Genomic DNA, 57,671 nt, shown 5'->3' with positions numbered 1-57,671 from the left:
CCAATGGCTTAGCGGTGTTGGCGACGCTCTGTAGCGTACCGATCCCCTTGCTGTTGCCCTTGTTGGTGGACGAAGTGCTGCTGGGGCATGGCGATGCCGCACTGAAGGTCATGAATCACGCGCTACCGACAGGCTGGCAAAGTGCCGCCGGCTACATCGGCCTGATGTTGCTGGTAACCCTGACACTGCGTTGCGGCGCGTTGCTGTTCAACGTCCTGCAGGCACGATTGTTTGCAGGCTTGGCCAAAGACATCGTCTACCGCATTCGCGTCAGGCTGATCGAGCGACTCAAGCGCATCTCCCTCGGCGAGTACGAAAGCCTGGGCAGCGGCACAGTGACCACCCATTTGGTCACCGATCTGGATACCGTTGATAAATTTGTCGGTGAAACCCTTAGTCGTTTTCTGGTGGCCATGCTGACGCTGGTCGGGACTGCGGGCATTCTGGTGTGGATGCATTGGCAACTGGCGTTGTTGATTTTACTGTTCAATCCGCTGGTGATTTACGCCACGGTGCAACTGGGCAAGCGGGTCAAACACCTGAAAAAGCTGGAGAACGACAGCACTTCGCGGTTTACCCAGGCGCTCACCGAAACCCTGGATGCAATCCAGGAAGTCCGCGCCGGTAATCGCCAGGGCTTTTTCCTTGGCCGCTTGGGCCTGCGGGCACAGGAAGTTCGCGATTATGCGGTGAACTCGCAATGGAAGACTGACGCCTCCAGCCGGGCCAGCGGTTTGCTGTTCCAGTTCGGTATCGACATCTTCCGCGCGGCGGCCATGCTCACCGTGCTGTTTTCTGACCTGTCCATCGGCCAGATGCTGGCGGTGTTCAGTTATCTCTGGTTCATGATCGGTCCGGTCGAGCAATTGCTCAATTTGCAGTACGCCTATTACGCGGCGGGAGGGGCGTTGACGCGGATCAATGAGTTGCTCTCCCGTGCCGATGAGCCGCAATACCCCGGTGGTAATAACCCTTTTCAGGGGCGTGAGACGGTGGGCATCGAGGTTCGTGGTTTGAGCTTCGGTTACGGCGATGAGTGGGTGCTGAATCAAATGAACCTGTCCATCGCTCCCGGTGAAAAAGTCGCGATCGTCGGTGCCAGCGGCGGCGGAAAAAGTACCTTGGTGCAATTGCTTTTGGGGCTCTACACGCCGCAGTCGGGCAGCATCCGTTTCGGCGGTTTGACCCAACAGGAAATCGGCCTGGAAACTGTGCGCGAGCACGTTGCAGTCGTGCTGCAGCACCCGGCGCTGTTCAACGATACGGTAAGGGCCAACCTGACCATGGGGCGCGGGCGTAGCGATGAGGCCTGCTGGCAGGCGCTGGAAATTGCCCAACTGGATGCCACGATTAAAGCCTTGCCGCAAGGACTTGACAGTATCGTCGGGCGTTCCGGCGTGCGTTTGTCTGGTGGTCAGCGACAGCGTCTGGCTATTGCGCGGATGGTCCTGGCCGAACCTAAGGTGGTGATACTCGACGAGGCCACTTCTGCACTGGACGCTGCTACCGAGTACAACCTGCACCAGGCGCTGGCGCGTTTTCTAAACGGTCGGACAACATTGATCATTGCCCATCGTCTGTCTGCGGTAAAACAAGCTGATCGAGTACTTGTGTTTGATGGTGGGCAGATTGCCGAAGATGGCGACCATCAACAGCTAATTGCCGACGGCGGCCTGTATGCCAAACTTTACGGTCATTTGCAGCAGGTGCAGCGACCTTGAGTTTTGTCCTGTTTTCTGTGCTTAGTGCTTGAATTCACTGGTTGAAATATTGCTTTTGCGCTGCCAATCTTTTGCGCCGCAACTAAATCGATTTTGAACAAAGCATCCAACCGTTCGAGTTGTCGAAAATTAGCCTAGTCTGTGCAGTTAGGAGCAAAACTCACTCGGGTGTTCATCTGGCAGTGTTTATGCAAGGGACGTCATGAAGCAAAAGCGGACTCTCGGAACACCACGGTTGTTAGGCATCGTCTGGCCATTTATTGCCGTTGTGTTATTGCAGGCATTACTGGGGGGCGTGAGCCTGTACGTTCTGTCGGCGGTGCGCGGCTATGTGGCAGGTGAAAGTCTGTGGTCCAAGGGCCAGAAAGACGCTATTTATTACCTCAACCTGTATGCCGACAGTCGCGACGAAGCGATTTTCCTCAAGTATCAGAATGCTATCGCTGTGCCGCAAGGCGGGCATGAGCTGCGTATCGCTCTGGATCGCCAGCCCCCAGACCTTGAAGCTGCGCGTGAGGGTATCCTCAAGGGCGGCAATCATCCGGATGACGTCTCCAGTCTGATCTGGTTGTACCTGAACTTTCGCCACTTCAGTTACCTGGAAAAAGCCATTGATCTGTGGACTGTGGGCGATAGCTATCTGGTGCAACTGGATACAGTCGCGCGCGAGATGCACCAGTACATTACCAGTGACCAGGCCACGCCTGCCGATGTTCAACGCTGGAAGGCCCGGGTACTTGCCATCAACGATAGTGTGACGCCTGCTGCCAAAGCCTTTAGCGATGCATTGGGCGAAGGGTCGCGGGTCATTCTGAGGTTGTTGCTGATCACCAATCTGGCCACCGCGCTGGTACTGATCGCCTTGGCACTGTTGCGTACTCACAAACTGCTGAAGCAACGCCATGCATTTGCCGACGCCTTGCAGCTGGAAAAAGAGCGGGCGCAAATTACCCTGCAATCCATTGGCGATGGCGTTATCACCACGGATGTCGGAGGGGCGATCGCTTATATGAACCCTGCGGCTGAAGAGCTGACTCACTGGAAAGCCGAGCAGGCCACCGGTCTGCCGTTGGCGGCGTTATTCAATCTTTTGGATGAAAACGCCCAGACTGATGGTTTTACCCTGATCGAACACATTTTGAGTGGTCAACTCAGCGGCGGCAGTGAGCACTCTAAACTCATTCAGCGCCTGGACGGCAGTACGGTGTCGGTCACCCTGGTCGGCGCGCCAATCCAGAGCGCCGGTAAAGTCAGTGGCACGGTACTGGTGTTGCACGACATGACTCAAGAGCGTCAGTACATCGCCAACCTTTCATGGCAGGCGACTCACGATGCGCTGACGGGCCTGGCTAACCGTCGCGAATTCGAATATCGCCTCGAACAAGCCTTGCACAATCTGACACGTCAGCCGGGCCGGCACGCCGTGATGTTTCTCGACCTGGATCAGTTCAAGCTGGTTAATGACACATGCGGCCATGCGGCGGGCGATGAACTGTTACGGCATATCTGTGCCTTGTTGCAATCGGGTTTGCGCGAAGGCGATACCTTGGCCCGGTTGGGTGGGGACGAATTCGGCATCCTGCTTGAAAGCTGCCCGTCGGACGCCGCAGAGAAAATCGCCGAGGGGTTGCGCCAGACTGTGCAGAACCTCCATTTCGTGTGGAAAGGTCGGCCTTTTGTGACCACGGTCAGTATCGGCCTGGTTCACGTCTCGCAAACACCCACCACCCTTGAAGCGTCATTACGTGCCGCCGACATGGCCTGCTACATGGCCAAGGAGAAAGGGCGCAATCGGGTACAGGTCTACCATGCCGACGACTCGGAGTTGTCCTTGCGCTTTGGCGAGATGGCGTGGGTACAACGACTGCACATGGCACTGGAGGAAAACCGTTTCTGTTTATATGCCCAGGAAATCGCCGCGTTGGGTCTGACGGAGCGTGGGGGTGGTCATATTGAAATATTGCTGCGGTTGCATGACGAAGCAGGGCGGATGATTCTGCCCAACAGCTTTATTCCCGCCGCCGAGCGTTACGGGTTAATGACGTCGCTGGATCGTTGGGTGGTACAGAATGTATTCAAGGTCATTGCCCAATGTATAGCTGAAGGGCGAGAAGGGCCGATGGCCATGTGTGCGATAAATCTGTCGGGCATTACTATCGGAGATCGCGACTTTCTGGACTTCCTGCGTGAGCAGTTCATTGCCTACGCTATCCCTCCTGAAATGATTTGTTTTGAAATCACAGAAACCAGTGCAATTTCCAACCTGGGGAGTGCAATTAGATTTATTAATGAGCTCAAAGGCTTGGGGTGTCATTTCTCATTGGATGACTTTTGTGCCGGCATGTCCTCATTCGCTTATCTCAAACATTTACCTGTAGACTTCTTGAAGATCGATGGAAGTTTCGTAAAGGATATGCTGGACGACCCGATTAACCGCGCTATGGTCGAAGTGATCAATCACATCGGTCATGTCATGGGTAAACGCACAATTGCCGAGTTTGTTGAAACGCCTCAGATTGAGCAGGCCTTGCTGGAAATCGGAGTGGATTACGCTCAAGGGTACATTATCCAACGCCCGCAATTGTTTACGTGTGACAGCCTGCAGTGTCGGCCCGCGCGACCACAGCCTTTGTTAGTCAAGGCGCCTGGCACGTTCCGTTGAAATCTCTTGCTGATCCGTACAATCACAATCAAAAGGAGCTCGACAGTGATCGACACATTCAACAGAATCGGCCCGCTTATGGAAGCCGCAAGTTATCCCGCCTGGGCTCAGAAACTGATCCAGGATTGCAGCGAGAGCAAACGCCGGGTGGTCGAGCACGAACTGTATCAGCGCATGCGTGATAACAAGCTTAGCGCGAAAACCATGCGTCAGTACCTGATCGGTGGCTGGCCAGTTGTTGAACAGTTTGCTTTGTACATGGCACAAAACCTGATCAAGACCCGCTTTGCACGCCACCCTGGCGAAGACATGGCGCGCCGCTGGTTGATGCGTAACATTCGCGTAGAGCTCAATCACGCCGATTATTGGGTGCACTGGAGCAGTGCGTACGGTGTCAGCCTGGAAGATTTACAGGCGCAACAGGTAGCGCCAGAGCTTCATGCCCTTAGTCATTGGTGCTGGCACACCTGTTCGGCCGATTCGCTGATTGTAGCTATTGCCGCGACCAACTATGCGATTGAGGGTGCTACTGGCGAGTGGTCAGCGTTAGTTTGTTCCAGCGACATCTACGCAGCGGCTTTCCCGGAGGAAGACCGCAAGCGAGCGATGAAGTGGCTGAAGATGCATGCTCAGTACGATGATGCGCACCCGTGGGAAGCACTGGATATCATCTGCACGCTGGCGGGTATGAATCCAAGTAAATCGCTGCAAATCGAGTTACACCAGGCCGTTTGCAAGAGCTACGACTACATGCATTTGTTTCTAGAGCGCTGCATGCAGTTGGAACAGTCGGAAAAGGTGCCGGTAGCTCGTGAGCGCATGGCGCTGGCCGAGAGCTAAGCGCAAAAAAAACGGAGCTGCTGCAGGCTGCGATCTTTTGATCTTGGGTTCCAGGAACGATTGAGTCGAATCCTGAGCCTTCAACCCGCCATCGCCAGCCGGTTACGGCCTTCACGTTTTGCCACATACAAGGCGCTGTCTGCTCGGTGCAACAGGCTTTCGGCTGACTCACCAGGTAGCAAGGTGGCGCAGCCAAGGCTTACCGTCAGTTCGATAAGCGTGTCCTCTGCCGAGTAGTCCTGAGCCTGTACCGCATGGCGTAGCCGCTCGCCAACCATGGCGGCGGCTTCTCGAGCCGTATTGGAGAGCAGGATCAAAAACTCCTCGCCACCATATCGAAACACCATGTCGACGTTGCGTAACTGGTCTTTGATCGAGGCGGCTACGGCCTTGAGTACTTTGTCGCCAGCACTGTGACCGTGGCTGTCGTTGATTCTCTTGAAGTGGTCGATATCCAGCATTAATAGCGATAGCGGTTGCAGATGCCGACGGGACATTTCGATTTCCCGTTGAAATGTCTGATCCATGGCAATCCGGTTGCCGGTGTCCGTCAGTGGGTCACGCAGCGCGCTACGGGTGGCTGCCCGGTACAGCAGGGCATTACGTATCGGAAAGAGCAGCGAGGACAGCAGGGATTCCAGATTGCCCAGCTCCTGTTCGCTAAAGCGTTGATTGCGTCGAAACACCAGCTCACCCAAGTGTTCGCCTTTATGGCTGAGGCTGTAGCTCCCGCAATGGTGTCCGCGCTGACCGAACTCCAGGCGCAAATCGCTGGCCTGGTGCTGGTAGCTCAAGGCATCCAGTGGGACGAGTCGCTGAATTTCGCGGAAGAACAATCCCAAGATGAGCTGTGGCTCAAGACTGGTTTGCAACTGCAGGCTGAGTTGTTGGCGCAGTTGCGCGAGGCTGACGGGGCGTTGCAGAAGTGGTGACTGCTGACCAAAGCCCAAGCGTTGCAATTTGGCGCTATCAAAATCAATTGCGTTGGTCTGGGTCGGCGATTTCATATGGCGTGAGCCCCTAAGCACGTAATGCTGTCTTACAGGCTGGGTGAAAGCGGCTGCGGGCTGTGCGTCATACTGGTCCATCAGTCCCGTAGGACAAGTGACTGCAGTCTAGTCTGCTTTACCGATCGTTATAAGCCCCGGCTCAAGCGATGCCCGCTTCGCTAACACGCTGCGTGTCTGAACAGTGTTAGAGCGAAAGTCGTGCCATTCGGTTCAGTTAAATAAAACGCGTTTTAATTCAATTGGTTGGTCGATAAAGGCATAACTGCGTATGGAAGTCGCGGCATTTATTTGGCTTCGATAACAGGCCGAATGACCTTTCTGCATGCGCCGCGACGGTATTCCGTCGCGGTGGTTGGAGGGGGGGTTACTGAGCGTCGAAGGCCTGACCGTTGATGCCGGTGCTATCCGGCCCCATCAGGTACAGATAGACCGGCATGATTTCTTCGGGCGTCGGATTGTTGCTTGGATTCTCGCCAGGATATGCCTGAGCCCGCATGCTGGTGCGGGTGGCGCCAGGGTTGATGCTGTTGGCGCGCACGGGTGCGACGGTGTCCAGTTCGTCGGCCAGGGTTTGCATCAAACCTTCGGTCGCAAACTTCGAGACTCCGTAGGCGCCCCAGTAGGCGCGGCCTTTGCGTCCGACACTGCTTGAGGTGAACACCACCGATGCGTCCTGGGACAGCTTGAGCAGCGGCAGCATGGTGCTGGTCAGCATGAACATGGCATTGACGTTGACTTGCATTACGCGCATGAAGTTCTCACCGGACAGCTGCTCCAGCGGGGTGCGCGGGCCAATGATCGAGGCGTTGTGCAGCAAACCATCCAGGTGCCCGAACTCGGTTTCGACCATGGCGGCCAGCTCGTCGTACTGATGCGGCAGCGCAGTTTCCAGGTTGAATGGAATGACTGCCGGTTGTGGGTGGCCGGCTGCTTCGATTTCGTCATAAACCTGGGTCAGGTTGGCTTCGGTTTTGCCCAGTAGCAGCACGGTGGCGCCATGAGCTGCAAAGGTTTTTGCGGCAGCAGCACCAATGCCACGGCCAGCGCCGGTGATCAGAATGACCCGGCCTTTGAGCAATTCAGGGCGTGCGGAGTAATCAAACATAAAAAACCTCAACAAAATTCGGTAGGAGCTAGCTTGCTCGCGATGGGCGTTAACGATAACGCGTGCTGCCTGACGAAACGCGTCAACGTGAAGTCCATCGCGAGCAAGCTCGCTCCTACAGGAAAGGCGATCAGCAGCACAACGCGTCAGGAAAGGTGATCAGCAGCCACACAACGCATTATCAAGAACCTTACGCAACTCCAGCGGATGATCGACCACTACGTCCGCGCCCCAATGACGGAGATTATCGTCTGGATGAATATAGCCCCAGGTCACTGCAGCAGTTTTGGTGCCTGCGTCACGGCCTGACTCGATATCGCGCAGGTCATCGCCAACAAACAGCACGCTGGCCGGATCCAGATCGAGCATCTTGCAGGCGAGGATCAGCGGCTCGGGATCAGGTTTGCTGTTCTTCACATGATCCGGGCAGATCAGCACGGCCGAACGCTCCGCCAACCCCAGTTGCTGCATGATCGGTTCGGCAAAACGTACCGGCTTATTGGTGACGACGCCCCAAATCAGATTGGCTTTTTCGATGTCTGCCAACAGCTCGGCCATCCCATCGAAAAGTTTGCTGTGGACTGCGCAGTCTTTCAGGTAGCGCTCCAGAAACTCCAGGCGCAGTTCCTCGAAGCCCGGTGATTCCGGGTCCATCGAAAAGGTCACGGCAACCATGGCTCGTGCTCCGCCGGAGATCTCGTCGCGGATATGCTTGTCGGAAATCGGCGCCAGGCCGCGATCGGCGCGCATGCTCTGGCAAATGGCGATAAAGTCCGGTGCGGTGTCGAGCAGCGTGCCGTCCATGTCGAAAAGAACCGCTCTGATACGCATGGGCTTACTCCTCCCGCAGGGTCTGGATCATGTAGTTGACGTCAACGTCCGAAGCCAATTTGTAGTGCTTGGTCAGCGGGTTGTAGGTCAGACCGATGATGTCCTTGACGGTCAGTCCGGCAGAGCGGCTCCAGGCGCCAAGCTCGGAAGGGCGGATGAATTTCTTGAAGTCGTGGGTGCCGCGAGGCAGCAGTTTCATGATGTATTCGGCGCCGACAATGGCGAACAGGAATGCCTTGGGATTGCGGTTGATGGTGGAAAAGAATACTTGGCCGCCGGGCTTGACCATGCGAAAGCACGCGCGGATCACCGAAGAGGGGTCTGGCACGTGTTCGAGCATTTCCAGGCAGGTGACTACGTCGAATTGCTCCGGCATTTCTTCGGCCAGGCCTTCGGCGGTGATCTGCCGGTACTCGACGCTGACGCCGGATTCCAGTTGATGCAGTTGAGCCACGGCCAGTGGCGCTTCGCCCATGTCGATGCCCATCACCGTTGCGCCGCGCTGAGCCATGGCTTCGCTAAGGATGCCGCCGCCGCAGCCGACGTCGAGGACTTTCTTGCCGGCCAGTTTTACCCGCTCATCAATCCAGTTGACCCGCAACGGGTTGATGTCGTGCAGCGGTTTGAACTCGCTTTCACGGTCCCACCAGCGATGGGCCAGGGCTTCGAACTTGGCAATTTCAGCGTGGTCGACGTTGCTCATGGGGTCATCCTCTAAATCTAATAAATTCTGTTGTAAGCCTTGAGCGTTCGCTCAAGGTTGCTATCTATTGGCAATGGCCGCTGATGCGTTTGCCCCAGGCTACGGCCGTGGCGCATAGCTGTTGTTCATCCAGGCGGGTCAGGCGCCGGTCGTCGAGCAATTGCTTGCCGGCGACCCAAAGGTGTTTCACGCAGTCCCGGCCAGTGGCATATATAAGCTGCGAGACCGGGTCATAAACCGGTTGCTGCGCCAGGCCTGAGAGGTCAAAGGCCACCAGGTCAGCAGCCTTGCCGACTTCCAGTGAGCCGACTTCGGCGTCCAGCCCTAGCGCTCGGGCGCCATTGAGCGTTGCCATGCGCAATGCGCGATGGGCATCCAGAGCGGTCGCCGAGCCAGCGACGGCCTTGGCCAGCAGTGCCGCGGTACGGGTCTCGCCGAGTAGATCCAGGTCATTGTTGCTGGCTGCACCATCGGTGCCGACCGCCACGTTGACGCCGGCCTGCCACAAACGCTCGACCGGGCAGAAGCCGCTGGCCAGTTTCAGGTTCGATTCCGGGCAATGAATCACGCTACTGTTACTTTCTACCAGTAAAACCAAGTCATCATCGCTGATTTGCGTCATGTGAACGGCCTGGAAGCGCGGCCCGAGCAAGCCCAGGCGGCCCAGGCGGGCCATTGGCCGCTCGCCGCGCTGCTCGACGGATTGCTGCACTTCGAAGGCGGTTTCGTGGACGTGCATATGAATCGAGGCGTCCAGCTCCTCGGCGATGACCCGGATTTTCTCGAGGTTCTCATCGCCGACGGTGTAGGGTGCATGAGGACCGAAGGCGATTTTGATGCGTGGATGGTGCTTGAGATCACTGAACAGCTCGATGCCTTGACGGATGGCCTCGTCGGCATCGCTTGCGCCGGGAATCGGAAAGTCGAGGATCGGAATGGCAATCTGCGCGCGAATACCGCTGTTGTGTACGCGTTCGCTGGCAACTTTAGGGAAGAAATACATGTCGGAGAAACAAGTGATACCGCCTTTAAGTTGTTCGGCGATCGCCAGATCAGTGCCATCGCGAACAAAGTCCTCATCGACCCACTTGGCTTCGGCGGGCCAGATGTGCTGCTCCAGCCAGGTCATCAGCGGCAAGTCATCGGCCAGGCCGCGAAACAGGGTCATCGCGGCATGCCCGTGAGCATTGATCAGGCCGGGGCTGAGCAGCATGCCCGGCAATTCGCGGACTTCAGTAGCGTTGAGCTTGAGGGCGTCGGCGCGCGGTCCGATGAACGCAATGCGGCCATCACGGATACCCAAACCATGCTCTTTGAGGACCACACCAGCGGGTTCGACAGGCACCAACCAGGTCGGCAGCAATAGTAAGTCGAGCGCAACGGCAGGGTTCGGCATCGAGGGTGGGTTCCAGTGCTTTTGTAAAGGATGGCGAAGTATACCCGAGCGTCTTCGCAGGGGGATCGCTATAATCGGCGGCTTTTGTTCATGAGTACGGGGTGAGGCATGCGCGATCGACTGTTGGCTGCGGAGAAGGTGAAGGCCATCGATTGGCGGGATGATGCCCTGTACCTGCTCGATCAGCGCATTTTGCCGTTCGAAGAAAACTGGATTGCTTACACCAGTGCAGCCGGCGTGTCAGAAGCCATTCGTTCGATGGTTGTGCGTGGCGCCCCGGCCATTGGTATCAGTGCGGCCTATGGCGTGGTGCTGGCAGCGCGCACACGATTTGCCGCTGGCGGTGACTGGCAGGCAGCCCTGGAAGAGGACTTTGCTTTGCTCGCGGATTCGCGGCCCACGGCGGTCAATCTGTTCTGGGCGCTGAACCGTATGCGCGAGCGGCTTGAGCGGCTAAAAGGGCATGCCGATCCGTTGGCGGTCCTTGAGGCAGAGGCCTTGGCCATCCATGAAAGTGATCGCGAAGCCAATCTGACCATGGCGCAATTGGGTGTCGATCTGATCCGCAAGCACCAGGGCAATGCCCAGACGATTCTGACTCATTGCAATACTGGCGCCTTGGCCACTGGCGGCTTCGGCACGGCGCTGGGAGTGATTCGTGGCGCCTGGCTGGAAGGCATGGTGGAGCGGGTCTACGCCGATGAAACCCGACCTTGGCTGCAAGGCTCGCGGCTGACTGCCTGGGAGCTGGCAAACGAAGGTATTCCGGTCACGCTGAACGCTGACTCGGCTGCCGCACACATCATGAAAACCAAGGGCGTGACCTGGGTGATCGTCGGCGCCGACCGGATTACCGCCAATGGCGACGTGGCGAACAAGATTGGCACCTACCAGTTGGCGGTGTGCGCCATGCACCACGGAGTGCGCTTCATGGTGGTGGCACCGAGTTCGACCATCGACATGACCCTGGCCAGCGGTGACGATATTCCTATCGAAGAGCGTGGCGGCAGCGAACTGCTGGAAGTCGGCGGCAAGCGCGTCGGGGCTGATGTAGACGCTTTCAATCCGGTTTTCGACGTCACCCCGGCGGACCTGATCGACGCCATCGTCACCGAAAAAGGCATTGTCGAGCGGCCCGATGCCGCAAAACTGGCTCAGTTGATGTGTCGCAAGCGGTTGCATTGACGATTTCTGGTGTCTATTAAATCGCCATCGCGAGCAGGCTCGCTCCCACACTGTATCGAGGGTGTGCCGACAATTTGTGGCGCAACACAGATCAAATGTGGGAGCGAGCCTGCTCGCGATTGGCCCTCACAGACAGCAAATGACCCTCATCCATCCCCCCGATTCTTCATTCAACACAGCTCTAAGCTTCTCTCGTCCCCTATCAGGCGGTCACCGGCCAACTAACTATGCTCCATGCGCGTCTGGGGGATAGGTGCGTGGCGGCGATTGTGATAACATCCGGCGGTTTCCAAGGTAGCCAGATGTGGCTGTCTTTACTGCGCAGATCCATGGCATAACTCGTTGATTTGTCGTAAGTCGATGCATGGCACTAAGCCTGCATCGACGAGCTTCGTTCGTCCCATATGGATGTGACGAAGTTTCACCAGAAAAAGGAATCAGGCTTCTCATGGGCGAACTGGCCAAAGAAATCATCCCGGTCAATATCGAAGACGAGATGAGGCAGTCCTACCTCGATTACGCAATGAGCGTAATTGTCGGGCGGGCACTGCCTGATGCGCGCGATGGCTTGAAGCCCGTGCACCGGCGCGTACTGTTCGCGATGAGCGAGCTGAGTAACGACTGGAACAAGCCGTACAAGAAATCTGCCCGTGTTGTCGGTGACGTGATCGGTAAGTATCACCCTCATGGTGATACTGCGGTGTATGACACCATCGTTCGTATGGCCCAGCCTTTTTCCCTGCGCTATCTGTTGGTAGACGGTCAGGGTAACTTTGGTTCGGTTGACGGCGATAACGCCGCGGCCATGCGATACACCGAAGTGCGCATGACCAAGCTGGCGCACGAGCTGCTGGCCGACCTGCACAAAGAAACCGTGGACTGGGTGCCGAACTACGACGGCACCGAAATGATCCCCGCGGTCATGCCAACCCGTATTCCCAACCTGTTGGTCAACGGCTCCAGCGGTATCGCCGTGGGCATGGCGACCAATATTCCGCCGCACAACCTCGGTGAAGTCATCGACGGTTGCCTGGCACTCATCGACAACCCTGAGTTGACCATCGATGAGCTGATGCAATTCATCCCCGGCCCGGACTTCCCGACTGCCGCGATCATCAACGGTCGCGCCGGTATCATTGAAGCCTACCGCACGGGTCGCGGGCGCATTTACATGCGTGCCCGTTCGATGATCGAAGACATCGACAAGGTCGGTGGTCGTCAGCAGATCGTCATCACTGAACTCCCTTACCAGTTGAACAAGGCGCGTCTGATCGAGAAGATCGCCGAGCTGGTCAAAGAGAAGAAGATCGAAGGTATCACTGAGCTGCGTGACGAGTCCGACAAGGACGGTATGCGCGTCGTGATCGAGCTGCGTCGTGGCGAAGTGCCTGAGGTCATCCTCAACAACCTCTACGCCCAGACCCAGCTACAAGCCGTGTTCGGCATCAACATCGTTGCGCTGATTGACGGTCGTCCGCGAATCCTCAACCTGAAGGATCTGCTGGAAGCCTTCGTACGTCACCGTCGCGAAGTTGTTACCCGCCGTACCGTGTTTGAGCTGCGTAAAGCCCGCGAGCGTGGTCACATTCTCGAAGGTCAAGCCGTTGCCCTGTCGAACATCGACCCGGTCATCGCACTGATCAAGGCTTCGCCAACCCCGTCGGAAGCCAAGGAAGCGCTGATCAGCACACCTTGGGAATCCAGTGCAGTGGTCGCGATGGTTGAACGTGCCGGCGCTGATTCCTGCCGTCCGGACAACCTTGACCCGCAATACGGTCTGCGTGAAGGTAAGTACTTCCTTTCGCCAGAACAGGCGCAAGCCATTCTGGAGCTGCGTCTGCACCGTCTGACCGGCCTGGAACACGAAAAACTGCTGGCCGAATACCAGGAAATCCTCAACCAGATCGGTGAGCTGATCCGCATCCTCAACAGCGCTGTGCGCTTGATGGAAGTGATTCGCGAGGAACTGGAAGCCATTCGTGCCGAGTACGGCGATGTGCGTCGCACCGAGATCCTCGATGCCCGTCTCGACCTGACCCTGGGTGACATGATCCCGGAAGAAGAGCGCGTCGTGACTATTTCTCACGGTGGCTATGCCAAGACCCAGCCATTGGCTGCGTACCAGGCTCAGCGTCGTGGCGGTAAAGGTAAATCGGCTACCGGCGTCAAGGATGAGGACTACATCGCTCACCTGCTGGTCGCCAACAGTCACACCACGCTGCTGCTGTTCTCCAGCAAGGGCAAGGTTTACTGGCTGAAAACCTACGAAATTCCGGAAGCATCCCGTGCTGCCCGTGGTCGTCCATTGGTCAACCTGCTGCCGTTGGGTGAGGGTGAATACATCACCACCATGCTGCCAGTCGACGAATACACCGAAGGTCACTACATCTTCATGGCTACTGCCGACGGTACTGTGAAGAAGACGCCGCTGGAGCAATTCAGCCGTCAACGCAGCGTTGGCTTGATCGCGCTGGAGCTGGACGAAGGCGACGTATTGATCAGCGCCGCGATCACTGATGGCGAGCGCGAAGTCATGCTGTTCTCCGATGGCGGCAAGGTTACCCGCTTCAAAGAGTCCGACGTTCGTGCCATGGGGCGTACCGCTCGCGGCGTACGTGGCATGCGTCTGCCGGAAGGTCAGAAGCTGATTTCCATGTTGATCCCGGAAGAAGGCAGCCAGATTCTCACCGCTTCGGCGCGTGGTTACGGCAAGCGTACGGCTATCAGCGAGTTCCCTGAGTACAAGCGTGGCGGTCAGGGCGTTATCGCCATGGTCAGCAACGATCGTAACGGCCGTCTGGTCGGTGCAGTCCAGGTGCTCGATGGCGAGGAGATCATGTTGATTTCCGACCAGGGCACACTGGTTCGTACCCGCGTCGACGAAGTGTCCAGTCTCGGTCGTAACACTCAGGGTGTGACCCTGATCAAGCTGGCCAGCGACGAAACACTGGTCGGTCTGGAGCGCGTTCAGGAGCCATCCGAAGTCGAAGGCGAAGAGCTGGAAGGCGAGGAAGGCGCTGAGTTCGAGGGCGGTGTAGTCATCGATGATGATGTTGTTGACGATCAGCAACTCGATGCCGCGGCCGACGACGCCGAACCGCAGGAGTAAACGGACACGCAAGGGGGGGCGGATGAAAATTCTCCCCCTTGTTGTATGTCCCTGACGGAAATATCGACACCCATGGAGATCCCTTGTGGGAGCGAGCCTGCTCGCGATGCAGGCGCCGCGGTACGTCTGAAGCACCGCGTTGATGCAATCGCGAGCAGGCTCGCTCCCACAAATGTTTGCTTCAGCAGGAACCCTGTGTCGACGGATAATGCGATTTATTGCGTGATACCACCAAATCAGAGCGAGATTGGATGTGAGCAAGAGAGCCTATAACTTCTGTGCCGGTCCCGCGGCGCTTCCCGAAGCTGTCCTGCAGCGCGCGCAGGGTGAACTCCTCGACTGGCACGGCAAGGGCCTGTCGGTCATGGAAATGAGCCATCGCAGTGATGAGTTCGTCTCCATCGCGACCAAGGCCGAGCAGGATCTGCGTGATCTGCTGGATATCCCCTCGAACTATAAAGTGCTGTTTCTGCAAGGCGGCGCCAGTCAGCAATTTGCTCAGATTCCTCTGAACCTGTTGCCGGAAACTGGCAAGGCTGACTATATCGATACCGGTATCTGGTCGCAGAAAGCCATTGAAGAAGCTTCGCGCTTCGGCACCGTCAATGTGGCGGCGACGGCCAAGCCTTACGATTATTTCGCAATTCCCGGTCAGAACGAATGGAAGCTGTCGCACGACGCGGCCTACGTGCACTACGCGCCGAACGAAACCATCGGCGGCCTGGAATTCAGCTGGATCCCGGAAACCGGTGATGTGCCACTGATTGCAGACATGTCTTCGGACATCCTGTCCCGCCCTGTGGATATCTCGCGTTTCGGCATGATCTACGCCGGCGCACAGAAAAACATCGGCCCGAGCGGTATCGTCGTCAACATTGTTCGCGAAGACCTGCTGGGTCGCGCCCGTTCAATCTGCCCGACCATGCTCGACTACAAGGTCGCGGCCGATAACGGCTCTATGTACAACACCCCGCCAACCCTGGCCTGGTACCTGTCCGGCCTGGTCTTCGAATGGCTGAAAGAGCAGGGCGGCGTAGAAGCCATCGGCAAGCTCAATGACGTCAAGCAGCGCACGCTGTATGGCTTCATCGATGCCAGCGGTCTGTACAGCAACCCGATCAACAAGACTGACCGCTCGTGGATGAACGTGCCGTTCCGTCTGGCTGACGATCGCCTCGACAAGCCGTTCCTGGTGGGTGCCGAGGAGCGCGGTCTGTTGAACCTCAAGGGCCACCGTTCCGTAGGTGGCATGCGCGCCTCTATCTACAACGCCGTCGACATCACCGCGGTCAACGCGCTGGTGGCGTACATGGCAGAGTTCGAGAAGGAACACGGCTAATGTCTGAGCAAGAACTCAAGGCACTGCGCCTGCGCATTGACAGCCTGGACGAGAAAGTCCTCGAGCTGATCAGTGAGCGTGCGCGTTGCGCCCAGGAAGTCGCGCGAGTAAAGATGGCTTCGCTAGCCGAAGGCGAAGTGCCGGTGTTCTATCGCCCTGAGCGCGAAGCTCAGGTGCTCAAGAAGATCATGGAGCGCAATAAAGGTCCGTTGGGCAACGAGGAAATGGCGCGACTGTTCCGCGAAATCATGTCTTCGTGCCTGGCGCTGGAGCAGCCCCTGAAAGTGGCTTATCTCGGCCCGGAAGGCACCTTCACTCAAGCAGCGGCCATGAAGCACTTTGGTCATGCAGTGATCAGCAAGCCAATGGCTGCGATCGATGAAGTGTTCCGTGAAGTGGCTGCCGGTGCGGTGAACTTTGGCGTGGTCCCTGTGGAAAACTCCACCGAAGGCGCGGTCAACCACACTCTCGACAGCTTCCTCGAGCACGACATGGTGATCTGCGGTGAAGTCGAACTGCGTATCCACCATCACCTGTTGGTCGGTGAAAATACTAAAACCGACAGCATCAGCCGCATCTATTCTCACGCCCAGTCCCTGGCCCAGTGCCGCAAGTGGCTGGATGCCCATTACCCGAATGTCGAGCGCGTGGCGGTTTCCAGCAACGCCGAAGCGGCCAAGCGGGTCAAGGGTGAGTGGAACTCGGCAGCCATTGCCGGCGACATGGCGGCGGGTTTGTACGGCCTGACTCGTCTGGCCGAGAAAATCGAGGATCGCCCGGATAACTCCACGCGTTTCTTGATGATTGGCAGCCAGGAAGTACCGCCGACCGGCGACGACAAGACCTCGATCATCGTCTCCATGAGCAACAAGCCCGGTGCGCTTCACGAGTTGCTGGTGCCGTTCCACGACAATGGCATCGACCTGACGCGGATCGAAACCCGGCCTTCGCGCAGCGGCAAATGGACCTATGTGTTCTTCATCGACTTCGTCGGGCATCACCGTGATCCGCTGATCAAGGCTGTGCTGGAGAAGATCAGTCAGGAAGCAGTGGCACTCAAAGTGCTGGGTTCCTACCCGAAAGCGGTTCTCTGAGGCTTTAACAATGAGTGGCGACTTCCTCGCTCTGGCACAGCCGGGCGTGCAACAACTTTCGCCTTACGTCCCGGGCAAACCCGTGGACGAACTGGCGCGTGAGCTGGATATCGATCCGGCAAAAATCGTCAAACTGGCGAGCAACGAAAACCCGTTGGGTGCTAGCCCTAAAGCCTTGGCGGCGATTCGCGAAGCGCTGACCGAGCTGACCCGTTATCCCGATGGCAACGGCTTTGCCCTCAAGAGTTTGTTGGCCGAGCAGTGCCGTGTGCAGCTCGACCAAGTGACCCTGGGTAACGGTTCCAATGACATTCTGGAGCTGGTGGCCCGTGCCTATCTGGCGCCCGGTCTGAATGCGGTGTTCAGTGAGCATGCGTTCGCAGTCTATCCGATCGTCACCCAGGCCGTGGGCGCCGAGGCGCGGGTGATCCCGGCCAAAGACTGGGGCCATGATTTGCCGGCGATGCTCGAGGCTATCGACAGCAATACCCGCGTGGTCTTCATCGCCAATCCGAACAACCCGACCGGTACCTGGTTCGGTGCCGAGGCGTTGGACGAATTCCTTCAGGATGTGCCCGAACATGTGTTGGTGGTGCTCGACGAAGCCTATATCGAATATGCCGAAGGTAGCGATCTTCCGGATGGCCTGGACTTCCTCGCGGCTTACCCGAACCTGCTGGTCTCGCGGACGTTCTCCAAGGCCTATGGTCTGGCTGCGTTGCGTGTTGGCTATGGCCTGTCCACGGCGGTCGTCGCCGATGTACTGAATCGTGTACGTCAGCCGTTCAACGTCAACAGCCTGGCCCTGGCCGCGGCCTGTGCTGCTCTGCAGGATGCCGAGTATCTGGCGCAAAGCCGGCGTTTGAACGAATCCGGCATGCAGCAGCTGGAGTCGGGCTTTCGCGAGTTGGGTCTGAGCTGGATTCCATCCAAAGGCAACTTCATTGCTGTCGATCTGGATCGCGTCGCGGCGCCGGTGTTTCAGGGTTTGCTGCGTGAAGGTGTCATCGTGCGTCCGGTAGCTAACTACGGCATGCCGAATCACCTGCGCATCACCATTGGTCTGCCGGCTGAAAACAGCCGCTTCCTTGAGGCGTTGGCCAAGGTTCTGGCTCGTGGTTGATGTCATTGCAATGCAACCTGCTGCGCCTATGATCGGTCGCCTTGTTGTGGTCGGTCTGGGTCTGATTGGTGGCTCCTTTGCCAAAGGTCTGCGCGAAAGCGGCCTGTGTCGCGAGGTTGTAGGGGTCGATCTTGATCCGCAATCGCGCAAGTTGGCGGTTGAGCTTGGCGTAGTGGATCGCTGCGAAGAAGACCTTGCTGTCGCTTGCAGTGGTGCCGACGTTATTCAGTTGGCAGTGCCGATTCTGGCCATGGAGAAATTGCTGGCCGTTTTGGCAGGTATGGACCTGGGGCAGGCGATTCTGACGGACGTCGGCAGCGCCAAAGGCAATGTGGTGCGTGCTGCGAGCGAAGCATTCGGCGGCATGCCCGCGCGCTTTGTGCCGGGACATCCGATTGCGGGCTCCGAGCAGAGCGGGGTAGAGGCCTCCAATGCGCAGTTGTTCCGTCGGCACAAAGTGATTCTGACACCGCTGGCGCAGACTGATCCCGCAGCGCTGGCGATGGTTGACAGGCTGTGGCGCGAGCTGGGCGCGGATGTTGAGCACATGCAGGTTGAGCGTCATGATGAGGTACTGGCGGCCACGAGCCACCTACCGCACTTGCTGGCATTCGGTTTGGTCGATTCGTTGGCCAAGCGCAGTGAAAATCTTGAAATCTTCCGTTACGCTGCCGGCGGTTTCCGCGATTTCACGAGAATTGCCGGTAGCGACCCGGTCATGTGGCACGACATCTTCCTCGCCAATCGCGAAGCTGTCCTGCGCACACTCGATACATTTCGCAGCGACCTCGACGCCTTGCGCGACGCGGTCGATGCAGGGGATGGGCACCAACTGTTGGGCGTTTTTACACGCGCCCGGGTTGCCCGCGAGCATTTCAGTAAAATCCTGGCCCGCCGGGCCTATGTGGACGCTATGAACTCCAACGACCTGATTTTCCTGGCTAATCCTGGTGGCCGCCTGACTGGGCGGATTCGTGTACCAGGCGACAAATCGATTTCCCACCGTTCGATCATGCTCGGCTCTCTCGCCGAAGGCACCACCGAAGTCGAAGGTTTCCTCGAGGGCGAAGACGCCCTGGCGACGCTGCAGGCTTTCCGTGACATGGGTGTAGTGATCGAAGGTCCGCACCATGGTCGCGTGACCATTCACGGCGTTGGCCTGCACGGCTTGAAGCCGGCTCCGGGGCCGATCTATCTGGGTAACTCCGGTACATCGATGCGCCTGCTGTCGGGTTTGCTGGCGGCGCAGAGCTTCGACAGTACCTTGACCGGTGACGCTTCGCTGTCCAAGCGGCCGATGAATCGTGTGGCCAATCCGCTTCGCGAAATGGGCGCAGTCATCGAAACGGCTGCAGAAGGTCGTCCACCGATGACCATTCGCGGTGGTAACAAGCTCAAAGGCCTGACCTACACCATGCCGATGGCCAGTGCCCAGGTTAAATCCTGTCTGCTGTTGGCTGGCCTGTACGCCGATGGCAAAACCACCGTGACCGAGCCTGCTCCCACCCGCGACCATACCGAGCGTATGTTGCGTGGTTTCGGCTACCCGGTAACGGTTAATGGCGCTACGGCTTCGGTCGAGTCCGGGCACAAGCTGACGGCAACCCATATTGAAGTCCCAGGGGATATTTCCTCCTCGGCGTTCTTCCTGGTTGCAGCGTCGATTGCCGAAGGCTCTGAGCTGGTGCTTGAGCACGTCGGCATCAACCCGACCCGTACCGGCGTCATCGACATCCTGCGTCTGATGGGGGCTGATATCACCCTGGAAAACCAGCGCGAAGTCGGCGGCGAACCGGTGGCTGATCTGCGTGTGCGCGCCGCCAGGCTCAAAGGTATCGAGATACCGGAAGAGCTGGTTCCGTTGGCCATCGATGAATTTCCAGTGCTGTTTGTAGCTGCCGCCTGTGCCGAAGGCCGCACCGTACTGCGTGGCGCAGAAGAGCTTCGAGTCAAAGAGTCGGATCGTATCCAAGTCATGGCGGATGGTTTGCTGGCACTGGGCGTCAAGTGCGAGCCGACCCCGGACGGCATCATCATTGAGGGTGGCCAGATGGGTGGGGGTGAGGTGCATGGTCATGGCGATCACCGCATTGCCATGGCATTCAGTGTCGCTTCGCTGCGCGCCAGTGCTCCAATCCGTATTCATGACTGCGCCAACGTTGCGACCTCTTTCCCTAACTTCCTCGCGTTGTGCGCGCAAGTCGGTATTCGCGTTGCGCAAGAGGCTCAGTCGTGATGACCAAAGCGCCGGTAATTACCATTGATGGGCCAAGCGGTTCGGGTAAAGGCACCATCGCAGGTATTCTGGCCAAGCGCTTGGGCTGGTGTCTGCTGGATTCAGGTGCCTTGTACCGCTTGCTGGCATTTGCTGCGCGTAATCATGGGGTCGACCTGACCAATGAAGAATCGCTGAAATTGCTTGCGGCTCATCTCGACGTGCAGTTCGTCGGGGCGACCGAAGGTCATCCGCAGCGGATCATCCTCGAGGGTGACGATGTCACCGACGACTTGCGCAACGAACAAGTCGGTGCCTGGGCTTCTCAGGTAGCTGCGCTGCCGGCGGTGCGGGACGCTTTGCTGCAGCGCCAACGGGCGTTCCAGGAGCCTCCGGGTCTGGTGGCTGATGGTCGGGATATGGGTACTGTGGTTTTCCCCGATGCGCCGCTGAAGATTTTTCTGACCGCTAGCGCCGAGGAGCGTGCACGTCGCCGTTACTTGCAGTTGAAGGCCAAAGGCGATGATGTTAGTCTGTCGAGTCTGCTAGATGAGATACGTGCACGCGATGAGCGTGACACCCAGCGAGCGGTAGCCCCGCTCAAACCGGCGGCTGACGCCATACAGCTGGATTCCACGGAATTGTCCATCGAACAGGTGCTGGAACGCATCATGAGCGAGATCGCCATTCGCGATGTCGCCGGGTGACCAAGAAACTCCGCAGGGGACACCAGGCATAGTCCTGCGGTTTTTCTTTTATATGAACGTAACCCACATCGTCTGGGATGTGGCAGATGGGCGTATTCTTCGCCCTTATCAACAGGAATTAAAATGAGCGAAAGCTTTGCAGAACTCTTTGAAGAAAGCCTAAAAACCCTGAATCTTCAGGCAGGCTCCATCATCACCGCAGTCATCGTTGATATCGATTACCAAGCTGGTTGGGTAACCGTTCACGCTGGTTTGAAGTCTGAAGGCCTCATTCCGCTGGAACAGTTCCACAACGACGCTGGCGAACTGAACATCAACATTGGTGATGAAGTTCACGTTGCGCTGGACGCGGTCGAAGACGGCTTTGGCGAAACCAAACTGTCCCGTGAAAAAGCCAAGCGCGCTGAATGCTGGATTGTTCTGGAAGCAGCCTTCGCAGCCGAAGAAGTGGTCAAGGGCGTTATCAACGGTAAGGTTAAAGGCGGCTTCACTGTCGACGTTAACGGCATCCGTGCGTTCCTGCCAGGTTCTCTGGTTGACGTCCGTCCAGTGCGCGACACCACGCACCTGGAAGGCAAAGAGCTCGAATTCAAGGTCATCAAACTCGACCAGAAACGCAACAACGTTGTCGTTTCCCGTCGTAGCGTCCTCGAAGCCGAGAACTCCGCTGAGCGCGAAGCTCTGCTGGAATCCTTGCAAGAAGGTCAGCAAGTCAAAGGTATCGTCAAAAACCTCACCGATTACGGCGCATTCGTCGATCTGGGTGGCGTCGATGGCCTGCTGCACATTACCGACATGGCTTGGAAGCGTATCAAGCATCCTTCCGAAATCGTCAACGTTGGCGACGAGATCGATGTCAAGGTTCTGAAGTACGATCGCGAACGCAATCGTGTTTCCCTGGGCCTCAAGCAACTGGGCGAAGACCCATGGGTTGCTATCAAGGCACGTTACCCAGAAAGCACTCGCGTTACCGCGCGTGTAACCAACCTGACCGACTACGGCTGCTTCGCTGAGCTGGAAGAAGGCGTGGAAGGCCTGGTACACGTTTCCGAAATGGACTGGACCAACAAAAACATCCACCCTTCGAAAGTCGTACAAGTCGGCGACGAAGTGGAAGTTATGGTTCTGGACATCGACGAAGAGCGTCGTCGTATCTCCCTCGGCATCAAACAGTGCAAATCTAACCCATGGGAAGATTTCTCTGGCCAGTTCAACAAGGGCGATAAAATCTCCGGCACCATCAAGTCGATCACCGATTTCGGTATCTTCATTGGTCTGGACGGCGGCATCGACGGCCTGGTTCACCTGTCCGACATCTCCTGGAACGAAGTGGGCGAAGAAGCCGTACGTCGCTTCAAGAAGGGTGACGAGCTCGACACCGTCATCCTGTCTGTTGATCCAGAGCGTGAGCGTATCTCCCTGGGTATCAAGCAGCTGGAAAGCGATCCGTTCTCCGAGTACGTTCAAGAGAACGACAAAGGCGCAATCGTTAAAGGCATCGTGAAAGAAGTTGACGCTAAAGGCGCCATCATCACTTTGGCTACCGATATCGAAGCTACTCTGAAAGCCTCCGAAATCAGCCGTGACCGCATCGAAGATGCGCGTAACGTTCTGAAAGAAGGCGAAGAAGTTGAAGCCAAGATCATCAGCGTTGACCGCAAGAGCCGTGTAATCCAGCTGTCTATCAAGTCGAAAGACGTTGAAGACGAGAAAGAAGCTATCCAAAGCCTGCGCGACAAGCCAGCGACTTCGGAACCAGCTGCTGGTCCTACCACTCTGGGCGACCTGTTGCGCGCACAAATGGAAAAACAGAACTAAGTTCTGTCAGACCATAGAAAAAGGGCGACTTCGGTCGCCCTTTTTTGTGCCTGAGATTTGACCTCCTCCGTGAGCCATCAGGCGCACACCGCCCGGCTGCGCCCACATATATTGCGCGGACCCTGTAGGAGCCGTGCTTGCTCGCGATGAACGATGACTCGGTTTGCCTGATGCGTCGCGCCGCCTGCATCGCGAACAGCTCTACTCCTACAAAAAAAATAATATATTTCAATGAGTTATTTCTAGCTCCCCTCCCCCCCCCGCCGGCGTCTTCGACGCAGCGTTGTCACCCGACTCTTCCCACAGGCACCTAATTGCTCAAATCCCTTAACTGACTGGCATTACCTGATCGGGTGCTTTTTTTGTGCGCCGGAATTTTCTGCACCGCCACAGATCCCACAAAGACAACGCGGAACCTGTGGGAGCCGGGCTTGCCCGCGATGAGGCCGGCACAGGCAACGCAGATTTCAGACAAAAATAAACCGGCCGATTGGCCTAATGCTGGTCAGTTAAGGTCATTTATGTGAGGAATGCTTCGGGCTGTTCGTCGAGTCAGAACAGGGCGTCCAGATCCGACTTCTCCTTAACTGACTGGCATTAGCAACTGCTCCCTCGTTTATGTCGAAATGCGCGTTCACGGATCGACGAGGGCTATACCTACCGTGCGGGTACAGCCGCGATTAATCGGCTGTACGCAACCCTCAAGGAGCTGCCGCAGGTTCGGGCGGCGTTCGGACAATCTTTTGATCTTTTGGGGCTTACTCAATGCATCCTGCGAACTGATCAATCCTCCATTCAGGGTTAGGCTAGGCTTTGACTTAAAACAAGCAACAGCGGGGTAGGGAGCCCAGCATAAGGAAATACATGAACAAGCTCATTTTCATAATGGCAGTGCTGGTCCTGGCAGGCTGTACAACCAACACCAAAACCCACGTAGTGCGTGGGGTAAGTGGTATAGAGATCGACTGTTCAGGGCTCGGCTCGGGTTGGGAAAAATGCTACAAGCGGGCTGCTCGTGAGTGTAAGGCGCAAGGTTACAAAGTTGTCACCAAGTCCAGCGATGCCAAAGAAGAAGCCGAGGACTATCCCTTTGGCTGGAATCCAGCCGGCTATCTGTCGCGTCGCATGCTGGTAATCTGTCGATGAGCGGCAAAATTTCGTGCCTCCAGAATACAAAGCCTAAACTTTTTGCTTCGATAAATGTCGCGTCTCTCGGTCTGTGCGTGGTATCTCAAGCGCCGTGCAGATAAGTCAATACGTGGGCTGTTCAAAATCCTCCGGGCATGCTAAAACCTTTGAAGCGCTGATCTAGCTGCTTGAAAAAGAAGGGAAAAATATGACGAAGTCGGAGTTGATCGAACGAATTGTCACCCATCAAGGGCTGCTCTCATCCAAGGATGTCGAGCTGGCCATCAAGACTATGCTTGAACAAATGTCCCAGTGCCTGGCTACCGGTGATCGTATCGAAATCCGTGGCTTTGGTAGCTTCTCCTTGCACTACCGCGCACCGCGCGTAGGTCGCAACCCAAAAACCGGTCAGTCCGTTAGCCTGGACGGCAAATTCGTTCCCCACTTCAAGCCGGGCAAAGAGCTCCGGGATCGGGTGAATGAGGACGAGGAGGAGGGAATTTGATAGCGTCGGCTCAAGGAGCAATTAATGCGTAATCTGAAACGCGTACTCCTCGTGGTAGCTGTTCTCTTGCTAGTGTTGGCGATTTTGGCTTTTGTGCTTGAGAACCAGCAATCGGTTTCCTTGCTGTTCCTTGGTTGGGCCGGGCCGCAGTTGCCTGTATCAGTTGTCGCCGTAGCTGCGTTGTTGATAGGGATGCTGATTGGTCCCTTGATCGGCTGGTTTGTCAGCCGCACCGCACGAGTGCGACGCAAGCGCTTGGTCTGATTGCGACAAGGCTGGGGGCGCATATCGAACTTTTCATGCGTTGATTGTCTATATCCGTTAGTAAATCCTTCTTTAAACTGTAAAATGCTGCGCCTGTCTGAGCAGCCGGAGATGCCATAAGGTGTCTCGATACTGGCACGGACGGGACACTCGTCAGAGGCTACGGCTAATACGATAGCTTTTGCATTCATGGATTAGACAGCGCTCGGTATGCAGCCTTGTCAGCAACTCAAGGGTATGGTCCTCGCGTGAAAATTCTAGTAACCGGCGGCGCTGGATTTATTGGTTCTGCAGTCATTCGCCACATCATCTCCAATACTGCAGATTCCGTAATCAATCTGGATAAGCTTACTTACGCCGGTAACCTTGAGTCATTGGCTGAAGTGGATCAGAGCGATCGTTATATTTTCGAACGCGTGGATATCTGCGACCGGGACCAGGTTGACCGTGTGCTCCGTGAGCATCAGCCGGACGCCATCATGCATCTGGCGGCCGAGTCTCACGTAGATCGCTCGATCTCCGGCCCTTCCGAATTCATCCAGACCAACATCATCGGGACTTACACGCTGCTGGAGGCTGCTCGCCACTACTGGAGCGCCCTGGATGATGAGCGGAAAGCCAATTTCCGCTTCCACCATATTTCGACCGACGAAGTCTACGGTGACCTGGAGGGGCCGGAAGACCTCTTCACCGAAACCACGCCCTACCAGCCAAGCTCACCGTATTCGGCCAGTAAAGCCAGTTCCGATCATTTGGTTCGTGCCTGGAGCCGTACGTATGGCTTGCCAACCCTGGTCACCAATTGCTCGAACAACTACGGCCCATGCCATTTCCCTGAGAAGCTGATCCCGCTGATCATTCTCAATGCGCTGGAAGGCAAGCCACTGCCAGTTTACGGCAAAGGTAATCAGGTACGTGATTGGCTCTACGTCGAAGATCACGCTCGCGCTCTGTACAAGGTCGTAACCGAAGGCGTGATCGGCGAGACCTACAACATTGGCGGTCACAACGAAAAGCAGAATATTGAAGTGGTGCATACCCTTTGCGCGCTGCTTGATGAGTTGCGTCCGGACTCCGTGCATTGCCCACATGCAAGCTTGATCACCTACGTTCAAGACCGCCCAGGTCACGACCAGCGCTACGCAATCGATGCCAGCAAAATTCAGCGTGAGTTGGGTTGGGTGCCTGAAGAGACCTTCGAGACCGGGATACGCAAAACCGTCGAGTGGTACCTCGAGAACACTGAATGGGTTGCTCACGTGAAAAGCGGCAGCTATCAACAGTGGATTGATAAAAACTACGCCGACCGTTCAAGCAAAGCATGAAAATCCTTCTGCTTGGAAAGAACGGCCAGGTCGGTTGGGAGCTACAGCGCTCCCTTGCACCACTCGGAGAGGTCACTGCTCTTGACCGTCAAACGGTCGATGGGCTGTGTGGCGACTTGTCCGACCTTGACTCACTGCGAGCAACGATTCGTCAGGTCAAACCAGACATTATCGTCAACGCCGCAGCTTACACCGCAGTGGATAAAGCCGAATCAGAGCCTGAGCTTGCAACTCGCGTAAATGCCCTGGCAAGCCAGGTCATGGCCGAAGAAGCATTGTCCTTTGATGCCTGGCTGATTCACTACTCCACCGACTACGTGTTCAGCGGCAGTGGGCAAACGCCATGGCAAGAAGATGATGTCGTCGCGCCAGTGAATCACTACGGCGCGAGCAAGCTCGCTGGCGAGCAGGCCATTACCGCTTCGGGCTGCAAACACCTGATCTTTCGCACCAGCTGGGTCTACGGCGCTCGGGGCAATAATTTTGCCAAGACCATGCTGCGTCTTGCCAAGGACCGGGAAACGTTGAGCGTCATTGCCGATCAGATGGGTGCACCCACCGGTGCAGACCTGATCGCAGACGTAACAGCCTTGGCTATTCAGCAGGTCGTTAAACGCCCTGAGCTGGGGGGCGTGTATCACTTGGCGGCCGGCGGCGAAGTCTCATGGCACGGCTATGCTAGTCATATAATAGATTTTGCGCGGGCCAAGGGTGAGAAGTTAGCCGTGGTTGAGATTACTCCCATAGAAACGGTGGCTTATCCGACACCCGCCCGCCGACCTCTGAATTCAAGATTGGATACTCAGAAGCTGCGTGACAATTTTTCTCTGCATTTGCCGGATTGGCAAAGTGGCGTAACCCGAATGCTTATGGAAGTTCTAAATAAATGATCAACATGACAAATCGTAAAGGCATCATCCTCGCAGGAGGCTCGGGAACGCGTTTGCACCCGTTGACCCTCGGCGTGTCCAAGCAGATGCTGCCGATCTACGACAAGCCGATGATCTTTTATCCGCTGTCGGTGCTGATGCTTGCGGGCATGCGTGAAATTCTGATCATCTCCACCCCTGAAGACTTGCCGTGCTTCCGCAAGCTGCTGGGTGATGGGAGCCTGTACGGCATCCAGCTGACTTACGCCGAACAGCCTAGCCCGGACGGCCTGGCGCAAGCGTTCATCATCGGCGAAGAGTTCATCGGCAAGGATCCATGCTGTCTGATTCTCGGCGATAATATCTTCTACGGTCAGCACTTCTCCGACAATCTGCGCTCAGCCACTACCCAGCAACATGGCGCTACAGTGTTTGGTTATCACGTTTCCGATCCAGAGCGTTTTGGCGTGGTTGAGTTTGATGCATCGGGCCGCGCCCTGAGCATTGAAGAGAAACCGCTCAAGCCGAAATCCAATTACGCAGTGACTGGTTTGTACTTTTACGATAACCAGGTCGTTGAGATAGCGAAGAACATCACACCATCCGACCGGGGTGAGTTGGAAATAACCGACGTCAACCGTGCTTATCTGGAACAGGGCACTCTTAACGTCGAAATGCTGGGTCGCGGTTTCGCCTGGTTGGACACGGGGACCCATGACTCTCTGCTCGAAGCCAGTCATTTCGTGCATACGATCGAAAAGCGTCAGGGGCTAAAAGTTGCCTGCCTTGAAGAGATTGCGTTTAATAACGGATGGATCACCGTCGAACACCTGAGCCTTCAGGCTGACCGATTGAAAAAAACCGGCTATGGACAGTATTTGCACAACCTTGCGCAGACGGCCCTCGACTTGGGTCAATGATGTCGATGATGACAAATTGCAATAGTTGGGAATGTGCGGCGCCAGTGAATATATCCTACTGTGTCAATCTGGCCTGATAGCACAATGTTCTATGCTTGAAATACATTTCACAATTTAGACGCTGTGCTTGCCAGCGGAGGGTGGTTTCACACTCCGAGCTATTTTAACGCGCGAGCATGATCCTCTCGGTAAATGGTACGAAAGTGCATGTGACGGCGAGGAACTGAATTGGCGAATATGTTTGATTAAAGTTTACATAATCAAATTAGGACCTCATCGATAGCATTGATAGGTTGCGAAAATAAATAAGAGGTCAGCTGTTTATGCAAAATAGTCCCGTAGACCCTGGCGCCCGGCAGGAGATAGATTTCGGTGGGGTTCTCAAATTGTTGTGGGAACAAAAATGGCTGGCGATCGGTGTTGCGGCAGTCACTACCACGCTTGCAGCCGTCTACGCGTTCACGAGCACGCCGGTCTATGAGGCGCGAGCTTATGTGATACCGCCGACACAAAATAAAATTGCAAATTTTAACTACGGTCGAACCAAAGAGTCAGGACTCCTGCCGTTCAGTGTCAAGGATGTCTACAGTGTTTTTGTCCTGAATTTGCAGGCCGAGTCATTGCGACGCAATTTTTACGAAGAAAAGTATCTCCCGATGCTGAGCAGCAGCGAACGCGAAGGGTCGCAGGATCTGCTGTATTCAGAGTTTACAAAGAAAATTGTTGTAGTACCGCCAAGTAAGGATGTGTCGGACCGCTATTTGGTTGTCGCTCAAAGCAGTGATCCAGAGCGTGCAACGGAGTGGGTTGAGACCTATGTCAGACGCGCAGGCGAGCTCGCAGAAAACGAGATGATTAAAAACGTATCGCGTGAAGCTGAAGTACGAGCCCGCAACCTAGATTCGCAAATTGATACGTTGCGCGAAACAGGGAAAAAGAATCGCGAAGACTCGCTCACCAAGTTGCGCGAGGCGTTGCGAGTTGCAGACGCGATCAATCTGGAAAAGCCCCCGATAATCACGGGCAACCCTTCCGTAGAAATTGCGGGCAGCATGGAAGGACAGCTGATTTATATGCGCGGGACCAAGGCGCTCAACGCCGAGATAAAAAACCTGGAGGCTCGGATTTCTGATGATCCTTTTATAAGCGGCCTCAGAGATCTTCAAGCTAAATACAGCTTTTACATGAAGCTTGAGACAAGGCCTCAAGATGTAGCTGTTTACCGCTTCGATGGCGTGGTGGAGCACCCTGACAGACCGGTCAAACCAAATAAATCATTGATAATTTTGCTTGGATTGATCGGCGGCCTGGTTCTCGGCGGCGCAGTGGCGGTGTCTTACCAAATCTTCGCCAGAAGAGAGAGAGTCCGCTAGATATTGCTGGTCGGCGTCAAGCTTGTCTGGCCGTGACGAGCAATAATATTGGGCGCACTGGTCGACATGAAGTGCGCCCTTTGCATCTGTGGGGCTGTCGCTACCTGCTGTAGCGGCGAAGGCTGCAAGTGGTCTGGCGAATCCCCCCATCAGGGTTCGCAAACGTATAATCCCAGCGCGGGGATAATAGATCATCGGTTTTTGTAGTGAGTGCCGTTGCGGGTAGAGTGTTGAAAAAAAAATCTGCAGGGTTACGTTTGGAGAACGGTTTCTGCACCTGTGTCACGTTTTTGCCTGCCAACGGGTGGGAGTTCGAGCCCATGTGACGGCAAACGAGAGTGGGTTCGGTTTTAGTGAAAGTGTTCGGCTTTCATCGACATTGCATGTGCAGGGCTGATCCCATGGAAGCGACCATTTGTGATATGTGTATGGATATGAACATTCATGATGCGACGAGCGACTCAAACGCTCCTCGAGAACAGACCTGGTATCTGGTCCAATGCAAGCCTCGCCAGGATGGACGTGCGGAGGAGCACTTGATTCGCCAAGGCTATCAATGCTCCCGACCTACCTGTCGCCGTGAAAAAACGGTGCGCGGGCAGCGCCAGTGGCTGACCGAATCTCTTTTTCCGGGCTATCTGTTCATCAATCTGCCTGACAACGCAAATTGGGTCCCTTTGCGGTCGACTCGAGGTGTTAGCAAGGTGGTTGGTTTTGGTGGTAGGCCTTTGCCAGTCAGTGACTCGCTCATCGTCGAACTCCAGCACCGCTCGGCACAAGCTTCTACATCAACGGCAAACGTCGATGATAAACTGGGCGTTCACGGCAGTGCTTTTCCTGAACTGGACGTCATTTTCATGACGTCGGATGTAGATAAGCGCGCACTGCTCTTCATAGATTTCGTTACTCGCCAGCAGACCTGTCGTAAAAACGGACGGGTGGCAGGTTCCATAAAGCGCTGATGCCCACATTTCAAAGAATGCCGGGAGCGCTTGACATAGCGGTACACATCGTCCTCAGGAAGCTGACGTCAAATCCTGGGGCGGTAGCGTGTTTGAAATCCTTCAAGTGCTGGTGCGGTTCAAGATCTTATAAAAGTTATCATCGATAAACTAAGCTCATCAGCATGAACTAATTTCAATTTCTCATAAGCGTTGGTAAAAAAATGCCCTTAAAAGTACTTTCTGTATTTGGAACCAGGCCAGAAGCAATAAAGATGGCTCCTCTCGCGTTGGCGCTCGCAGAGGACGGACGTTTCGAGTCGAAAGTTTGCGTCACCGCTCAACACAGGCAGATGCTGGATCAAGTGCTGGACCTGTTTGCCTTAACACCCAAATATGATCTGAACATTATGCAACCCGGGCAGGATCTGAATGCGGTGACAACCGCGATCTTGCAGGGTATGAAAAACGTATTCGATGATTTCAAACCCGATATCGTTTTGGTTCACGGCGATACTGCCACGACCTTTGCGACTGCTCTGGCCGCCTACTACCAGCAAATTCCTGTCGCTCACGTTGAAGCAGGCTTGAGAACAGGAAATCTTTATTCCCCCTGGCCGGAGGAAGGCAATCGCAAGCTGACCGGTGCGCTGGCTGCACTTCATTTTGCCCCGACAGAAAATTCCGAGCGCAACCTTCTCAAAGAAGGCGTCAATCCAGAATCCGTGCATGTAACTGGTAACACGGTTATTGACGCCTTACTCGATGTTGTGAAGAAGCTGGAAGAGTCGAGTTCATTGAAAGCCAGTCTGGAAAAGCAGTTTTCGTTCATCCGAAGCGGAAAAAAAATGATCCTGGTGACCGGGCATCGCCGCGAAAGTTTTGGGGGCGGATTTGAACGTATCTGTCACGCGCTGGTGGATACGGCCAAAGCATTTCCCGATGTGGAAATTGTTTACCCCGTGCATCTGAATCCTAATGTCAGAGAGCCTATCAACAGGCTGTTGTCAGGTATCGACAACATTCACTTGATTGAGCCGCTGGACTATTTGCCGTTCGTATATTTGATGAATCAGTCATTTATCATTCTGACGGACTCCGGCGGAATCCAGGAAGAGGCCCCATCACTCGGAAAGCCAGTGCTTGTCATGCGAGAGACAACCGAGCGTCCGGAAGCCGTCGAGGCAGGCACCGTAAAGCTGGTTGGCACCGAAAGACATACAATAGCTCAGCACCTGGAGCTACTGCTTACAGATACAGCCGCCTACGAAAGCATGAGCTTTGCTCATAATCCGTACGGTGATGGCAAAGCCTGCCAACGTATAATCGAAGTGTTGGCTGACTACACCGTCGCTGTAAAAAATTAATATATCGGAATCGGGAGATTTTAACTCCCAGGAATTGAAGGGCGGGCATCGTGTTTAAGACTATTTCAGTTATCGGTTTGGGGTACATCGGTTTACCTACTGCTGCCGTTTTCGCATCGCGAAAAATCAAGGTGGTTGGGGTGGACGTGAACAAGCTCGCTGTAGATACCATCAACAAAGGTATGATTCATATCGTTGAGCCGGATCTCGATATTGTGGTTCATGCCGCAGTAACAGAGGGCTACCTGCGTGCAACCCAGACCCCAGAGCCAGCTGATGCGTTTCTGATCGCTGTGCCAACCCCATTCAAGGGCGACCATGAGCCTGATCTTTCGTACATCGAGTCGGCGTGCAGGGCTATTGCTCCGGTACTGAAGACCGGCGACCTGGTTATTCTGGAATCCACCTCGCCAGTTGGTGCGACGGAACAAGTGGCAGATTGGTTAGCTGAAATGCGCACCGACCTTACTTTCCCGCAAACCCATGGAGAGTCGTCCGATATCCGTGTTGCTCACTGTCCTGAGCGCGTCTTGCCTGGGCATGTGCTGCGAGAGCTGGTACAGAATGATCGTGTAATTGGTGGGATGACCGCCAAATGCTCCGAGAGTGCGACTAAACTTTATAAGTTGTTTGTGGAAGGCGAGTGCGTAATCACGAACGCCCGAACAGCAGAAATGTGCAAACTTACCGAAAACAGCTTTCGGGATGTGAACATTGCGTTTGCCAACGAACTTTCGATGATCTGCGATAAGCTAAATATCAACGTCTGGGAATTGATTCGATTGGCGAATCGCCATCCGAGGGTGAATATTCTTCAACCCGGCCCGGGCGTCGGTGGGCACTGCATTGCTGTAGACCCGTGGTTCATCGTGAGTAAAACCCCTGAAGAAGCCAGAATTATTCGCTGTGCACGCGAAGTGAACGATGCAAAGCCTGAATGGGTAATAAATAAGGTCAAGCTGGCCGTTGCGGAATATCTGCAATCCAATCCAGAAAAAACAGCAAAAGAAGTCACAGTGGCGTGTTTCGGACTCGCCTTTAAACCCGATATCGACGATCTGCGCGAAAGTCCTGCGATCGCGATCACCAAACGCATCGCTCACGAACACCCAGGGCGTGTATTTGCAGTAGAACCTAACATATCGGAGCTGCCGGCTGCACTCGGCGAAGTTGTGGAATTCAAAACGGTAGAAGACGCGTTGAGCGAAGCTACCATTGTGTTGATGCTGGTTGACCATAAGGTGTTCAAAGAATTGCCTCCTGCTCGCTTGAGTGCAATTAAACTGATTGATACGCGCGGTATCTGGAGTAAGTAAAGTAGGACGTTGTCATGGTTTTGTTGTAGCGACGTGATGATTATTGGTTCGCTGTAACAATTTCAACGAGCAGTACCTTGGAGGGTACTGCTTTGTGTGCGTTTAATAGGTACAGAATTGACGATGCAACTCGCTTTCAATAAAGAGGGGCAGATGAAACGTCCAGTTGATGGGCAAGAATGAATAATTAAATAACTTACTTTTGATTCGAGATACGACATTGTTGCGCAAAGATCTAACAAATATAGCCTCGCTAGCGTGCATTCAAGGCGCAAACGCAGTTCTACCTATCTTCATCTTTCCGTATGTACTGCATTTGTTCGGTTCGGCCAAGTATTCAGATCTCGTCGTGTCCGAAGCAGTATCGCTCATTATTCTTGCTGTCGTGTTGTACAGTTATGAAGTCAATGGCGTTTCGCGAGTCGTAAGTTCCTACGCGCGTGGCGGAATTGCGATGGCTTCCAGTGTATATTGCGAAATCTTTTTTTCAAGAATCATAATTTGGCTTGTCTGTGTGACTGCTGTGTTGATTTCCGGCTTTTTTTTGCAGTCGCAATTTTTCTTTTCATTATTATGCTGGATGCTGGTGCCATTGAGTTTTATCTTGCAGTCGACCTATTTCTATCAGTCGATCGAGAACAATTTTCCGGTCGCGGTTTTTACATTGATAAGTCGCTTGGTCTGCTGTTTGGTGGTGTTTCTATTTTTGAAAGCAGAGGACCCCGTCTACTTCCTGCCGTTGATAGTAGGTGGATGTTATCTGGCAGGCGGACTTGCATCAACGATCTATTTGAAAGTAGTGCTGGGCTTGAAATACGTCGGCGTGTCGTTCTCTCGTCTCTGGGAGTGTTTGCATGAGGGTAAAGAGATATTCTTCGGTAACATCGCCGTTGTTTTGTTCCGGGACTCAAATTTGCTGGTGTTGAGTTTCTTCTCGGTGAGCCCCGCGGCCATAGCAAGCTATTCCGTGGTCGAGAAATTCATCAAGGCCTTCCAGGCGCTCATCAGGCCACTCAATCAGTTTTTCTTCACCCAGGCGATTCACTCATTGCGTGACGAAGTTGCGCCTAGTCCGGCCGCTTTTGTCAAGGTCATGAAGTTGACTTGGATACAACTGGCAGCCCTTGCGACAATTCTTTCGGGTTTTATTATCATATGGCTGATCTTTAATGATTACTTCGAGTTTTTGAGATCCTATCCAAACAAACAGCTTATGGCAGGATTGTTCCTGTTCATGACGATTGGCGTCTTTTTTGGAGTCGCCAATTTCATGTTGGGAACAGCGGGCCTGAACAATCTGAATTCGAAAAAATATTACGCCAAGGCTTTGATACTGACGGGCGTCGTAACAGTGTCCGTTTGTGTGATGTTGACAAGCGTATGGGGCGTTTATGGCGCAGCAATCAGCTTTGTCCTCGGTGAATTGATTCTGTTCACCCTGATTGTAACCAAATACCTAAAAACTCGAGACTGAAAATAGGCTTGCAAGGTCTTGTTTAGTATGTCTCGAAATATAATTCAGGCACGTAGCGTGCCGACTGATCAAGTATATTCGGAGCTAGCATGAGTAAAAGACCCTATCAGATTTGCACTAACTGTGTGATGGATACAACAGACGAAAATATTGTATTTGATGACAAAGGGGTTTGTGATCATTGTAATGGCTACCATCGTGACTTGCTTCCTCATTGGGATACCGGTCCGAAGGGAAGGCAGCAAATTACCGAGATTTTCGAGAAAATAAAAGCAGATAGTAAAGGCAAGCCATTCGATTGCATTATGGGCATGAGTGGCGGGCTGGACAGTTCGTATTTGCTGCATATTGCCGTTAAAGAGTTTGGTCTGCGCCCGTTGGTTTTTCACGTAGATGGCGGCTGGAACTCTCAGTTGGCGGTGCACAACATTGAGGTTATCGTTGAAAAGTTGGGCCTCGACCTGTACACCGAGGTTATCAATTGGGAGGAAATGAAAGATTTCCAAAGAGCATTTTTCAAGGCATCTGTTCCACACCTTGATATCCCCCAAGATCACGCTTTCATTGCGACCCTGTACCATTTTGCCAATAAGCACGGGATCAAATACATTCTGAATGGCGGGAACTATTCAACCGAGTGTGTAAGGAATCCGCTGGAGTGGATGTACTACGGTACTGATATGTGGCAGTTGAAGGACATTCATAAAAAGTTCGGCGAGCGGCCTCTGGTGGATTACCCGCTGAGCAGCATCTGGTTCCACAAGGTTTATTTGCGTTTCCTCAAGGGTGTCAAGGTGATCAAGCCCTTGAACTACGTGCCGTATATTCGTTCAGAGGCCATCGAGACCCTGTCCAGGGAATATGGCTGGAAGTCGTATCCACGCAAGCACGATGAGTCAAGGTTCACGAAGTTCTATGAAGGTTACTGGCTGCCAACCAAATTCGGTTACGACACTAGGAAAATCCAGTATTCAAGCCTTATTCTCACCGGGCAGATGACTCGTGAAGAAGCACTGAGCAATCTGGCCCAGCCGGCGTACGACCCGGAGACAGCGGATCAGGATTTCGAATATATCGCGAACAAGCTGGATATGACTGTCTCCGAGCTGACTGCATTGATGGAGTTGCCGAACAAGTCCTATCGTGATTACAAATCTCAGCGCTATCTGTTTGAACTTGGGGCAAAGGTCATGCATATGCTGGGCATGGAAAGGGCAGTCAAGAGATGATTACTGTCGTTGATTATGGTCTCGGTAATATTCTATCGTTTATAAATCTTTATAAGCGGCTGAATATCGAATGTCGTGTTGCGACGTCTTATCAGGACCTTGCAGATGCAAGTAAAATCATACTTCCCGGTGTCGGTTCATTCGACCACGCGATGATCAGTCTCAATCGTTCGGGTATGCGCGAGGCGCTGGATGATTTGGTGCTGGACAAAAAAGTTCCGGTATTGGGCATCTGCGTAGGCATGCAGATGCTCGCCAATTCCAGCGATGAAGGCGAACTGCCTGGATTGGGTTGGGTGCCCGGCAACGTCAGAAAGTTTGATATTGAGAAAGTAAAGCAGCTGCCTCATATGGGGTGGAACGATGTCGTGCCTTTGCACGCAAGTGGGCTGTTCAAAAACTTTCTGGAAACACCAAAGTACTATTTTTTGCATTCTTTTTATTTTGAATGTGCTAATCGCGACCATGCGCTTGCGTCTTCCATCTATGGAGAGGAATTCACGTGTGCGGTCAATGCGGGCTCAGTGTATGGCGTGCAGTTTCATCCGGAAAAGAGCCATCACTTCGGCGTTAACTTACTGAAAAATTTCTCGGAGTTGTCATAAATGCTGCGGCCCAGAATAATTCCGTGTTTGCTTATTCGCAATAAAGGTCTCGTCAAGACTGTCAAATTCAAAGAATCAAAATATATTGGCGATCCTCTCAATGCAGTCAAGATTTTTAATGAGAAAGAAGTCGATGAGCTGATCGTTCTGGATATTGATGCATCGGCAGAAGGTCGTGAACCCGACTACGCGCTGATAAAGAAAATGGCGATGGAATGCCGTATGCCATTCTGCTATGGCGGAGGTATTTCCACTGCCGATCAGGCACGCAAGATTATCGGACTGGGCGTCGAGAAAATTGCCATCAGTTCGGCGGCAATCGAAAACCCTGCTCTGGTAAAGGAGATCGCCCAGGAAATTGGCAGTCAAAGTGTTGTTGTTGTTTTGGACGTCAAGAAAAAACTCTTGGGCGGACGATACGATGTCTGGATTAACAACGGCAAAAAGAACACTGGCAAGTGCCTGTTGGAAATGTGTAGTGAGTTTCAGGAACAGGGTGTTGGAGAAATTGTGATTAACTCCATCGATTATGATGGTGTTATGAAAGGCTATAATCTGGATGTTGCTGGAAAGGTCCACGACAAGGTTCATGTGCCGCTGACGATATTGGGCGGGGCTGGCTCAATTGATGATGTAGGTGCGCTGATCAATAAATTTGGAGTGGTGGGGGCTGCTGCGGGCAGCCTTTTCGTATTCAAGGGCGTGTATAAGGCAGTTCTGATCAATTACCCAACATTTGCTGAGCGGGATTCGTTGTTGGATCGCTATTTTCCAAAGTGATTCTGATTTTTCATCGGTATGCACCGATCAAACTGACCCGAAACGTTAATTTAAGCAGGCTGACATGAGAGTAGCGATAGTTTGTGTTTGTTATAATGCGTACGATCACCTGTTGGATCTCGCAACCTCTCTAAATGAATCGCTTTCTCGTGCGAAAGATATAAATTTTACCTTTGTAATTGTTGATAATTCAACGAAAGAAATAAATGAGCAGGTGTTGGCGAACGTTTCAGCCATGAACTTTACAACACACTATCTGAAATCGGAAAATGTAGGGTACTTTCCTGGGTTTAAGAAGGGCACCGAGTTGCTTGGGTCGCTGCTTGATTTCGACTGCATCGCTATTTCAAACGTCGATTTGACCGTGAGCGCTGACTTTTTTGAATCGCTGAAAATTCAAATAAATGGTGTTTCTGACAAGGCTGGTATTATAGCGCCTGCCATCCTCTCCAAGGATCGAGGAGGTGATTTGAATCCGAAAACCTTATACAGGCCAACGCGTTTTTCCCTGTTGAAAAATATTTTCATTTTTAAGCGCCTTTGGTTGTTGAAGATTTATCGAAAACTTTCGGATTTGAAAGTTAAAAGCTCCATTGGTTCGCTGGCTGCGGGCGAGTGCTTCTACTCCCCTCATGGCTCATTTATTTTATTTACTAAACAGTATTTTTCGCGGGGCGGTTCGGTTGACTATCCGCAATTCTTGTTTGGTGAAGAGGATTTTGTTGCTGAGCAATGCCTGAGAGTCGGGCTAAAGGTTCAATACCAGCCGAGTATAACGATCATTGACGATGACCATGGGTCTACTTCCCGCGAGAAACTCGAGTTTATCGCAAGCGAACATGTAAAGTCCCTTAAATATATTGTCGATACTTATCATTCTTGATGGTGGTTTTATGAAACAGATTTTGCAGGATATGGCGAAGGGTGGAACCACTATTACCGAGGCTCCCTCGCCCCAGGCTTCACGCGGTAACGTTGTAATCAATACGCGTGTGTCGTTGATCTCGGCTGGTACCGAGCGCATGTTGGTTGGATTTGGCAAGGCCTCCTACTTGGAGAAAGCCCGCCAGCAGCCCGACAAAGTCAAAATGGTGCTGGAGAAAATTCAGACCGATGGCCTTGTCACCACACTCGAGGCTGTCCAGTCCAAACTCTCACAACCTTTGCCTTTAGGCTATTGCAACGTAGGCGTCGTCCACGAGGTAGGGGCAGGTGTCGACGGCTTCAAGGTCGGCGACCGGGTTATCTCCAACGGACCCCACTCTGACGTCGTCAAGGTATCGAAAAACCTGTGCGCGCTTATTCCTGATGAAGTAGACGACATCGAAGCTTCGTTTACCGTTGTCGCGAGCATCGGACTGCAGGGCATTCGGCTCGCCGAACCCACGCTGGGAGAGGCTTTCGTCGTCATTGGGGCCGGTTTGATCGGGCTTCTGACTGTGCAACTGTTGCGTGCACAAGGTTGCAGAGTACTGGCGATTGATTTTGACGAATCAAAACTTGCTCTCGCGCGTCAGTTCGGAGCGAGCACCTGTAACCCAGCCAAAGGCGAAGATCCGGTTTCCGCGGGGATGGCGTTCAGTCGCGGCAACGGGGTCGATGGGGTCATTATCACCGCGTCGACAAAAGCCAGCGACCCTGTAACTCATGCGGCTCGAATGTCTCGCAAGCGCGGGCGTATCATATTGGTCGGCGTGACGGGCCTGGAGCTTAATCGCGCTGATTTCTATGAAAAAGAACTCAGTTTCCAGGTCTCGTGCTCATACGGCCCGGGCCGTTATGACCCGTTATATGAAGAAAAAGGTCAGGATTACCCGATCGGTTTTGTTCGTTGGACTGAACAACGTAACTTTGAAGCGATCCTCGACATGCTTGCCGCACGGCAATTGGACGTTAAACCGCTCATCAGCCAGCGATTTGCGTTTGAAGACGCGGCCGAAGCTTACAAAATGCTAACCGAAGACAAATCCGGTTTAGGCATATGCCTGGAATATGCATCCGATGATGCTGAGCGCGGAATCAGGAGCGTTGTACTTGACTCATCCTGCTCCTTCAACGCACAGCGTCCGGTTATGGGTTTCATTGGGGCTGGGAACTACGCTTCACGCATGTTGATTCCAGCGTTTAAAAGTGCCGGAGCACAGTTTCATACTATCGTCACCGCCGGCGGTGTGAACGGAGTCATCCACGGAGTAAAAGCCGGTTTCGCCGTTGCTTCCACTGATGTAGATGGAATGCTGGCTGACCCGTCAATAAATACGGTAGCTATCGTTACTCGTCACGACAGTCATGCACATTTTGTGAACAAAGCATTGGCTGCGGGGAAAAACGTCTTCGTCGAGAAGCCACTGGCGATTACCCATTCAGAGCTGGACGACGTGCAAGCAGCCTATGCAGAGGCCCATTCGGGTGGCAAAGGACCGCAGCTGATGGTTGGTTTCAACCGACGCTTCTCTCCACATGTTGTGAAAATGAAGGAGCTTTTAACCTCGGTCAAAGAGCCAAAGACATTCCTCATGACAATGAATGCGGGCGCCATTCCAGCGAATCATTGGACCCAGGACAACGCTATTGGCGGTGGTCGAATTATTGGCGAAGCCTGCCACTTTATTGATCTGATGCGATTTCTTGCCGGTAGCAAGATCATTTCGGTGCAAGCTCGCCGAATGGGCGATGCGCCCGGCGTCGATATCACTGAGGACAAAGCCTCGATTACTTTGGGATTCGAAGACGGTTCGTTCGGCACTATCATTTATGTCGCCAATGGTGCCTCCAGCTTTGCCAAAGAACGCATCGAAGTATTCGCAGCCGGGCGCGTTCTTCAGCTGGATAACTTCCGTAAACTTAAAGGGTTTGGCTGGCCAGGGTTCAAGAAACTTAATCTCTGGAAGCAGGACAAAGGCCAGAATAGCTGTGCGGCTAACTTCATGAATGCAGTCGAAGCGGGGAAAGCTGCCATTCCTGCTGATGAAGTTTTTGAGGTCGCACGGATTTCTATTGAAGTAGCAGAGTTATTGCGTAATCAATGATGCGGCTATTCATAAAAATCTCATCCATCCTTTCTCTGGGGATTCCCAATCTGATCCGGGTATTTTGGTACAGAATGGGAATCAAACTCGGGATCAGTCCTGTACTGCGTCTTCATGGCGCCCTACAGACGGGACCTTTCTTTGTTGAGCGCGATTATCCTCCATTGGACATTACGCTATCCACTCACTGGGTGACAACGGCGCTTCTATTCAGTTATTGGTCATATCCGATAACGGCTACTGCGCCTGATTGGCACTCTAACCCTCTGACGGGCGTTCGGGTGGACCAGCCGGATCGGAACTGGTGGGAGGTACCTGATTTTGATTCTCGCCTGGGCGACATCAAGATGGTTTGGGAAACCTCCCGACTTGACTGGCTGCTGGCGTTTGCTCAGCGCGCGAAAGCGGGAGAAAGCCACTATCTGTCACAACTCGATAGCTGGCTTGCAGACTGGTGCGCAAACAATCCTCCTTATAAAGGCGTGAACTGGAAGTGCGGTCAGGAAGCCTCTATTCGAGTCATGCACCTGGCGATGGCTTCGCTGATACTGGAGCAGACGGGCGAAGCGACCACGGCGCTGCTTGAACTCATCAAGCAGCACCTGAAGAGAATCGCACCAACCCTGAGTTACGCAATGGCCCAGGATAACAACCACGGAACTTCCGAAGCCGCTGCGCTCTTTATTGGAGGCAGCCTGCTTACTCATAACGGACAAGCAGAAGGTGCTGAGTGGGTCCGGCAGGGTTATAAGTGGATGGAAAACCGAGCGGAGCGTTTGATCGAAGTGGATGGCAGTTTCAGCCAATACTCCCTCAACTATCACCGCGTGATGCTCGATACCTTCAGCATGGTTGAAGTGTGGCGCAGGCATCTGAACTTGCCGAAGCTTTCAGCTACCTGGTACTCGCGCGCCGCAGCGGCTACGACCTGGCTTCGAGCGATGGTGAGGGAAGAAAATGGCGACGCTCCGAATCTGGGGGCTAATGACGGAGCACGCTTGCTTCAGTTGAGTCGCTCGGACTACCGTGACTTTCGTCCAAGTGTTCAACTTGCCATGAATCTTTTTCTTGGAAAAAAGGCTTTTGGTGAAGGAAACTGGAACGAGCCTGTTCGCTGGCTAGGTTTGAAAGAATCGGCAGAAAGAGCGGATAGCCAGGTTAGTCAAGTCTTCGACAAAGGTGGTTTTGCTGTACTTCGTAACGCTCATGCAATGGTAATGTTGAGATACCCTCGGTTTCGATTCAGGCCCAGTCAGGCAGATGCGTTGCATGTTGACCTTTGGCTGGGCGCAAGTAACCTGCTGCGTGATGCAGGGACTTATTCTTATAATACTGAAGCCAAGTGGCTAAATTATTTTCCAGGCACAGCCGCTCATAATACGGTCCAGTTCGACAGTCGCGATCAAATGCCAAGGATCAGTCGCTTTTTGTTCGGTAATTGGTTGAAGACGTCTTATGTAGAACCGCTGCACACAGAGGAGTCTGTTGTCAGTTTTGCAGCTGGCTACAAGGATGCGTCCGGAGCAGAGCATAAGCGCAAGGTCATGCTGACGGACAATTCCCTGGCCGTCGTGGACCAAATTTCTGGCTTTAAGCAAAAGGCTGTTCTTCGCTGGCGCCTGATGCCGGGTTCCTGGCATCTGGAGGGTAATCGGCTGACGTGCGGTGATCATGTCATTGAAGTGCATGGCACCATGCCGATTGTCCGGCTGGAATTGGTCGAAGGCTGGGAATCCCTTTATTATCTCGACAAGACTGAAGTTCCGGTTCTTGAATTGGAAGTCAATCAGTCAGGTTCATTGACGACAGAGTATCGTTGGAGCTTATGAATATTCTTTATTTCCATCAACATTTTTCTACGCCCAAAGGAAGTGTTGGTACCCGGTCCTACGAAATGGCCCGACGGTTGTTGGAACGTGGTCATACGGTGACCATGGTGTGTGGTAGTTATGGCGGGGGCGATACGGGGCTGACCACGAAATTTGTGAACTCACGTCGTCGCGGTATTGTTGATGGCATCGACATTATCGAACTTGATCTTTCATATTCAAACAGAGACGGGTTTGTCAAACGAGCCCTCACGTTTATGAAGTTTGCATTGGCAAGCGTTCGTATCGCTTTAACTGAACGCTATGATGTGGTGTTCGCCACCACCACGCCACTGACCGCCGGAATACCCGGTATATTTGCTCGCTGGCTGCGCGGTAAACCTTTTGTTTTTGAAGTAAGAGACTTATGGCCAGAACTGCCCAAGGCCATGGGTGTGATAACGAACCCGCTTATACTGGGCGCCCTGTCAGTGCTGGAATGGGCGACTTACCACTCGGCGCATCGTCTTATCGGTCTTTCGCCCGGTATCGTTGAAGGCATTGCGCATAGAGGGATAGAGAAGAGCAAGATTACGCTGGTTCCCAATGGCTGTGATTTGGACATTTTTAATTCAGAGGTTGCATCCTGGCGCCCTGAAGGCGTAGAGGAGAATGATTTGCTCGCGGTCTTCGCGGGAACGCATGGCATCGCCAACGGGCTGGATTCATTGCTGGACGCGGCTGCTGAATTGAAACGTCGTGGACGTCTCGATATCAAGTTGCTGTTGATTGGTCAGGGTAAGCTAAAGCCGGCCTTGGTTGCCCGAGCCAAGGCAGAACAACTGGATAACGTGGTTTTTCATGACCCGATCAATAAGGCAAAGCTGTCTGGGCTGATGGCCAGTGCAGACGTGGGCTTGCAATTATTGGCCAATATTCCGGCTTTCTATTTCGGCACCTCACCCAATAAGTTTTTTGACTATATTTCCGCGGGGCTGCCGGTACTTAATAATTATCCAGGTTGGCTGGCCAAGATGATTACAGAGCACAAGTGCGGCTTTTCCGTGCCACCGGAAGACGCTGTTACTTTTGCACAGGCGCTTGAGAAAGCGGCCGATGATAGAAAAGCCTTGAAGCTGATGGGTAAGAACGCGCGTCAATTGGCTGAATGCGAATTTGATCGAACATTGTTGTCCAATCGTTTCGTCGATTGGTTAGAAGGGGTGAAATCTTGATCAAGCGAATGTTCGACATCGTCGCTTCACTCTTGGGGCTGCTGCTGCTTTCTCCAGTAATCGCTGTTACTGCCTGGCAAATTAAACGCAAATTAGGTTCGCCGGTTCTTTTTCGACAGCTACGTCCGGGCCTCAATGGTGTGCCATTTGAAATGATCAAGTTCCGCACCATGCGCGATGCACTGGATGCTCAGGGCAATCCTTTGCCTGACTCGGAGCGGATGACCCCTTTCGGGAGCTTCTTGCGGGCTACGAGCCTGGACGAGTTGCCGGAGCTGCTGAATGTACTCAAGGGCGACATGAGCCTGGTTGGGCCGCGCCCTCTTTTGGTTGAGTACTTGCCGCTCTACAACGCCGAGCAATATCGCAGGCATGAGGTGAGGCCGGGTGTTACCGGCTGGGCGCAGATCAATGGACGTAATGCACTGAGCTGGAACGAGAAATTTGCACTGGATGTTTGGTATGTCGATAACAGGTCGATCTGCCTTGACCTCAAGATAATTTTCAAAACGATACGAAAAGTCGTCGTCCGTGATGGGATTAGTGCTGATGGCGAGGTTTCTATGTCAAAATTCACGGGCAATGAGTAGAGATCGGTCAGTTGCGCCCGGTGTGTTCCTTCCAGGAAGGGCACAGCGGGAGGCGGCAGTACCAGCGTCCACTCCAGGTGATTTTGCCAGGAACCAGCTATTAAGCTCCAATTCGCCTATCCATAAAATTTGGACCTATTAACTATGCTCAACACTCCATTTTCTCCCTGGCCATCGTTCTCCGAAGAGGAGGCTAATGCGGTTCGTGATGTGATTCTCTCCAATAAAGTCAATTATTGGACAGGGCAAGAGTGTCGAGAGTTTGAGAAAGAATTTGCTACCTGGAGTGGGGCTAAATATGCGGTTGCCGTCGCGAACGGCACTGTTGCTCTGGATCTGGCTTTGAAAGCTTTGGGCATTGGTGATGGCGACGAAGTTATCGTTACTTCCAGAACGTTCCTTGCCTCGGTCTCCAGTATTGTCAATGCCGGGGCGATCCCGGTTTTCGCTGATGTGGATCACGACTCGCAGAATATTACCGCCGACACCATCCGCGCTGTTTTGTCCCCTAAAACCAAAGCAATCATCTGTGTACACCTTGCGGGTTGGCCATGTGACATGGACCCGATCATGGCGCTTGCCGACGAACTGGGCCTCAAGGTTATCGAGGATTGCGCTCAGGCCCACGGCGCGTTTTACAAAGGGCTGCCTGTCGGGAGCATCGGTCACATAGGGGCGTGGTCCTTCTGTCAGGATAAAATCATGACGACCGGAGGGGAGGGCGGCATGGTGACAACCAATGATCGGGATCTCTGGGCGGCGATGTGGGCTTATAAAGATCACGGCAAGAGTTGGCATGCTGTTTACGAGCAGGAGCACCAGCCTGGATTTCGCTGGTTGCACGAGAGCTTCGGTACAAATTGGCGGATGCTCGAGGTGCAGGCAGTGTTGGGGCGTATTCAGCTCCGTAAAATGGCCGACTGGACCGCGCGAAGAGTTACGAATTCGAACCAGATCTGGGATTGCGCCAAGCAGCTGAAAGGGCTTCGCGTACCAGCTGTTCCGAATGACTGTTCCCATGCTGCTTATAAATGTTATGTGTTCCTGAAACCTGAAACGTTGAAAGACGGATGGTCGCGGGAAAGGATTTTGGCCGAAATCGCATCGCGAGGCGTTCCCTGTTTCTCTGGCTCCTGCTCCGAAGTTTATTTGGAAAAAGCCTTCGATAGTACTGGTTGGCGCCCTGCCAAGCGGCTTGAAGTGGCGGCCGAGCTTGGCGAAACAAGCATTATGTTTATGGTGCATCCAACGCTTTGCGAGGCTGAAATAGACAAAACCTGCCAAGTGTTGACTGAAGTGATGCTGCTCGCGACGCATTAAGTCGCTGCGGGATAGGCTGACACGGGGCGTGGGCCAACAAACTGCCTGAAATATGGCAGTTTCGTGCTACTTTGGAGCCACGGCCAACTGGCCGCTAAAGTTTATTTTTTTGCATAAGCCTCAGGGATTTAATGCTCATCGTTGGGGGGTACGCGGTGTTTGAGAGGGGAGTAGAAAGGTTGAGAGGTTTCTTACTGGGTTTGCCGCGCCGAAAAAAACGCGCCTTTCAGTTAACTGCAGATGTTATTTTAGTATGGGTCGCGCTCTGGATGGCGTTTATTGTGCGTCTGGGCATCGACGAAATGATAAACCCGTTTCAAGAGCACCTCTGGCTCTTTCTGGTTGCCCCCGTTGTAGCTATTCCGATATTCATCAGGTGCGGCATGTACCGTGCGGTGATGCGTTACTTCGGAAACGACGCATTAATAGTTATCATCAAAGCAGTCACGCTGTCTGCGCTTATATTAGGTTTTATCGTTTATTGGTATAGTAACCATCAGCATGTGGTGCCTCGTTCCATTATGTTTAATTACTGGTGGCTCAGCCTGGTAATGATCGGTGGGCTACGCTTGGCCATGCGCCAGTATTTTCTGGGTGACTGGTTTACTGCCTCTCAGCATGTGCCATTTGCCAGCAGGAATGACGGAATACCTAAAGTTGCCATCTACGGAGCCGGCGCAGCGGGTAATCAACTTGTCGCGGCGCTTCGAATGGGCAGATTAATGCGACCTGTCGCATTCATTGATGATGATCACAGTATTTCAAATAGTGTCATCGCTGGTTTGCAGGTCTATAAGCCAAAACATATCAAGCGAATGATTGATACGACGGGGGCTCAGGAAATCCTGTTGGCGATTCCTTCATCAACGCGAGCCCGTCGCCGCGAAGTTCTTACTTACCTGGAAGGTTTTCCGTTACATGTTAGAAGTGTTCCAGGCTTTATGGATCTGGCGAGCGGACGGGTCAAGGTTGATGATATTCAGGAAGTAGACGTAGCGGATTTACTCGGACGTGATTCTGTGCCTGCGAAGGACAACTTGCTGGAGCACTGCATCAAGGGGCGCGTCGTTCTGGTAACGGGAGCTGGCGGGTCCATAGGCTCGGAGCTGTGCCGGCAGATCCTGTCGCTGGGCCCTACAACACTGTTGTTGTTCGAGCACAGCGAGTTCAATCTTTACGAGATTACCTCCGAACTGGAACGTCGGTTGGTCAGAGAGTCCCTTCCCATCAAGTTGCTTCCGATCCTTGGTTCGATCCGCAACCAGGACAAGCTGTTAGACGTAATGAGGACCTGGAAAGTCGATACGGTTTATCATGCCGCGGCTTATAAACATGTACCCATGGTCGAACACAATATTTCCGAAGGTATTTTGAACAACGTCATCGGGACCTTGAATACTGCGGAGGCAGCATTACGGTCCGGTGTAGCGAATTTTGTACTTGTTTCGACGGACAAGGCGGTTCGGCCAACAAATGTGATGGGCAGTACCAAGCGCCTGGCTGAGTTGATCCTGCAAGCCTTGAGCAATGAAGTGGCACCTGTGTTATTCGGCGACACAAGTAACGTATCAAGCGTTAACAAGACACGTTTCACCATGGTTCGTTTCGGTAACGTTCTCGGTTCATCCGGATCCGTGATTCCACTGTTCCACAGGCAAATCAAAGCTGGGGGACCATTGACCGTTACGCATCCGAAAATCACACGCTACTTCATGACTATTCCCGAAGCCGCCCAGTTGGTCATTCAGGCAGGCTCTATGGGGCTTGGCGGTGATGTTTTTGTTCTGGATATGGGGGAGCCGGTTAAAATCGTCGAGTTAGCAAAAAAGATGATTCACTTGTCCGGTATGAGTATCCGCTCGGAAACCAATCCGCACGGGGACATTGCCATTGAGTTTACCGGTCTGAGGCCAGGCGAAAAGCTCTACGAGGAGCTGTTGATCGGTGATGGTGTCGTGGCTACTGAACATCCGATGATCATGAGTGCCAATGAGGACTATGTCGCGTGGGACCATCTCAAGGCTAAACTTGTAGAGTTGAATTCAGCGGTCGTTGCGGATGACTATACTCGAGTCCGCCAACTGCTCCGTGAAACTGTAAGTGGTTATACCCCCGATGGGGAAATCGTAGACTGGATCTACCAGCAACGACGCCTGGATCCGTAATTAGGTATCAATGATGCTCCGCACGCTCGCTATGATGCGCGCCTTGAGCTTTTTCTATCATCGAATGAGTGTGTTCGCGAAACAGAAACGCCTGATTTCATAGGAAGCCATGATGAACGCGCCGCCGATGCCGATGCCGGTGGCTTGGGGTTCGACCAGTGTCAGCACTGCCTGCATGGCAATGGCCGCGTCGATGGCCGAGCCGCCACGGCGCAACATCTCCCGCCCGGCTTCCGCCGCCAACGGGTTGGCCGCCGCTGCCATATGGCGCGTGGAGCGCTGGGTGCGCATGTCGGTGCGAAACCCGTGCCGATTTCCGGTGCCGCGGGCAGGGCGGTAGGGGGTAGGGGGCGTTGTAGAAGAGTTGCAGGCGCTGAGAGCCAGTGCGGCGGTGATGAGGGATAGACGAAAATACTGCGCGGGGGATCTTGAGGGCATGGGGGGACTCCTGCCTTGGACGTGCCTGGCATTATTGGGCGGGGGTTGCCAGCGGGACAGACCGCGAGTGCGGAATGCCGCTGGTATCGGGAGAGGTTCCATGTAACGGGAAAGTAATTGAAAGTGATGGGTGACGTGTTCTTTTTATGGGGTTAATCTCACATGATTTTCAGGCTTGTCCTGTAACGACTGGGCATCTGCTCCGACACGTCTCGCGAATTGAATGAGTGCTTTTGTGAAAATTATTATTCCAATGTCAGGGTTTGGAGAGCGTTTCCGTCGTGTCGGATATTCCGTTCCGAAGCCGCTAATCGAAATTGATGGAAAACCGATCGTCGCTCACGTCATTGACATGTTCCCAGGCGAAAAGGACTTTATTTTCATCTGTAATCAGGATCACCTGGATAAGCCAGCTTACGGTATGCGAGAAGTGCTTCAACGCTACTGCCCGACAGGCGTCGTCGTAGGTATAAGCCCGCACAAGCTCGGCCCTGTTCACGCTGTTCGACAGGTAGAACACTTGCTTGACCCGAGCGAGCCGGTAGTCGTGAACTATTGTGATTTCACCTGCTACTGGGACTGGAATCACTTTAAGTATTTTGTTGCGGAATCAGCGTGCGCCGGTGCAATTCCCGCATACAAAGGCTTTCACCCGCATTCATTGGGCAGCACTAACTACGCATACATGCGGGAAACGAACGGTCGAGTCGAGGACATTCAGGAGAAGCAACCCTACACCGACAATCGGATGGAAGAGTTCGCCTCTAGTGGTACCTACTATTTCTCGACAGCGAAAATAATGAGTGACGCATTTCGCGCAACGATGGAAAAGGATCTCAATGTAGGCGGGGAGTACTACGTCAGCTTGGCTTACAAATGGCTGCTTCAAAATAAACAGCCAGTCGCCGTGTACCCGCTCCAGCATTTCATGCAGTGGGGGACACCGGAAGACGTTGCGGAATACACTTCATGGTCAAAGGCGTTTTCAGCACTGATTGTTCCTCCTCGGAGTAGCTATACCCCACAAGGGGCTTTAGTGATCCCGATGGCTGGCCTGGGGCAACGCTTTGCTAATGAAGGCTATGAACAAACTAAACCATTGATTCCCGTCTCAGGGATGCCGATGGTTGCGCAAGCGACTCGTGATCTTCCCCCCGCCGATCGTCATGTTTTTGTGCTGCGCTCTGATATGCAAGGTCATGAACAGATCACGCTTGAGCTGAAGCGGATTTATCCTGGGGCTATTATCAAGACGATTGAGGCGGTCACTGAAGGGCAGGCGTGCACAGCACTTATCGGAGTGGATGCGCTGGAAAGTATCGCCGGAGGCTCTGCGGGGCCTGTAACGGTAGGCGCGTGTGACAACGGTGCGTTGTACAATGAGGGTGCACTGCATGCGTTGCTCGATAACTCGGATGTCGATGTCATTGTCTGGTCAGTACGCGGTTATCCCAATGCTGTGCGCCATCCCCATATGTTCGGTTGGGTTGACTCTGAAGAGGGGCGAGTTCGCTCCATTTCCGTCAAAACACCGCTCGATGATCCGGCCAGAGACCCCATCGTTCTGGGAACATTTACATTCCGTAGAAGCGAAGACTTTCGGCGGGCCGTAGAGCGTCTGGTTTCCCGGGATGGCCGTATCAACGGTGAGTTCTATATCGACTCATGCATAAATGATGCAATTGCATTGGGCTTGAGATGCCATCTGTTCGAAGTCGATAGTTATTTGTGCTGGGGAACTCCGAACGATTTACGCACGTTCGAGTACTGGCAATCGTGCTTCAGTAAGTGGTCCGGCCACCCCTATCGATTGGAGCTGGACGCCCGCATCCCGGTAGAGCAGATGAAATCACTTGAAACCCTATACCGGCCTAAGTTGCCCGTTTTTCCTGGGCGAGAGTCATGATCAAGCGCGAACTCATTGTGTTCCTGATCGTCGGCTCCCTCACGGTGCTGGTTGACTTTTTGTCGTATCGCTCCCTGCTTTGGTTTGGGGCAACGGGTGTTGAGGTTTCAAAGGCCACAAGCTTCCTCACTGGAACGCTATTTGCTTACTTTGCCAATCGGCATTGGACTTTTAATACCTCGCGACATGAGCGTGGAAGTGCCTGGCGTTTTGCTTTTCTTTATGTGAGCACGCTTGGTGTTAATGTGCTTATCAATTCGTTAATGCTGAGTGCTCTGGTCAATGTGCTCTCGGCTATTCAATTGGCCTTTTTTGTCGCGACCGGGACCTCCGCTGTTCTTAACTTCCTGGGTATGAAGTTCTTCGTATTCAGGGCGCGCGCGGCTTTGGAGACTCAATGAAATTCTCTCTTGTCATTCCATGCTACAACGAAGCAGCTAACCTTCCCTTGCTGCTCAATCGTTGTGAGCAACTGACTACTCGTCCAGATGTTGAAGTCGTCCTGGTCGACAATGGCTCAACCGACGACACGCCTGATGTGCTTCAGCGCCTGCTACCTCAGTACCCCGGTTGCAGAAGTGTCCGAGTTGAACAAAATCAGGGTTATGGGCACGGTATTATCGCTGGCCTGAAGGCTGCCAAAGGCGAAATCCTGGGCTGGACTCATGCGGATATGCAAACCGACCCTCAGGATGCGTTGCGCGGTCTTGCGTTGTTTGAGCAGGATAGCGAAAAAGTATTCGTGAAAGGTCGGCGTTATGGGCGCCCGCTCATGGATACTGCCTTTACGGTGGGAATGAGTCTCTTTGAAACCTTGCTCTTGAAGCGGTCAATGTGGGACATAAATGCTCAGCCGACCATGTTTTCAAGGCGCTTTTTTGAAAAGTGGGACTCTCCTCCAGATGACTTTTCTCTGGACTTGTACGCCTACTATCTCGCGCAAGTCAACGGACTCGCGGTTCAGCGTTTTCCGGTTAAGTTTGGTGAAAGAGCCCATGGTGTTTCGCATTGGAATGTGAACTGGGCGGCTAAGAGAAAGTTTATCCGCAGGACCGTGGATTTTAGTCTTAAACTTAAAAAGAATATATCTAAATGATACTCATCGCGCACCGTCGTAATACTATCGCTGAACTGCAGGCTACTGATACAAAATATGGTGTTGAGGTAGACATCCGGAGTGAAGGGCAAAAGCTGATTATTCATCATGATCCGTTTGCCGCTGGTGAATGTTTTGAGTCCTGGATCGATGTCTACCAGCATCAGACCTTGATACTCAATGTTAAAGAAGAAGGGCTAGAAACTCGTTTGATAGCATTGATGGAGTCAAAAGGAATCAAGGACTATTTCTTTTTGGATCAATCTTTTCCATTTCTTGTGAAATGGTCGAAGTTGGGTGAGCAGCGTTGCGCGGTTCGTGTTTCAGAGTTTGAGTCAATAGAGACTGCCCTGACGCTGGCTGGACAAGTGGAATGGGTGTGGGTTGACTGCTTTACCAAATTTCCATTGAGTACCGAAGGCGCGCGTCAACTGAAGGACGCCGGCTTTAAGTTGTGTCTGGTTTCGCCTGAGCTTCAAGGGCGTGACGGAGGGGTAGAAATCCCGGCATTGCAGTCACTGCTCAAAGCTCGAGACATTGAGGCGGACGCTGTTTGTACAAAACGCCCTGATCTGTGGGAACAGGGGACTGCGTCACAATGAAAAAACTTTGCCTTCGTCCGATGTTTCTCCTCGGGCTGGTGATTCGTTTGGTTCTTATCTTTGGTATGGTTCCGCTCGCGGTATCCGATTGGTATGTTCCGTTTTTGACCGTCAGTACGTCTGCATTTACCCTTGATCCCTGGTCACAATGGGTCAGTCACGGCGGCGCCTCTGCAGCGTTCCCCTATGGTTATGCGATGTGGCTGGTTTTTCTGCCTATGTCATGGGTTGCCGAAATTATTGGTTTCCCACTGAGGTTTGGCTATGAGCTGACGCTGTTGGCGGCAGACTTTTTTTTGCTGCTGTCGTTGCGCAAACTGCTGCCTGGGCGTGATCGCCTACTGTTACTGACTTACTGGTTATCACCGATAGTCATTATCGCCAGCTATGGCTTGGGCCTAAATGACATAGTGCCGGCCTTGCTGCTTGTGTTGTCTATATTGTTCATAAGGAAAGTTAAACTAAGGCAGGCAGGGGTACTCTGCGCTGCGGCAGTTTCCGCGAAACTGAGCATGATTGTCGCGTTGCCATTTTTTGCTATCTATCTTTTTAATAATAGGCCGTTGCGAGTGCGTCTGCCTGATTTGATTTTCGGTTTTGCGCTGTGCTCGCTGGCGCTGGGTGTTCCCTTTCTGCTTTCGGGGTCAGGGCTTGAAATGCTGCTCAGTAATCCGGAGATGAGCAAGATTTACAGGTTGGAATTTGACTTGGGCGGAAATGTCTCTGTCTATGTAGTTCCACTGATATACATGATCGTGCTTTATTTGGTATGGCGAGTCCGCCGTCTCAATTTCGATTTATTTCAGACCACCATCGGCATGGCTTTTCTGCTGATTGTGTTAATGACGCCGGCTTCGCCTGGCTGGTTTGTCTGGAGCCTACCTTTCCTCGCGCTATATCAAGCAATGAGCGGTCGAGTGGCTATTGTTTTGATTGGCGTTTTTTCCAGTTTTTACGTATTGAGTACTTTGCTATCTACGCCTCTGACGTTTGCCAACGGCATTACGTTCCACCTAGGCGAAGTCTTGCATGTAACCGGACTCGCGGGCGGACACATGGTTTCGCTTTTGCACTCTGCAATGGTTGCTATTGGCGTACTGCTGGCCGTCAGAATCTGGCGAGAGACAATTATACGCAGTGACTTCTTCCGGTTGAGCCGAAAGCCATTTGTGATTGGTATCGCCGGGGACTCGGGGTCTGGTAAGGACACGTTTGCAGACTCCATATTGGGGCTTTTCGGTGGCCATTCGGTGGTCAAGCTGTCGGGTGATGACTATCACCTTTGGGATCGGCAAAAGCCGATGTGGCAAGTGATGACCCATTTGAATCCGATGGCCAACGACCTAGAGGGCTTCTGTAACGATCTGGTCACGTTAACTGATGGAAAAAATATACAGTCGCGGCACTACGATCACTCGACCGGCAAGATGAGCAAGCCGTTTCGCGTAAATAGTAATGACTTTATTATCGCAAGCGGACTTCATGCACTTTATCTGCCTATTTTACGAGGGTGCTATAACCTCAAAATCTTTCTTGATATTGATGAGGGATTACGGCACTACTTCAAAATAAAGCGAGACGTCTATCAACGCGGTCATACGATTGAACGCGTGTTGGCGTCGTTCGAGAAAAGAGAACCCGATTCGGAATGCTTTATTCGACCTCAGTCTCAGCATGCGGACCTGATTTTTTCGTTGCAACCCATTCACCCAAGAATGTTGGAAGGATTGGACGAAAAGCACCCTCTCCGATTGAAGTTGGTCGCTCGAACCAAGCATGGGTTCAATGAGTTGTCCCTGAACCGAGTGTTGGTTGGGGTTTGTGGCCTGCATGTCGATATAGCCGTGAGTAGCGATGGCGCTGAATTGCAGATGACTATCGAAGGGGAGACCTCGGCTGCCGATGTGGCGATGGCTGCGGAGATGCTATGCCCCCGTATTATTGAGTTTTTGGATATACCACCCCAATGGCAGGACGGAATTCTGGGGCTAATGCAGCTGATTACCCTTTCTCATATTAGCCAAGCACTGACAAAGCGACTTATATAGTGAAGATATATAATCCCGAGCGATTTAATCGCCTGCCTGATGCAATATTGTTTGACACGGATAATACACTTTACCCTTATGACCCCGCGCATGCAGCGGCGCAAAAGGCCGTTCGTGACAAGGTCGTTGGAACCTTTTCTATCTCTGAGGAAGACTTTGACAAGGCTTTCAAGGAGGCGAGAAGTCAAGTCAAAAATCGCTTGCAGCACACTGCATCCTCTCACAGCCGACTGCTTTATTTGCAGCGCATGCTTGAAATAATGGGCTTGGGTTCGCAGGTTTTGCTTGCGCTGGATTTTGAACAGACATACTGGCGAACTTTTTTAAGTAATGCTATTTTGTTCGATGGTGTAAAAGATCTTCTTGATGATATCCGTCTACTGGGAATACCCACTGCGATTGTTACAGATCTCACTGCGCAAATTCAGTTCAGGAAGGTCGTCTATTTTGGCCTTGATCACTATTTTGATTACATCGTTACGAGTGAAGAGGCGGGTTTTGATAAGCCCCATGAGGCCCCCTTCAAAATAGCACTGGAAAAAATGCGGCCTAAAGGCGACTGCATCTGGATGATCGGCGACAATCCTGTCAATGATATCCGTGGTGGGCGTGAAAAAATTAACGCGGTCACTCTGCAAAAAACTCACGAGGGCACACCTCTCGGTCAGAACGAGAACGCTCCCGATGCCTCATTCAGTGAGTTTGGACAGCTGAGAAGTTTGATTGCAAGAACGGGAGGGGCGAATGGATGATTTAAAAGCTTCTGTTATTCAACTCTGTTCTCGAATAGGTCGCGATCCGCTGCTTGTTCAAGGGGCTGGGGGGAACCTTTCCTGGAAGGACGGGAATGTTCTTTGGGTCAAAGCTTCTGGCACCTGGCTATCAGATGCCGGAGACGAGAACATATTTGTCTCCGTTGATCTAACCGAACTTCAGTCCTCTCTGGGGCGGGGGGACTTTTCTATTGCGCCAAAACTAACCGGCTCTCTGGACCTCAAGCCATCAATAGAGACGCTGCTGCATGGGTTGATGCCCCAAAAAGTAGTCGCCCACGTCCACGCAGTTGAAGCGCTTGCCCATTTGGTCCGCAGTGATTGCGAAAGCACTCTTGCCGCGTTGCTGGGAAATACGGTTGCCTGGGAGACAGTGGATTATTTTAAACCAGGTGCTGATCTGGCGAGCGCAGTGAGCAGGGCATTGGTTATGAATCCAAAAATCAATGTTCTGTTTTTGAAGAGTCACGGCGTAGTCATCGGTGGAGAGACCTGCGATGACATTCAGCAGGTTCTGAATTTCCTCACCTCCGCACTTCGTCTGGAGGCCCGGCGTTCGGTTCCTGCCGGGAGCCTGGTGCCGTTTATCGACACTTACTCGGCTCTGGCGGATGAGGCGATCCATTCTCTCGCCTGTGACGATGATTTGCATGGGCGCCTTGAGACTGATTGGGCGCTGTATCCGGATCACGTCGTGTTTCTTGGGCCGATTGCGTACACGTTTAATGCCTGGAGCGACTTGAGTTCAGTTATCGCTGAGGGTGGCGATTTACCTGAGCTGGTATTCATTCGTGGTGAGGGTGTTTTCGCTTTGCCGGGGTTTAGTGAAGCGAAAATTGCGCAGTTGCGATGCTATTACGATGTTCTGGTACGACAGCCAAAAGATATGAAACTGCATAGCCTTTCTGCCGATCAAGTAGCGGAACTGCTGAATTGGGATGCTGAAAAGTATCGCATGTGTATTACAAGAAAATAGTCTAGGTTAATGAGTACTATATTGAATAAGATTACTTCGCTTAGGCAGGGAATGAAAGATTGGTTCTTTGCCAGTTGTGCTTTGGACGCTAAGGCCCCATCCTGGGTGGACCACCGCGCGACATTTTTGTTTGTATTGAGTGTTATTTCCTACTGTAGCTACTTGATAATCATGCAGCCGAACTGGGTCTTGGACGGTGGTATGTGGGCGGAGACGGCCACAAATTACTATCCTAACTCGACGGCGTCGTCTACCTGGAAACGGCTTTTCTTGACGGATGCCGGATATATTCCACTGCCCCCCCGATTGATCGCGTTCTTCGGTGCATCAATGCATTTGCCCGCCGCCGTGATTCCTTATTTTTACACGTGGTCTGCGATCCTGGCGACTGGGGTAATGATCGGGGTGTTTTGCTTGCGGCCGTTTAGGCGGGTGCTCGAAAGCGACTCCCTGCGCTTTTTAGTTGTTTTATCCATTTTTATCGTTTCTGATTTTGAAACCAGATCGCTGATCAATTTCAGCTACTTTTCTGTTTTCTTTATCGCAATTGTTACTGCACTTGCATGGGTTGACAAGGAAAAGGACGTCCCTAGGTGGGCTTGGTTTTGCCCTTTGTTTGTGCTTTCAAAACCCGCTGTTTTGGCCGCTGTTCCCGCTATGGTTGTGGTGGCATTGGTCAGCAAAAAAAGGTTCCGTGCAATTGCAGTGACATCCTTTGTCTTGAGCATTGTGCAGGTCGTACAACTCGCGGTGAGCAAAAGCGCTGGCATCATGCCTTACCAGGCTGTGGACAGTAGTGTTCTGGAGAAAGCATTAGCGGCAATCAAATATTTCCTCGGGTTTATAAGTCTTTACTCGTTTGGTCCGGTATTTTATCTTTACAAACCAGCTATTATTTATGTTGACATGCTCTTGTTCGTCGGGATTATTTACCTTCTGCTAAAAAATCGACGACCGGCCGGGGCACTGGTAGTAGTCGGGCTTTCACTGATACTGTTTGAAGCAGTGATCAACTCATTCGCATTGAGTTCATGGTGGGGGATTAACCTCTCGCAGCTGAGTGGTATAGCAATCAGTCGGATGACGATTGGTATCTTTGCTGGCGTGATCATGGTCGTTGCCGGTTGCATTACGTTGCTAACGGGTCCTGATGGCTTGGTTGGAAAGCGTGGGAATGTGCTAACCAGTGTGATTTTTGCAATCTGGTTTGTTGTATCTGGTTGGTTCGTCTACGGCTGTTCGATCAGCCGGCAGCCGCCAACGCCAACGATCAATAACTCCCAATGGCGGGCATTGGCGTATGCGATTGATTCTGGCGTCGGACCATTGTGCGTACCCATTGATCCGTTGGGCTGGTTCTATGCACGAGACTGCAGGCAGCTGAACCCTGAGTTGAGATGGGGGAAGAACATTTCATTTGACTCTTTGGTCTCGACAGGCGCGCCTGAGTCCTTGGCTATTCCGGTGCCGGAGTCTATTTTGGGTTCCAACTTGTATTCGATTGCATTGTTCGTCCGACCTTACTACTCGACTGTTTCAACGAGTTTGCGAGCCAAAGCTTTTATCAAAATGAAAGGTGGTGAAACTCGAGTGCTTGTGGGCAGCCGCGATGTTGACATTGCTGGGGGGTTGCTGATGTTGGGCGGTATGACCAGCATTCCGCTAAAAGATGTCGAATCCCTTTCGGTTGCTTTCGATGTCCCCGTTGCATTGGGCGTCGTTGCTGATGGGCCAGTGGATACGCCGGCCGTGCTGTGGATGGGGAACTAAGTCGCTCGTTGAGATGGAGAGCGCCCCCCAGGCGACCGCTGAAATATTGTTCGTTATTTTAGGGGATCGCCTGGACCTTTTGCGACGATCCGTAATCATTAGAAGCGGGCAACCAGAAGCGGTGTAAGCGATCCATCGCCTACACATTCAAAGCTGCCAACTGAAGCTTGATGCTGTGCTCCTGATCTCCTTCAGGAGCCAGCAGCCATGATGCGTCCCGACGCCAAAGTCGAAAAGGTCTTTCGGCTAGACCATCTTTAGCTGCGCTGCCATCGCTGGATCGGCACCGAACCGGCAAGCCTGCTATGGCAATCCAGTCTCTGCGCCTTTCCTTTCCAGTGAGTGGTCGCCATCAGAGATGATGGCGACAAATGAATGATTGTGCCGACTGAGCCTACAAGTCAGTGCTCAGAGTTCAAGTGGCCATTCACTGAAAGAAAGGCCAAAGCCAACGGCCAAGAGCCCTATGCGTGGCTGCGCCACGCACTTGAACGGTTGCCGCAAGCCGCCGCAGTAGAAGACTTCGAAGCCTTGCTGCCATGGAACTGCTCGCCAGAGGTGCCACGGTAACCATTAAGCCCATCGCTTGGTATGTGGGCTTTATGAGGCGCTTACGAAACGACAGTACTCACCTCATGCGGGACGTCGCGAATGGTTGCTTCGCAGCGAGACAGGACGTTCGTCAGGGATACCTTTCGCTCCTTTAATACGTTGCCCTATTAGTCGGATCGCCTTCAGCGATCATCTCAGCTAAACGAACTGTAAGCGATGCATCACCTACACCTTCAAAGCCGCCAGTTGATCCTCAATGCTGTGCTCCCGAACTCTTTCAGGGTATCCGATCCATAAAGCACACCTACCGGTAGATGCGCCTTGTGTTTACCGTGGCATCTCTGGCGAGCAGTTCCATGGCAGTAGTGCTTCGTAGTCGGCCACCGACTGCGCATGCGGCAATCGCTCA

The 57,671-nt window shown here is 53.3% G+C and carries 45 protein-coding genes and 2 pseudogenes (1 of these 47 running past the window's edge); 41 read left to right on the top strand and 6 right to left on the bottom strand.

Going from position 1 to position 57,671, the window contains the following annotated elements:
- The 3 genes from ACZYSM_RS13830 to ACZYSM_RS13820 form a co-directional block, all read left to right on the top strand.
- Positions 1 to 1,721, top strand: the 3' portion of a protein-coding gene (locus tag ACZYSM_RS13830; RefSeq protein WP_489072044.1) for an ABC transporter ATP-binding protein. 106 nt of this gene lie to the left of the window's left edge; only the last 1,721 of its 1,827 coding nucleotides appear in the window; its start codon lies beyond the left edge, outside the window; its stop codon occupies positions 1,719 to 1,721.
- A 202-nt stretch (positions 1,722 to 1,923) separates the two neighbouring features.
- Positions 1,924 to 4,383, top strand: coding sequence for an EAL domain-containing protein (locus ACZYSM_RS13825; RefSeq protein WP_489072043.1), 2,460 nt, complete (start codon positions 1,924 to 1,926; stop codon positions 4,381 to 4,383).
- Positions 4,384 to 4,461: 78 nt separating this feature from the next.
- Complete coding sequence (locus ACZYSM_RS13820) at positions 4,462 to 5,223, top strand: iron-containing redox enzyme family protein (RefSeq protein WP_489072128.1); 762 nt, start codon at positions 4,462 to 4,464, stop codon at positions 5,221 to 5,223.
- An 80-nt stretch (positions 5,224 to 5,303) separates the two neighbouring features.
- Here ACZYSM_RS13820 and ACZYSM_RS13815 read toward each other — a convergent pair whose 3' ends face one another.
- From ACZYSM_RS13815 to ACZYSM_RS13795, 5 genes are all read right to left on the bottom strand, one after another.
- A complete protein-coding gene (locus ACZYSM_RS13815) occupies positions 5,304 to 6,230 on the bottom strand; it encodes a GGDEF domain-containing protein (RefSeq protein WP_489072042.1) in 927 nt (308 codons plus the stop codon).
- Positions 6,231 to 6,597: 367 nt separating this feature from the next.
- Entirely contained in the window at positions 6,598 to 7,338 is a 741-nt protein-coding gene (locus ACZYSM_RS13810; protein ID WP_489072041.1) for a YciK family oxidoreductase, read from the bottom strand.
- 159 nt (positions 7,339 to 7,497) lie between these two features.
- On the bottom strand, positions 7,498 to 8,169 hold the full coding sequence (gene mupP / locus ACZYSM_RS13805; protein WP_489072040.1) for an N-acetylmuramic acid 6-phosphate phosphatase MupP: 672 nt from the start codon (positions 8,167 to 8,169) through the stop codon (positions 7,498 to 7,500).
- 4 nt (positions 8,170 to 8,173) lie between these two features.
- Entirely contained in the window at positions 8,174 to 8,872 is a 699-nt protein-coding gene (ubiG, locus tag ACZYSM_RS13800; protein WP_489072039.1) for a bifunctional 2-polyprenyl-6-hydroxyphenol methylase/3-demethylubiquinol 3-O-methyltransferase UbiG, read from the bottom strand.
- Positions 8,873 to 8,936: 64 nt separating this feature from the next.
- On the bottom strand, positions 8,937 to 10,268 hold the full coding sequence (locus ACZYSM_RS13795; RefSeq protein WP_489072038.1) for a TRZ/ATZ family hydrolase: 1,332 nt from the start codon (positions 10,266 to 10,268) through the stop codon (positions 8,937 to 8,939).
- Between the two features lie 108 nt (positions 10,269 to 10,376).
- On the opposite strand from ACZYSM_RS13795, the gene mtnA reads away from it, so the two are divergent.
- The 29 genes from mtnA to ACZYSM_RS13650 all read left to right on the top strand — a co-directional run bounded on the left by mtnA (position 10,377) and on the right by ACZYSM_RS13650 (position 47,101).
- Positions 10,377 to 11,453: an S-methyl-5-thioribose-1-phosphate isomerase gene (gene mtnA / locus ACZYSM_RS13790; protein ID WP_489072037.1), complete on the top strand. Its 1,077-nt coding sequence runs from the start codon at positions 10,377 to 10,379 to the stop codon at positions 11,451 to 11,453.
- A 448-nt stretch (positions 11,454 to 11,901) separates the two neighbouring features.
- A complete protein-coding gene (gyrA, locus tag ACZYSM_RS13785; RefSeq protein WP_489072036.1) occupies positions 11,902 to 14,562 on the top strand; it encodes a DNA gyrase subunit A in 2,661 nt (886 codons plus the stop codon).
- A gap of 253 nt (positions 14,563 to 14,815) precedes the next feature.
- Positions 14,816 to 15,901, top strand: a complete 1,086-nt coding sequence (gene serC, locus ACZYSM_RS13780) for a 3-phosphoserine/phosphohydroxythreonine transaminase (RefSeq protein ID WP_489072035.1) — start codon at positions 14,816 to 14,818, stop codon at positions 15,899 to 15,901.
- Positions 15,901 to 16,995 carry a prephenate dehydratase gene (gene pheA, locus ACZYSM_RS13775; protein ID WP_489072034.1) on the top strand — a complete coding sequence of 365 codons (1,095 nt, stop codon included), beginning with the start codon at positions 15,901 to 15,903 and terminating at the stop codon, positions 16,993 to 16,995. The genes serC and pheA overlap by 1 nt, the downstream gene beginning before the upstream one ends.
- A 10-nt stretch (positions 16,996 to 17,005) precedes the next feature.
- The gene (gene hisC, locus ACZYSM_RS13770; protein WP_489072033.1) at positions 17,006 to 18,118 is read left to right on the top strand and encodes a histidinol-phosphate transaminase; all 1,113 of its coding nucleotides are present in this window, start codon (positions 17,006 to 17,008) and stop codon (positions 18,116 to 18,118) included.
- 28 nt (positions 18,119 to 18,146) lie between these two features.
- Entirely contained in the window at positions 18,147 to 20,354 is a 2,208-nt protein-coding gene (locus ACZYSM_RS13765) for a bifunctional prephenate dehydrogenase/3-phosphoshikimate 1-carboxyvinyltransferase (protein WP_489072032.1), read from the top strand.
- Positions 20,354 to 21,040 carry a (d)CMP kinase gene (gene cmk / locus ACZYSM_RS13760; RefSeq protein ID WP_489072127.1) on the top strand — a complete coding sequence of 229 codons (687 nt, stop codon included), beginning with the start codon at positions 20,354 to 20,356 and terminating at the stop codon, positions 21,038 to 21,040. Before ACZYSM_RS13765 ends, cmk begins: the two co-directional genes overlap by 1 nt.
- Positions 21,041 to 21,163: 123 nt before the next feature.
- A complete protein-coding gene (gene rpsA / locus ACZYSM_RS13755) occupies positions 21,164 to 22,858 on the top strand; it encodes a 30S ribosomal protein S1 (protein ID WP_489072031.1) in 1,695 nt (564 codons plus the stop codon).
- Positions 22,859 to 23,722: 864 nt separating this feature from the next.
- A complete protein-coding gene (locus ACZYSM_RS13750; RefSeq protein ID WP_489072029.1) occupies positions 23,723 to 24,004 on the top strand; it encodes a hypothetical protein in 282 nt (93 codons plus the stop codon).
- 190 nt (positions 24,005 to 24,194) lie between these two features.
- A complete protein-coding gene (gene ihfB, locus ACZYSM_RS13745) occupies positions 24,195 to 24,491 on the top strand; it encodes an integration host factor subunit beta (RefSeq protein WP_065886416.1) in 297 nt (98 codons plus the stop codon).
- Positions 24,492 to 24,515: 24 nt separating this feature from the next.
- Complete coding sequence (locus tag ACZYSM_RS13740) at positions 24,516 to 24,755, top strand: LapA family protein (protein WP_489072028.1); 240 nt, start codon at positions 24,516 to 24,518, stop codon at positions 24,753 to 24,755.
- 248 nt (positions 24,756 to 25,003) lie between these two features.
- A complete protein-coding gene (gene rfbB, locus ACZYSM_RS13735) occupies positions 25,004 to 26,080 on the top strand; it encodes a dTDP-glucose 4,6-dehydratase (RefSeq protein ID WP_489072027.1) in 1,077 nt (358 codons plus the stop codon).
- A complete protein-coding gene (rfbD, locus tag ACZYSM_RS13730) occupies positions 26,077 to 26,970 on the top strand; it encodes a dTDP-4-dehydrorhamnose reductase (protein WP_489072026.1) in 894 nt (297 codons plus the stop codon). The genes rfbB and rfbD overlap by 4 nt, the downstream gene beginning before the upstream one ends.
- Positions 26,970 to 27,869 carry a glucose-1-phosphate thymidylyltransferase RfbA gene (rfbA, locus tag ACZYSM_RS13725; RefSeq protein ID WP_489072126.1) on the top strand — a complete coding sequence of 300 codons (900 nt, stop codon included), beginning with the start codon at positions 26,970 to 26,972 and terminating at the stop codon, positions 27,867 to 27,869. The genes rfbD and rfbA overlap by 1 nt, the downstream gene beginning before the upstream one ends.
- A 323-nt stretch (positions 27,870 to 28,192) precedes the next feature.
- On the top strand, positions 28,193 to 29,242 hold the full coding sequence (locus ACZYSM_RS13720; RefSeq protein WP_489072025.1) for an LPS O-antigen chain length determinant protein WzzB: 1,050 nt from the start codon (positions 28,193 to 28,195) through the stop codon (positions 29,240 to 29,242).
- A gap of 401 nt (positions 29,243 to 29,643) precedes the next feature.
- The gene (locus tag ACZYSM_RS13715; RefSeq protein WP_489072024.1) at positions 29,644 to 30,204 is read left to right on the top strand and encodes a transcriptional activator RfaH; all 561 of its coding nucleotides are present in this window, start codon (positions 29,644 to 29,646) and stop codon (positions 30,202 to 30,204) included.
- A 203-nt stretch (positions 30,205 to 30,407) separates the two neighbouring features.
- Positions 30,408 to 31,550: a non-hydrolyzing UDP-N-acetylglucosamine 2-epimerase gene (wecB, locus tag ACZYSM_RS13710; protein WP_489072023.1), complete on the top strand. Its 1,143-nt coding sequence runs from the start codon at positions 30,408 to 30,410 to the stop codon at positions 31,548 to 31,550.
- Between the two features lie 47 nt (positions 31,551 to 31,597).
- A complete protein-coding gene (gene wecC / locus ACZYSM_RS13705) occupies positions 31,598 to 32,866 on the top strand; it encodes a UDP-N-acetyl-D-mannosamine dehydrogenase (protein WP_489072125.1) in 1,269 nt (422 codons plus the stop codon).
- Positions 32,867 to 33,215: 349 nt separating this feature from the next.
- Entirely contained in the window at positions 33,216 to 34,340 is a 1,125-nt protein-coding gene (locus ACZYSM_RS13700; RefSeq protein WP_489072022.1) for an MATE family efflux transporter, read from the top strand.
- Positions 34,341 to 34,429: 89 nt separating this feature from the next.
- Positions 34,430 to 35,569: an N-acetyl sugar amidotransferase gene (locus ACZYSM_RS13695; protein WP_489072021.1), complete on the top strand. Its 1,140-nt coding sequence runs from the start codon at positions 34,430 to 34,432 to the stop codon at positions 35,567 to 35,569.
- Complete coding sequence (gene hisH, locus ACZYSM_RS13690) at positions 35,566 to 36,174, top strand: imidazole glycerol phosphate synthase subunit HisH (RefSeq protein ID WP_489072020.1); 609 nt, start codon at positions 35,566 to 35,568, stop codon at positions 36,172 to 36,174. The genes ACZYSM_RS13695 and hisH overlap by 4 nt, the downstream gene beginning before the upstream one ends.
- Positions 36,175 to 36,954 carry an AglZ/HisF2 family acetamidino modification protein gene (locus ACZYSM_RS13685; RefSeq protein ID WP_489072019.1) on the top strand — a complete coding sequence of 260 codons (780 nt, stop codon included), beginning with the start codon at positions 36,175 to 36,177 and terminating at the stop codon, positions 36,952 to 36,954.
- 112 nt (positions 36,955 to 37,066) lie between these two features.
- Positions 37,067 to 37,837, top strand: a complete 771-nt coding sequence (locus ACZYSM_RS13680; protein ID WP_489072018.1) for a hypothetical protein — start codon at positions 37,067 to 37,069, stop codon at positions 37,835 to 37,837.
- A 10-nt stretch (positions 37,838 to 37,847) separates the two neighbouring features.
- Positions 37,848 to 39,983 carry a bi-domain-containing oxidoreductase gene (locus ACZYSM_RS13675; RefSeq protein WP_489072017.1) on the top strand — a complete coding sequence of 712 codons (2,136 nt, stop codon included), beginning with the start codon at positions 37,848 to 37,850 and terminating at the stop codon, positions 39,981 to 39,983.
- A 281-nt stretch (positions 39,984 to 40,264) separates the two neighbouring features.
- On the top strand, positions 40,265 to 41,812 hold the full coding sequence (locus ACZYSM_RS13670; RefSeq protein WP_489072016.1) for a heparinase II/III family protein: 1,548 nt from the start codon (positions 40,265 to 40,267) through the stop codon (positions 41,810 to 41,812).
- Positions 41,809 to 43,026, top strand: a complete 1,218-nt coding sequence (locus ACZYSM_RS13665; protein WP_489072015.1) for a glycosyltransferase family 4 protein — start codon at positions 41,809 to 41,811, stop codon at positions 43,024 to 43,026. The genes ACZYSM_RS13670 and ACZYSM_RS13665 overlap by 4 nt, the downstream gene beginning before the upstream one ends.
- Positions 43,023 to 43,616: a sugar transferase gene (locus ACZYSM_RS13660; protein WP_489072014.1), complete on the top strand. Its 594-nt coding sequence runs from the start codon at positions 43,023 to 43,025 to the stop codon at positions 43,614 to 43,616. Before ACZYSM_RS13665 ends, ACZYSM_RS13660 begins: the two co-directional genes overlap by 4 nt.
- Before the next feature lie 144 nt (positions 43,617 to 43,760).
- Positions 43,761 to 44,936, top strand: a complete 1,176-nt coding sequence (locus ACZYSM_RS13655) for a DegT/DnrJ/EryC1/StrS family aminotransferase (RefSeq protein WP_489072013.1) — start codon at positions 43,761 to 43,763, stop codon at positions 44,934 to 44,936.
- Positions 44,937 to 45,067: 131 nt separating this feature from the next.
- Positions 45,068 to 47,101: a polysaccharide biosynthesis protein gene (locus ACZYSM_RS13650; protein WP_489072012.1), complete on the top strand. Its 2,034-nt coding sequence runs from the start codon at positions 45,068 to 45,070 to the stop codon at positions 47,099 to 47,101.
- Between the two features lie 108 nt (positions 47,102 to 47,209).
- Here ACZYSM_RS13650 and ACZYSM_RS13645 read toward each other — a convergent pair.
- Positions 47,210 to 47,539: pseudogene (locus ACZYSM_RS13645) on the bottom strand (gamma-glutamyltransferase); the annotation flags it as partial.
- A 235-nt stretch (positions 47,540 to 47,774) separates the two neighbouring features.
- Here ACZYSM_RS13645 and ACZYSM_RS13640 point away from each other — a divergent pair.
- The 9 genes and pseudogenes from ACZYSM_RS13640 to ACZYSM_RS13600 all read left to right on the top strand — a co-directional run.
- On the top strand, positions 47,775 to 49,445 hold the full coding sequence (locus tag ACZYSM_RS13640) for a sugar phosphate nucleotidyltransferase (protein WP_489072011.1): 1,671 nt from the start codon (positions 47,775 to 47,777) through the stop codon (positions 49,443 to 49,445).
- Positions 49,442 to 49,846, top strand: a complete 405-nt coding sequence (locus tag ACZYSM_RS13635; protein ID WP_489072010.1) for a GtrA family protein — start codon at positions 49,442 to 49,444, stop codon at positions 49,844 to 49,846. Before ACZYSM_RS13640 ends, ACZYSM_RS13635 begins: the two co-directional genes overlap by 4 nt.
- Positions 49,843 to 50,541 carry a glycosyltransferase family 2 protein gene (locus ACZYSM_RS13630; protein ID WP_489072009.1) on the top strand — a complete coding sequence of 233 codons (699 nt, stop codon included), beginning with the start codon at positions 49,843 to 49,845 and terminating at the stop codon, positions 50,539 to 50,541. The genes ACZYSM_RS13635 and ACZYSM_RS13630 overlap by 4 nt, the downstream gene beginning before the upstream one ends.
- Positions 50,538 to 51,143: a phosphatidylinositol-specific phospholipase C/glycerophosphodiester phosphodiesterase family protein gene (locus ACZYSM_RS13625; RefSeq protein WP_489072008.1), complete on the top strand. Its 606-nt coding sequence runs from the start codon at positions 50,538 to 50,540 to the stop codon at positions 51,141 to 51,143. Before ACZYSM_RS13630 ends, ACZYSM_RS13625 begins: the two co-directional genes overlap by 4 nt.
- Positions 51,140 to 53,191, top strand: a complete 2,052-nt coding sequence (locus ACZYSM_RS13620) for a hypothetical protein (protein WP_489072007.1) — start codon at positions 51,140 to 51,142, stop codon at positions 53,189 to 53,191. Before ACZYSM_RS13625 ends, ACZYSM_RS13620 begins: the two co-directional genes overlap by 4 nt.
- Complete coding sequence (locus tag ACZYSM_RS13615; protein ID WP_489072006.1) at positions 53,191 to 53,943, top strand: HAD family hydrolase; 753 nt, start codon at positions 53,191 to 53,193, stop codon at positions 53,941 to 53,943. Before ACZYSM_RS13620 ends, ACZYSM_RS13615 begins: the two co-directional genes overlap by 1 nt.
- Positions 53,936 to 54,940, top strand: coding sequence for a class II aldolase/adducin family protein (locus ACZYSM_RS13610; RefSeq protein WP_489072005.1), 1,005 nt, complete (start codon positions 53,936 to 53,938; stop codon positions 54,938 to 54,940). The genes ACZYSM_RS13615 and ACZYSM_RS13610 overlap by 8 nt, the downstream gene beginning before the upstream one ends.
- A 21-nt stretch (positions 54,941 to 54,961) precedes the next feature.
- Complete coding sequence (locus tag ACZYSM_RS13605) at positions 54,962 to 56,710, top strand: hypothetical protein (protein WP_489072004.1); 1,749 nt, start codon at positions 54,962 to 54,964, stop codon at positions 56,708 to 56,710.
- Positions 56,711 to 57,151: 441 nt separating this feature from the next.
- A pseudogene (locus ACZYSM_RS13600) lies at positions 57,152 to 57,280 on the top strand (transposase domain-containing protein); the annotation flags it as partial.
- Positions 57,281 to 57,671 lie beyond the last annotated feature (391 nt).

Source organism: Pseudomonas sp. F220, from assembly GCF_057813935.1.
This window is presented reverse-complemented; position numbering and strand designations above follow the sequence as displayed.

Coding starts and splice junctions, on each gene's coding strand:
- ACZYSM_RS13650 (WP_489072012.1), top strand. CDS start 45,068: ATGCTCATCGTTGGGGGGTACGCGGTGTTTGAGAGGGGAGTAGAAAGG.
- gyrA (WP_489072036.1), top strand. CDS start 11,902: ATGGGCGAACTGGCCAAAGAAATCATCCCGGTCAATATCGAAGACGAG.
- ACZYSM_RS13655 (WP_489072013.1), top strand. CDS start 43,761: ATGCTCAACACTCCATTTTCTCCCTGGCCATCGTTCTCCGAAGAGGAG.
- rpsA (WP_489072031.1), top strand. CDS start 21,164: ATGAGCGAAAGCTTTGCAGAACTCTTTGAAGAAAGCCTAAAAACCCTG.
- ACZYSM_RS13825 (WP_489072043.1), top strand. CDS start 1,924: ATGAAGCAAAAGCGGACTCTCGGAACACCACGGTTGTTAGGCATCGTC.
- ACZYSM_RS13635 (WP_489072010.1), top strand. CDS start 49,442: ATGATCAAGCGCGAACTCATTGTGTTCCTGATCGTCGGCTCCCTCACG.
- ACZYSM_RS13675 (WP_489072017.1), top strand. CDS start 37,848: ATGAAACAGATTTTGCAGGATATGGCGAAGGGTGGAACCACTATTACC.
- ACZYSM_RS13630 (WP_489072009.1), top strand. CDS start 49,843: ATGAAATTCTCTCTTGTCATTCCATGCTACAACGAAGCAGCTAACCTT.
- pheA (WP_489072034.1), top strand. CDS start 15,901: ATGTCTGAGCAAGAACTCAAGGCACTGCGCCTGCGCATTGACAGCCTG.
- ACZYSM_RS13765 (WP_489072032.1), top strand. CDS start 18,147: ATGATCGGTCGCCTTGTTGTGGTCGGTCTGGGTCTGATTGGTGGCTCC.
- ACZYSM_RS13665 (WP_489072015.1), top strand. CDS start 41,809: ATGAATATTCTTTATTTCCATCAACATTTTTCTACGCCCAAAGGAAGT.
- cmk (WP_489072127.1), top strand. CDS start 20,354: ATGACCAAAGCGCCGGTAATTACCATTGATGGGCCAAGCGGTTCGGGT.
- ihfB (WP_065886416.1), top strand. CDS start 24,195: ATGACGAAGTCGGAGTTGATCGAACGAATTGTCACCCATCAAGGGCTG.
- ACZYSM_RS13685 (WP_489072019.1), top strand. CDS start 36,175: ATGCTGCGGCCCAGAATAATTCCGTGTTTGCTTATTCGCAATAAAGGT.
- ACZYSM_RS13720 (WP_489072025.1), top strand. CDS start 28,193: ATGCAAAATAGTCCCGTAGACCCTGGCGCCCGGCAGGAGATAGATTTC.
- ACZYSM_RS13695 (WP_489072021.1), top strand. CDS start 34,430: ATGAGTAAAAGACCCTATCAGATTTGCACTAACTGTGTGATGGATACA.
- wecB (WP_489072023.1), top strand. CDS start 30,408: ATGCCCTTAAAAGTACTTTCTGTATTTGGAACCAGGCCAGAAGCAATA.
- ACZYSM_RS13820 (WP_489072128.1), top strand. CDS start 4,462: ATGGAAGCCGCAAGTTATCCCGCCTGGGCTCAGAAACTGATCCAGGAT.
- ACZYSM_RS13795 (WP_489072038.1), bottom strand. CDS start 10,268: ATGCCGAACCCTGCCGTTGCGCTCGACTTACTATTGCTGCCGACCTGG.
- ACZYSM_RS13715 (WP_489072024.1), top strand. CDS start 29,644: ATGGAAGCGACCATTTGTGATATGTGTATGGATATGAACATTCATGAT.
- ubiG (WP_489072039.1), bottom strand. CDS start 8,872: ATGAGCAACGTCGACCACGCTGAAATTGCCAAGTTCGAAGCCCTGGCC.
- ACZYSM_RS13810 (WP_489072041.1), bottom strand. CDS start 7,338: ATGTTTGATTACTCCGCACGCCCTGAATTGCTCAAAGGCCGGGTCATT.
- ACZYSM_RS13620 (WP_489072007.1), top strand. CDS start 51,140: ATGAAAAAACTTTGCCTTCGTCCGATGTTTCTCCTCGGGCTGGTGATT.
- ACZYSM_RS13625 (WP_489072008.1), top strand. CDS start 50,538: ATGATACTCATCGCGCACCGTCGTAATACTATCGCTGAACTGCAGGCT.
- ACZYSM_RS13815 (WP_489072042.1), bottom strand. CDS start 6,230: ATGAAATCGCCGACCCAGACCAACGCAATTGATTTTGATAGCGCCAAA.
- ACZYSM_RS13750 (WP_489072029.1), top strand. CDS start 23,723: ATGAACAAGCTCATTTTCATAATGGCAGTGCTGGTCCTGGCAGGCTGT.
- ACZYSM_RS13610 (WP_489072005.1), top strand. CDS start 53,936: ATGGATGATTTAAAAGCTTCTGTTATTCAACTCTGTTCTCGAATAGGT.
- rfbD (WP_489072026.1), top strand. CDS start 26,077: ATGAAAATCCTTCTGCTTGGAAAGAACGGCCAGGTCGGTTGGGAGCTA.
- hisC (WP_489072033.1), top strand. CDS start 17,006: ATGAGTGGCGACTTCCTCGCTCTGGCACAGCCGGGCGTGCAACAACTT.
- mupP (WP_489072040.1), bottom strand. CDS start 8,169: ATGCGTATCAGAGCGGTTCTTTTCGACATGGACGGCACGCTGCTCGAC.
- ACZYSM_RS13740 (WP_489072028.1), top strand. CDS start 24,516: ATGCGTAATCTGAAACGCGTACTCCTCGTGGTAGCTGTTCTCTTGCTA.
- mtnA (WP_489072037.1), top strand. CDS start 10,377: ATGCGCGATCGACTGTTGGCTGCGGAGAAGGTGAAGGCCATCGATTGG.
- hisH (WP_489072020.1), top strand. CDS start 35,566: ATGATTACTGTCGTTGATTATGGTCTCGGTAATATTCTATCGTTTATA.